This window comes from Kribbella sp. NPDC048915 (assembly GCF_040649595.1).
Taxonomy (GTDB): domain Bacteria; phylum Actinomycetota; class Actinomycetes; order Propionibacteriales; family Kribbellaceae; genus Kribbella.
Genome location: NZ_JBEZFT010000006.1, coordinates 110,592 through 166,808, shown reverse-complemented (window position 1 = coordinate 166,808; position 56,217 = coordinate 110,592). Strand labels below are relative to the sequence as shown.

The window sequence follows — 56,217 nt, the reverse complement described above, 5'->3', positions numbered from 1 at the left end:
GACCAGGTGCTCTGCGGCGTACTGGTCCCGGATCTGTGTGAACGCACGGCCGACCACACCCGGGTCGACGACGAGCGTCGCGGCCGCGGCGCGCAGGATCCGTTCGGTGAATCCGCCCCGCCGGCGCTCCTCGACCAGCTCCACGAGCCCGACCTTCTCCAGCTCGCGCAGGTGGTAGTTCACCCGCTGCCGCGGCAGGTCGAGCGCGGCGGCCAGCTGTGTCGCCGACGACGGCTCCCGCAGCAGCTCAAGCAGGCGCCGGCGCAGCGGCGACAACGCCAGCCGCACCTTCTCCGGCTCCTCCACGTACCGCAGCATGCGATCCAGGATCCCCTTGACAGAAAAATCTGTCAAGGGGTGCGATGGCCCGGGGATCCGGGATTATGGGCGCCATGTCTGTGCGAGGTCCGCAGTTGCCGGTCGGCACCCAGGTGGTGATCCGCGTCGCCGCGCCCGACGACCAGGGCGGTACGGCGCAGCGCGGGGCGACCGGTCGCGTCGCCGGCATCACGCCCGACGGCCGCTATACGGTGCGACTGGTCGATGGGCGGGCGACCGTGGCGCAGCGCGATCAGCTCAGCCTGCGGACGGCGTACCAGGACGAGGCGATCGAGCTGAACCAGCCGGACGGCGACCGGCTCGTCCGCGAGCACACGATCTACGCCGTGGTGGTCGGATCGCGGGCGTTCGGACTCGACACCGACGAATCCGACACCGACACGCGCGGGGTGTACGTCGCCCCGACCGAGGCGTTCTGGTCGCTCGCGAAGCCGCCGACCCACGTCGACGGCCCAGAGCCGGAGTGGTTCTCGTGGGAGGTCGAGCGGTTCTGCGAGCTCGCCCTGAAGTCGAACCCGAACCTCCTCGAGGTCCTGCACTCGCCACTGGTGGTCCGCCAGACGCCGCTCGGCGAGGAACTATTGACACTCCGCCGAGCCTTCCTCTCCCAACTGGCCTACCAGACATACTCGGGCTACGTGCTGAGTCAGTTCAAGAAACTCGAAGCGGACTTACGCCGCGACGGGCAACCCAAGTGGAAGCACGTCATGCACCTGATCCGCCTGCTGCTCTCCGCCAGAACACTGTTGCTTGAAGCAACGCTCACCGTGGACGTCGGCCCGGATCGCGACCGTCTACTCATGGTCAAGCGCGGCGAGCTGCCCTGGGTCGAGGTCGAGCGCTGGCGGCTGCAGCTGCACGAGGACCTCGACAATGCCTTGCAGCGCACGATCCTCCCCGCCGCCCCGGCTGTCGCAACGGTCGACAGCTGGCTGCGATCCGTCCGCAAGAGGAGTCTCGATGGCGCGTGAAATGCGGCAGCTGGACTACGCCGAACTACGAACGATTGTCGGCGAGCAGCCGTACCCGTTGCTCTTCGCAACAGTCTCCGGAGCGCACCTGTACGGCTTCCCGTCCCGCGACTCCGACGTCGACCTCCGCGGCGCGCACGCGCTGCCGGCCGCCGACATGGTCGGCCTGCGCTACGGCCCGGACACCCTCGACCGGACCTGGTACGAGAACGGCGCCGAGGTGGACCTGGTCACCCACGACACACTCGACGAGGCCGAGGCGCTCAGCGCCTTGCCGGACCGGCCGTCGGCAGCGGCCGAGGCCGGCCTCAACGATCTGCTGATCCGCGTTCGGCTCAGCCGCTGATCCCCACCTTTTCCTTCGTTGTAGATACCCCTACCGTACTTACTTAACCTCGTGAAGCATTGACATCCGGCTCGACGAGGTAAATAGTTCCGTCCTGAAATCAATCAGAAAGCAGAGTGAATCAACAGTGTCGAACATCGAGATCCTGCAGCTCCGCGCCGGTGGCGTCAGCCTGGTGCTCGACTGCTCCGGTCCGGCCCTGCCGTCGGTCCTGCACTGGGGCGCGGACCTGGGCGAGCTGACCGAGAATGCTCTGCTGGAACTGCGCCGCGGGGCCGGCGCCGTCCAGGACGGCAACGGCCTCGACGAGAACCGCCCGATCGCGATCGTGCCGGAGTACTCGGCCGGCTGGTTCGGCCTGCCCGGCCTGAGCGGGCACCGCGACGGCCAGGACTTCTCCGCCAGCTTCACGCTGCAGTCGGTCGCGCGCACCGACAACACCGTGCGGATCGAGGCCCACGACACCACGGCCGGCCTGAAACTGAACCTGACGGTCGAGCTCACCGGCTCCGGACTGGTCCGCGCCAAGGCCGACCTCACCAACACCAAGCCGACGCCGTACACGGTCGACGGACTGTTCCTCGCGCTGCCCGTGCCGACCGAGGCCACCGAGCTGCTCGACATGACCGGTCGCCACATCGGCGAGCGGCACCCGCAGCGGCACGCGTTCACGCAGGGCGCGCACATCCGCGACAACCGCCGCGGCCGCACCGGCGCCGACGCGACCCTCCTGCTGCTGGCCGGCACCGAGGGCTTCGGCTTCCGCACCGGCGAGGTCTGGGGCGTGCACACCGCCTGGAGCGGCAACCACCGCTCGTACGCCGAACGCGGCATGAGCGGGTACGCCGTGATCGGCGGCGGCGAACTGCTGCTGCCGGGCGAAGGCCGGATCGCGCCGGACGGCACCTACAGCACACCGTGGATCTACGGCTCGTACGGCGTGGGGCTCGACGAGGTCTCGCACCGCTTCCACGATTACCTGCGCGCTCGCCCGAATCACCCGGCGACCGAGCGTCCCGTCGTACTGAACACCTGGGAAGCCGTCTACTTCGACCTGAACCTGGACAAGCTGAAGGCACTCGCGGACGCGGCGGCCGAGGTCGGCGCGGAGCGGTTCGTGCTGGACGACGGCTGGTTCCGAGGCCGCCGCGACGACCACGCCGGGCTCGGCGACTGGTACGTCGACGAGGAGATCCTGCCGAAGGGCCTGCACCCGCTCGTCGACCACGTGAAAAGTCTCGGGCTGCAGTTCGGCCTCTGGGTCGAGCCGGAGATGGTGAACCCGGACTCCGATCTGGCCCGTGAGCACCCGGACTGGATCCTCGCCACCGGCGACCGCACCCCGCCGACCGCCCGCCACCAGCAGGGCCTGAACCTCGGCATCCCGGCGGCCTACGACTACATCCTCGAGCGCCTGGACAGCATCCTGACCGAGTACGACATCGCCTACCTGAAGTGGGACCACAACCGCGACTTCGTCGACGGCGGCAACCAGCACACCGGTACGGCGGGAATCCACGAGCAGACGCTCGCGGTGTACCGGCTGATCGACGAGCTCAAGCGGCGGCACCCCGGCCTGGAGATCGAGTCCTGCTCCTCGGGCGGCGCCCGCGTCGACCTCGGCATCCTGGAGCGCACCGACCGGGTCTGGGGCAGCGACAGCAACGACGCGCTCGAGCGGCAGACCATCCAGCGCTACACGCAACTGCTGCTGCCGCCGGAGCTGATCGGCTGCCACGTCGGCCCGCCGCGGGCGCACACCACCGGCCGCACACAGACGCTGTCGTTCCGCGCGATCACCGCGCTGTTCGGCCACTTCGGCATCGAGTGGGACATCGCCTCCGCGAGCGCCGAGGAGCGCGCCGAACTGAAGGGCTGGGTTGCGCTGCACAAGCAACTGCGGCCGCTGCTGCACTCCGGTCGCGTGGTCCGGGCCGACCGCGGGCCGGACGACGTCCTGGTCCACGGCGTCGTCGCACACGACGGTGCCCGCGGCGTGTTCAGCGTCGTACAGACCCAGCAGTCGGTGACGTCGGCGGTCGGCCGGGTTCGCCTGCCCGGCCTCGAGCCGCAGCGGACGTACCGGATCAGCAAGGTCGCGACACCCGGGCCCGACTCGCGGTCCGCCCGCTGGTCGGCCGCCGGTGGAAGTGTGGAGCTGAACGGCGCCGCCCTCGCCTCGGTCGGTGTGCTGATGCCCGCGCAGTGGCCCGAGAGCGCGATCTTGCTGGACGTGACAGCGGTCGGGTGACCCCGCCCGACCACAGAGTCCCCGCACGAGAAGGAGATTCCCCCGTGACCGCCACCACCAACGCACCACCCAAACCGCGAAGTCACGGGGGGTCGGCGGCACCACCGGAGCAGCGAAAGCGCAGCCTGGGCGATCTGAAGGTAGCGATGATCTTCCTCGCCCCGGCCACGCTCGGCTTCGTGGTGTTCTACATCTGGCCGACGCTGCGCGGCGCGTACCTGAGCTTCACCGAGTACAGCCTGCTCGCGCCGCCGCGGTTCAACGGCCTGGCCAACTACGAGCGGATGCTGCACGACAGCTTCTTCTGGAACGCGCTCGTGGTCACGGTCGAGTACGTCGTGATCAACATCGGCGTCCAGACCGTGTTCGCGGTCGCGATCGCGATGGTGATGTACCGGCTGACCAAGTCGATCACGGTCCGCGCGATCATCCTGGCGCCGTACCTGGTCGCGAACGTCGTCGTCGCGCTGGTCTGGTACTGGATGCTCGACTTCCAGGTCGGCATCGTCAACCAGGGCCTGACCTGGATCGGGATCGACCCGGTGGCGTTCTTCGGCGACTCGCACTGGGCCATCCCGACCGTTGCCGGCATCAACGTCTGGCGGCACATGGGCTACACGGCGCTCCTGGTGTTCGCCGGCCTGCAGACCATCCCGGCGTACGTGTACGAGGCCGCCGAGGTCGACGGGTCGACCGAGTGGAAGACGTTCTGGCGGATCACACTGCCGCTGCTGCGGCCGGTCCTGGTGATGGTCCTGGTGGTCACCATGATCGGTTCGTTCCAGATCTTCGACACGGTCGCCGTGACCACGCAGGGCGGTCCGATCAACGCGACCCGCGTCATCTACTACTACATCTACGAGCGCGCGTTCACCCGGTTCGACTTCGGGTACGCGTCCGCGATGGCGATGGTGCTGTTCGCGATCCTGGCGATCGTCTCGCTCGTCCAGCTGCGGTTGCTGCGGGCGAAGGAGAGTGATCTGGCATGACCAAGATGAGTGTCAGCCGAGCGATCTGCTGGGTGCTGCTGGGCATCCTGCTGCTCGTCACGCTGTTCCCGTTCTACTGGATGCTGCGGACGGCGTTCTCCGACAACACGCAGCTGCCCGGTCACCCGAGCTCGCTGCTGCCGGTGGAGTCCACGCTGGGTGCCTTCAAGCGGGTGCTGGGCCTGGCCACCATCGAGGAAGCACAGGCGCAGGGCGGTTCCGGTGCGGCCGTGAACTTCTGGCTGTACCTGCGCAACTCGTTGGTCGTGTCCACGGTCACGACGGTGTGCCAGGTGTTCTTCAGCGCGATGGCGGCGTACGCCTTCGCCCGGCTGCGCTGGCCCGGACGGGACAAGGTGTTCGCGATCTTCCTGGCCGCGCTGATGGTGCCACCGATCTTCACCACGCTGCCGAACTTCGTGCTGATCAAGAACCTCGGGCTGCTGAACAGCTTCGCCGGCATCATCCTGCCGGGCGCGTTCATGACGCCGTTCGCGATCTTCTTCCTGCGCCAGTTCTTCCTCGGTATCAGCCGGGAGCTGGAGGAGGCCGCGATGATCGACGGCGCCGGCCATCGGCGGATCTTCTTCGGGATGATCATCCCGATGAGCGCCGCGCCGATCACGACGCTGGCGATCCTCACCTACATCAACTCGTGGAACGATTACTTCTGGCCGTTGCTGGTCGGTCAGCAGGAGAACGTCCGGGTGCTCACAGTCGCGCTCGGAGTGTTCCGGTCGCAGACCCCGCAGGGCGGTCCGGACTGGGCCGGCCTGATGGCAGCGACGCTGATCGCGGCGCTGCCGATGATCATCTTGTTCCTGGCGTTCGCCAAGCGGATCACGAACTCCATCGGCTTTTCGGGGATCAAATGAATCTCTCACGGAGGACCCTGCTGAAGGCAGGACTGGCGAGTCTCGCCGTACCGGCCGTTGCCGCCTGCAACAACGGCGCGGCGGCGCGCGGCGACGGCGAGATCATCTACTGGCTCTGGGACTCGGCGCAGCTGCCGATGTACACCGAGTGCGCACAGGTGTTCCAGGAGCAGAACCCGCAGTACAAGGTGAAGATCGAGCAGTACGGCTGGAGTGACTACTGGTCGAAGCTCGTCACCGGGTTCATCTCCGGGACGGCGCCGGACGTGTTCACCGGCCACTCGTCGAAGTACCCGCTGTTCGCGGCCAAGGGCCAGGTGCTGCCGATCGACGACTTCGTCAAGCGCGACAACGTCGACCTCGGCAGCTACCAGAAGGGGCTGGCGGACCGGTGGATCGGCGACGACGGCAAGCGGTACGGCCTGCCGAAGGACTGGGACACCGAGGTCTACTTCTACAACAGCGCGTTCACCGAGGCGGCCGGGATCAGCACCGAGCAGCTGAACTCGATGACCTGGAACCCCAAGGACGGCGGCACGTTCGAGCAGATCGTGCGCCGGCTGACGGTGGACGCCAAGGGCCGGCGCGGTGACCAGCCGGGCTTCGACCCGAACAACGTCAAGGTCTACGGACTCGGGTACGGCGACGCGGGCGGCGGTGACGGCCAGACGAGTTGGAGCTGGTACGCCGCGATCAACGGCTGGAAGTACTCCGAGGGCGAACCGTGGGGGACGAAGTTCTTCTACGGCGACCCGAAGTTCACCGAGACCATCGCGTGGTGGCGCAGCCTGATCACCAAGGGGTACATGCCGACGTACGCGCAGGCGAAGTCCGGGATCGACGTGACGACCGCGTTCGGTGCGGGCAAGTACGCGATCACCCCGAACGGGTCCTGGATGCTCGGCACGTACGCCGGGCTGAAGCAGGTGAAGACGAAGCTCGCCCGGCTGCCGATCGGACCGGTCGGGAAGCGGATGTCGATGATGAACGGGCTCGCGGACACCATCTGGGCCGGGACCGAGCGCCGGGACGCGTCCTGGGCGTGGGTCAAGTTCCTCGGCTCGAAGACGGCCCAGGACATCGTCGCCAAGGCGGGTGTCGTGTTCCCGGCGGTCGCGGACAGCATGCCGGCCGCGAAGGCGGCGTTCGCGAAGGCGGGCTGGGACGTGACACCGTTCCTGGAGCCGGTGGAGGCGGGCGACGTGTTCCCGTACCCGGCGAACCCGAACGCCGCGGACGTCACCGCGGTGATGACGCCGGCGATGGAGGCGGTGATGTCGTTCGAGGCCGAGCCGGCGTCGCTGGCCAAGGCGAACGACGAGGTGAACCAGATCCTGTCCGTCAACAGCTAAGGGGCATCCCTCAGTCGCCCTACGCCCGGGGGAGTACGTCGGACTGCGTCCAGCGGTGCAGCGTGCTCCTCCGGGGGTAGTGCAGGTGTCGCCGCCGAGGCGACGCGGTGGAGGGGCTCCGGACGCCACTCTTGGTGCCGTTGGATCAACGACGAGCACGAGGAGTGGCATGAACGACGAGAGGCCGGGCGGTTCGATCCGCATCGGCGACCGTGAGCGTGAGGACGCCGTCCGGCGTCTGGGCGAGCATTACGAAGCCGGCCGGCTGAGCGCGGACGAGCACTCCGAGCGGGTCGACCAGGCATTGCGGGCGAAGACCGCGGCGGACCTGAACGCACTGTTCGCGGACCTGCCGCCGACCCACCAGGCTCCGGCTGGTGGACCGAGCGCAGGGACTCGGCCGGGATGGTCGGGCGAGCGGCCGGCGTGGGCCGCGCGCGGGTTCCTCGGACGGGTACCGTTGCCGTTGCCGTTGCCGTTGCCGTTGCCGTTGCCGTTGCCGTTGCCGTTGCTGATCGCGCTCGGCGTGTTCGCCGTTCTGGCGTCGGTGGGCTGTGTGGTGGGCGGCGGGCATCCGCCGATCCTGCCGCTGCTGCTGATCGGTGTGGCCGTGCTGTTCATCCGGAAGCGGCGGATGGAGCGGCGAGCATGAGGAACGCGTATCGCATCCTGGCACTGCTGATCGCGATCGCGGTCGTGCTCCAGGTCGCCTCGATCGCACTCGCCGGGTTCACCGTGGCCAAGGACGCCGACGACGGCACCGCGATCGGCGCCGACTACAGCAACTTCGGGCAGGCGTACCACAGCATGGCCGGCACGCTGATCGGGTTGCTCGCGCTGGTGCTGCTGATCGTGTCGTTCCTGACCGACGTACCGCGTGGACGGATGCTGGCCGGTGTCGTCGTCGGCCTGGTGGCACTGCAGTTCCTGCTCGCGGTGGTGTCGTTCGGCGTCCCCGCGCTCGGCCTGCTGCACGGGATCAACGGTCTGGCGATCGCGGGCGTCGCGGGCGCCGGCGCGCGGCGGGCCGCCGTACCGAAGCAGCAAGTGACCAGTGTCTGACGTCAGGAGGCGCCGGTGGGGCCGGCTGGTCGCTCTGGGAATCACCTTGGCGGTGCTGGTACCGCTCGGGTATCTCTGGGCGACCAGTCTGGTCCCGGGGGAGTACAACCCGGCGGAGATGGGGTACGCCGACTACGGCGGCGGGCCGTCGAGCGGTCACGAGCACCACGGAGGGATGAGCGTCGTCGACCTGGCCGGGCCGCGGAACGGTACGCCGGACGTGGACGTGACGCTCGTGGCGCGCAAGCAGAAGTTCCAGCTGGCGTCGGGGGAAACGGTCGACGGATACACCCTGAACGGGGCGTCACCCGGTCCGTTGATCCGCGCGCGGGTCGGCGACCTCGTGCAGGTGACGCTCGTCAACGAGTCCGTACCCGACGGCGCGACGCTGCACTGGCACGGGATCGACGTACCGAACGCCGAGGACGGAGTGGCCGGCGTGACGCAGGACGCCGTGCCGGTGGGCGGGAAACACGTGTACCGGTTCACGGCGGAGGAAGGCGGGACATACTGGTACCACTCGCATCAGGTGTCGAGCGACGAGGTCAAGGGCGGGCTGTTCGGTCCGATCGTGATCGCGCCGAAGACACCGGGTGAGGTGGTGGCCGCCATCCACACGTACGACGGGAAGCGCACCATCAACGGTCGCACCGGATCGGCGTCGGTGGAGCTGCCGGCCGGTACGACGGCGCGCGTGCGGGTGATCAACACCGACAACGCGATCCTGCGCGTCGGGCTGATCGGGGCGCCGTCCAAGGTGGTCGCCGTCGACGGACGGGACGTCCACGGACCTACGGCCGGTACGGCGGCAGTGGCGTTGGCCGCCGGCGGTCGTGTCGATCTGGAGGCGGTGGTGCCGGCCGGTGGTCTGCGGCTTTTGGCCGGTACTCCTTCGCTGTCGCTCGCGATCGGGCCGTCGGATGCTGCGCCGACGGGTGACCTTCCCGGAGAGACGGTCGACCTGCTGACCTACGGGACGCCGGCACCGATCGGTTTCGACCCGTCCGAAGCAGACCGGACGTTCGAGTACCGGATCGGGCGGCGGCCTGGGTTCCTCGACGGAGTACCGGGGCTGTGGTGGACGATCAACGGTCACCTGTTCCCCGACGTGCCGATGTTCATGGTCGCCGAGGGGGACGTGGTCCGGATGACGATCACCAATACCAGCGGTCAGGCGCACCCGATGCACCTGCACGGGCACCACGCCGTCGTCCTGTCCCGCAACGGCATCGCCGCGACCGGTTCATCGTGGTGGGTCGACACGCTCGAGGTCGGGAACGACGAGTCCTACGAGATCGCCTTCGTTGCCGACAACCCCGGTCTGTGGATGGATCACTGCCACAACCTCCCGCACGCCGCCGAAGGCCTGATGACGCACCTCATGTACCAAGGCGTCAGCACGCCGTACCGGGTCGGCGGCGACGCCCACAACGAACCGGAGTGACTGCTCAGGAGGCCTGCTGGGTGTCAGTGGCGTGGGCCTGGGCTCGGTGGAAGGCGGCGATGCGTTCGCAGGCGGCGGTGATGGCGGCTCGCTGGGAGTCGTACGAACCCCACCAGAGCGGGTTGTCCGGCTGCGGATCGTCCTCGTCGCCGATGTCGGCGTACCACTCGCCGGCCGTCCGGAACACCCGCGCGTGCAGGTGGATCTCTGTGCCCAGCTCGTTCACCGAACCACTCCTGGAGTGAGACCGTGTACGTCTCCAGGATGTGCCGCGGCGGCCGCGGATCGGCCCAGCGACACGCGGATTCAGCTGACCGCCGATTCGGGCACCAGCACGGTGAGTCGCTGGGCGGTGTTGTTCGCGAAGCCGCCGCGGTTCCAGTCGGCCTCGATCGGTTGCTCGTTGCCGGCCGCGTCGTAGGCGCGGACCGTGAGCACGTGCTCGCCGGGCGTCGCCTCCCAGTCGTAGTGGAAGCCGCGCCAGGCGTACTCGTCGTTGTCGGTGTCGTTGCCCGGAGCATCCAAGATCGCCGGGTGCCAGGTGACGCCGGCGTCGGTGCTCACCTCGACCCGCTCGATCGGCGCCCACCCGGACCAGGCCCGGCCGAACAGCGGAACGGTGCCTGCGGCAACGAACCGGTGGCGGCTCATGAAGTCCGGGAACCCCGGCGGGACCAGCAGCGCGCGCGGCTGGATCCGGGTGATCGCGGTGCCGGGTTCGTCGGGCTCGGTCTTGATCCGGTACGCCACCGCGTTCTGGTACCCGGTGAACTCGTGGCCGATCACCTCGATTGACCGCAACCACTTCACGCTGGCCATTCCGTACCAGCCCGGTACGACGAGGCGCAACGGGTACCCGTGCTGCGGCGGCAGCGGCGCGCCGTTCATCTCCCAGGCGACGAGCGCGCCCGAGTTCATCGCCTCCGCGAGTGACAGTCCGCGCTGGTAGTCCTGCTCGACCCCGCGCTCGACACCGTGGTCCGCGCCGGTGAACACCACGTCGACCGCGTCCTCGCGGATGCCCGCGAGCCGCAGCAGATCCGACAGCAGCACACCGGTCCACTCCGCCGTACCGACCGCCTCGGACAGCCACGGCTGGCTGATCGGCCGCGGCTGCAGCGTCGCGCGTCCGTTGCCTGCACACTCCAACGTGACGCGCGCCGTCCGCCGGCCCATCGCGCGCAGCTCGGTCAGCCCGAACGTCAACGGCTGCTCGACGCAACCGTCGACGGTCAGCAGCCACTCGCTCCCGTTCGTTGCCGGGATGTCGTAGTGCACCAGGACGTAGTGCAGACCCGCCGGCGTCACGTCGTACCGCAAAGCCTCCAGCGGCATCGCGTGGTTCCGCGCCGCGAGCTGCAGCTCGTCGACGGTGATCCCCTCGCCGGTGTCCGCCAACCGCCCCCGAACGCTGAAACTCTCGATCGACATCACAATCCCTCCCCTGCATCAGCCTAGAGGTACGGGACGGTTCACAACCAGCCGTTGTCCAGGGCGATCCGCGCGGCCTCGGCGCGGGTGCGGGCGCCGGTCTTCCCGATGGCGGCGGACAGGTGGTTGCGGACGGTCCCTTCGGACAGGTGCAGGTCCTTGGCGATGTCGGCCACGGTGCCGCCCTCCCGCGCGGCCCGCAGTACGTCGGATTCGCGCGCCGTCAACGGACTCGTGCCGGCCACGAGAGTCTCGGCGGCGAGCGACGGGTCGACAACGCGGAGCCCCTGATGGACCCGGCGGACGGCATCCGCCAGTTGCGTCGCGGGCGTGTCCTTGACCACGAACCCGGCCGCGCCCGCCTCCATCGCGCGGCGCAGGTACCCGGGCCGGCCGAACGTGGTGACCATCAGCACGCGGACCCCGGGCACGGCGGCACGCAACGCGGCGGCCGCCTCGATGCCGTCGAGGCCGGGCATCTCGACGTCGAGGAGGGCGACGTCGGGCGCGGTCTTCTTCGCAGCGTCGATCACCTCGTCGCCACGGCCGACCTCGGACACGACCTCGAGGTCGGGCTCCAGATCCAGCAGGGCTGCGAGGGCGCCGCGCACCAGCGCCTGGTCGTCGGCGATCAACAGTCGGATGCTCACGGCACCATCCTCACAAGCCCGCGAGCAACAGTCCTCATCGGCCGACCTCGACGGCCAAGCGGAATCCGCCACCGGGCGCCTCGCCGATCTGCACCGCCGCCCCGGCCTCGTCGGCGCGTTCCCGCAGACCGACCAGGCCGTGCCCCGACGTCGTGCCGCCCGGCGTCGGCCCCTTGCCGTCGTCGAGTACTTCGATCCGCATCGCCGTGATCCGGATCGTGCAGCGCTTCGCCCCCGAGTGCCGGACGACGTTGGTGACTCCTTCGCGAACCACCCAGGCGAACAGTTCGCGATTCGCCTCCGGGACCTCGTCGACCGTGGTCGGCAGATCCGCCTTGATCTCGGCGGCTTGCAGCGCGGCGCTCGCCGACACGAGTTCACCGGCCAGGCTGAGCTCGCGGTACCCGGCGACGGCGGCGCGGACGTCGGCCAGCGCGGCCCGCGCGAGGCTCTCGACGTCCGCGACCTCGGCGGCCGCCCGGTCCGGGTTCGCCGCGATCAGCTTGCCGGCCAGCTCGGCCTTGACCGTGATGACGGTCAGCGAGTGCCCGAGAATGTCGTGCAGGTCGCGGGCGAACCGGTTCCGTTCCTCCTGTACCGCCAGCTCGGCCATGTCCTTGCGCGCGGCGTTCAGCTCGATGCTGCGCTGGATCGCGCGGCGCATCCCGAACACGGCCAGGGCCGCGAGGAAGATCGCGAATCCGTAGCTGCCGTCGTCGCTCCACCCCGGCACCACCCGCATCGACAGCTCGGCACCACCGAGCAGCAGCGCGACCAGGGCGATCGCGATCCGCAGATCGACCGCCATCATCGCGACCGCGGCGATGTAGACCAGGCAGGTCAGCGCCTGCTGACCCGCCGCCGGAACCATCAGCAGGCAGAGCGCGAGCATCAGGCCGAGGTACAGCAGCCGCTGCCAGGTCGGCATCCCGCCGCCGGCCAGTCCGACCCAGCGGATCCACCCGAAGAACCCGACGTACGAGAGTGCGAACAGCAGCAGCGCGACCAGACCGCCGATCCGGAGCGCACCCTGCTGGCGCATGATCGCCTCGAACGGCTGTGACAGGTAGAACAGCCAGACTCCGGCTGCGAGCCAGCCCCAGCGCCCGGGGCCCGGGCGGCCGGTGCGTTCGGCGAGCTCCTCCATCAGCGTCGGCGAAGTCTTCACGCTCGCCACGGTATCTCCCGTGGTATCGGTCAGGGTCACGCGCGGGCGGTGTCGGCGCGGTACCGGCGCAGGCCGATGAAGCCGAGAACCACGGTCCAGCCGATCACCACCATCAGGGCGTGTGTGTCCAGCCCCGACTGCGTCAGCGCGCTGCGCGAGGTCAGTCCGGTCCAGTACGCCGGGGTGAGCTGGGCGATGTGCTTCATGATCGACGGCATCTGGTCGACCGGCAGCCACAGTCCGCCGAACGCGGCGATCAGCATCGTCGTCAGACCGGTGATCGGCTGCACGCTGTCCGGCTTCGCGACGTACCCGATGACCAGGCCGAGCGCGGCGAACGGCAGCGCCCCGAGCCAGGACACCAGCGCGACGGTCAGCCACTGCCCGGCGTCGAGGTGCACGTGCCCGAAGGTCATCCCGCAGAGGAACACCACGATCAGCGGCGGCACTGCCAGCAGCAGGCTCAGGATCACCTTGTTGACGACGTACGCCTGCGGCTTCAGCGGAGTGAGTCGCAGGGTCCGGTTCCAGCCGCCGTCGCGTTCGGCCGCAATCACGCCGCCGCTGCTCATCGCCGCGGACATCGAGCCGAACATCGCCATACTGACCATCACATAGGCGATCGCGGAGATGCCGGCCTCGCTGGCGTCCGTCGGGATGGTCAGGCCGAAGATCGCGAACAGGACCAGCGGCATCAGGATCGAGAAGATCAGCACCCGCCGGTTCCGCAGCGTGCGCCGAATGTCGAAGATCAGGTAGTCGCGGTTCATGCCAGGGTCTCCTCGTGGGCCGAGCCGATGGCGAGGACGGCATCCTCCAGGTCGGCGGACGTCACCTCGATGTCGTGGGCGGTGGTGTGGGTGAGCAGGTGGCGCAGCGTGTTGTCGGAGTCGGCGCACTTCAGCACGACGACGTCACCACGGGTCTCGACGCTCCGTACGCCGGGCAGCGCCGCCAGCGCGGTCAGATCGGCGCCGGGGATCGTGGCGCGGACGGTGCGCCCGGACACGCTCGCCTTGATCTGCGCGGCGGTGCCGTCGGCAACGACCTTGCCGCTGCGCATCAGCACCACGCGATCGGCGTACGCGTCCGCCTCCTCGAGGTAGTGGGTCGCGAACAGAACCGTGCGGCCGCGCGCGGTCTCGGCGTGCATCGACGCCCAGAAGTCCCGGCGCGACTCGACGTCCATACCGGTCGTCGGCTCGTCCAGCACGATCAGGTCCGGCTGCGGAAGGATTGCCATCGCGAACCGCACCCGCTGCTTCTGGCCGCCGGACAACCCCTTCATCGTCCGTTTCGTGAGGTCGGCGATGCCGGCGCGATCGAGTGCTTCCGCGACCGGCATCGGGTTCGTGTGCAGGCCCGCGACCAGGTCGAGCAGTTCGCCGACTTTGGCGTCCTCGATGATCCCGCCACTTTGCAGCATCACCCCGACCTGCCCGTTCGCGATCGCGTCGGCCGGAGTACCGCCGTACACCTCGACCGTGCCCTGGTCCGGTTTCACCAGCCCGAGCAGCATCTCGATCGTGGTCGACTTCCCGGCCCCGTTCGGCCCGAGCAGCGCCACCACCTCGCCGGTGCGAATCGTCAGGTCCACCCCGGCGACCGCCTGCACGTCCGCGTACTTCTTGGTCACACCCCGCAGGCTGACCGCAGTCGTTGTCGTCATACCCAGAGCCTCCCGGAGAACGGCGGGGGAGCCCTGGATCGGCCGTCATCACCCGGCCATGACATCCGTCAGGCCGCAATCAGGGTCACAGCTCAGGGTCACAGCTCAGGGTTGCTGTTGGGGTCGGTGCTCAGGGCTTGCCCAGGTTGCGGGCGAACTCGAGGGCGGGGAGCCAGTCGTTCTCGGTCAGGTCGTGGCCGCCCGCGCGGAGGTGGTAGCCGATGCCGCCCGGCGGAAAGGCGGGCTGCGCGGCACGCAGTGACAGGTACTCACCGAGCGGGTCGGCCCAGTCGTCGCTCGCCGCGTCGGTCAGGTAGACGCCGCGCGGCGCGATGCTCGCGAGCAGTTGGTGCTGGTCGACGGGCAGTTCGCTCTCGCGACCCACGTACGTCGCGAACGACGGCACGAACCAGTGCGGGAACTTCGACGTGATCGCCGAGACGTCCTCGCCGGCCGGATGCCGGAACAGCGTCGCGCCGCAGCAACCGGAGCCGTTCGCGACGGTCACGGCGAAGCGTTCGTCCTGGGCGGAGGCCCAGAGCGCCGCCTTCCCGAGCCGCGAATGCCCGAGCGCGACCGCGCCCGCCGGACCGATACCGGGGACGGTGAGCGCGGTGTCGAGGAGCCGGGACAGACCCCAGGCCCAGGCGGCGACCGCACCCCAGGTCGCTTCCGGGAACAAGCCGCGCACCCCGTGCTTCGGCGCCGGGTCGTCGGGCTCGATCTGCTGGTAGTCGACGGTCGTCACGGCGTAGCCGGCCGCCAGGATCTTCGCGTACGGCCAGCTGGCGATCGTGTCGCCGGTGTCCTTGAAGTGCAGCGCGACGACCACGGGAGCGTCGGTCGCCCCGGCGGGTACGTGGGTGAGCGTGTCGAGCGCGAGATCGCCGTACGGGCAGGCGATCGTGACGCGATGCCGGAGCCGGTCGCCGGCGCCGCCGAACACGCCCTCTTCACGGGTCTGCAGGTCGACACCGAGCGGCCGCTCATCCTCCGGTGCGCGGCCGTAGATCGTGCGGGCGAATTCGTCCACGACGACGGCCCTGTCGGCGCCGAGCTCCGGCAACGGCGGGACCTCGGCCTGCAACCACTCTTCGGGCACACCGGGCGGGTTCGTCATGGTTCACCAGCCTAGGTGACCTCGCCCACCGGCGCGGCGGGAAATCGGTTGACCGCGTCGTCGGCCGATGTGAAGGTGCCGGACGTGACGGACGTGACGGATGTGCCGACGATGCACGACGACGAGGTGGCGATCGACTCCGCGCTCGTGAGCCGGTTGCTGGCCGAGCAGTTCCCGCAGTGGGCCGACCGGCCGGTGCGGGTCGTCGACCGGTCGGGGACCGACAACGTGACGTTCCGCGTGGGTGACGACCTCGCGGTCCGGTTGCCGCGGACCGCCCGCCACACCGGGCAGGTCGAGAAGGATCTCGCCTGGCTGCCGCGGCTCGCGCCGCACGTCTCATTGCGGATCCCGGAACCGCTCGAGCTCGGGCGGCCGACCGCGGAGTACCCCTTCACCTGGGGTGTCTACCGATGGTTGCCTGGGGCTCCTTTCGACCTCGGTGACGTCGACAGTGCCGAGGCGGCGCGGGAGATGGCGCAGTTCATCCGCACGCTGCAGGAGGTCGACACGACGGGAGCGCCCGTACCGGACGACGATCCGTTCTCCCGGGGTACGCCGCTGGCCCCGCGTGACGCGATGTTCCGCGCGGCGCTGCACGAACTCCGCGACCATTTCGACACCGGCCTGCTGACCGCGGCCTGGGAGGAAGCGCTGGCCGCTGACACCTGGGACGGCGTACCGCGCTGGATCCACGGTGACCTGATGACCGGCAACGTCTTGGTGGCCAATGGCAAGCTGTCGGCGGTGATCGACTTCGGTACGGCGCGTGCCGCCGACCCGGCCGGTGACGTGATGGCCGCGTGGTTCCTGTTCGAGGGCGCGTCCCGCAAGGCCTTCCGCGAGGCCCTCGAGGTCGACGAGGCCACCTGGCTCCGCGCCCGCGGCTGGGTCCTGTCGCTGAGGATCATCGCGATCCCGTACTACCGGCACCGCTTCCCGGACAGCATCCCCGACGGCCAGGCCGCGGTCGCCGACATCCTCAGTTCCTAGTGTCCCGGGTGCGGCGTGTCAGCTGAACAGGACGTGTTCACACGGCACCCCGTCCCGCCCGCTCGCCGCTCAGTCCGATCCCGTCACCACACGGGACACGTCCGGTCGAGCTGACACACCCATGGGCCGGTCGCGTGGGGCTACGGGTTCTTGAGGGTGTGAAGGCCTTGCCAGAGGAGGTCCTGGAGGGTTCGAGCGACCTTGTCCGGTGTGGGGGGAGTAGGGGTGCGGGTGCGCCAGATGGCCAGGCGTTCGGTGGCGCCGGAGATGCTTTGGGCGATGATCTGGATCTGATCGTCGTCGGCGGGGTGGTCGGGTGGCAGGTTCATCCGGACCATGCGGGCGATCAGGTCGATGAAGGCGGCGCGGATCTCGTCGGTGGCTTCGGCGGCAGGGCCGGCGTTGAGCAGGTTCTCGTCGATCAGGACGGACCAGGCCTGCGGGTGTTCGTCGAGGAAGCGGAACCAGGCCAGGAATCCGGCGTACAAGGCGGACTCGGCGTTCGGGGCGGCGAGGACCGCGTCGGCGACGGTGTCGAGCAGGCGGCCACGGAGGCGGGTGATGCAGGCGAGGAACAGGCCGTCCTTCGAGCCGTAGTACTGGTAGACGAGCGGCTTCGAGACGCCCACCGCGGCGGCGACGTCGTCCATCGAGGTGCCCTGGTAGCCACGGTCGCCGAAGATCCGCTCGGCCGCTTCGAGGATCTCCCGCTCCCGGGCGGCGCGGTCGCGGCGGCGCTTCGGCGGATCCGTGGCGGTGGTCGAGGTCACTTGCGGAGTTTAACTGACTCCGAGTAACTTACTTCGAGTAAGTTCCGACCGGCTGGAGGATCGAACGTGCGCAGGCATCGGATCGTGGTGATCGGGACCGGGTTCGCGGGGATCGGGATGGCGGTCCGGCTGAAGCAGGCCGGGTACGACGACTTCGTGATCCTCGAGCGCGCCGGCGACGTCGGCGGGACCTGGCGTGACAACACGTACCCGGGCTGTCGGTGTGATGTGCCGTCGCACCTGTATTCGTTCTCGTTCGCGCCCAACCCGGAGTGGTCGTCGACGTTCTCGCCGCAGCCGGAGATCGAGCAGTACCTGCGCAACGTCACCGACCGGTTCGGGATCCGTCCGCACATCCGCTTCAACCACACGGTGGAGTCGGCGCGCTGGGAGGACGGCGCGTGGCACATCGCGACCGACCAGGGGGTGTTCGTCGCGGACATGCTGCTGTCCGGGATGGGTCCGCTGGCGGAACCGTCGTTCCCGAAGCTGCCGGGGATCGAGGACTTCGAGGGCGAGGTGTTCCACTCCTCGCGCTGGAATCATGATCTGAACCTGAGCGGTCGCAAGGTCGCCGTGATCGGGACCGGGGCGTCGGCGATCCAGTTCGTGCCGGCGATCCAGCCGGAGGTTGAGGAACTGCATCTGTTCCAGCGCACCGCGCCGTGGGTGATGCCGCGTCCCGACCGCAAGATCACCGCGGCGGAGCGGGCGATCTATCGCCGGTTCCCGCTGGTGCAGAAGGCGGTGCGGGCCGCGATCTACTGGGGGCGCGAGTCGATGGTGCTCGGGTTCGCCAAGCTGCCGGCACTCATGAAGCAGGCACAGAAGGTGGCCGAGAAACATCTCGCGCAGCAGGTCCGCGACCCGCTGCTGCGGGTGAAGCTGACGCCGGACTTCACGCTCGGCTGCAAGCGCGTGCTGATCTCCGACGACTACTACCCGGCCGTCGCGCAGCCGAACGTCGAGGTGGTCACCGACGGGATCGCCCAGGTGGCGCCGAACGGCGTCGTCACCACCGATGGCGTGAAACACGAGGTCGACACGATCATCTACGGCACCGGCTTCAAAGTGACCGACCTGCCGGTGATGGACATGGTGTACGGCCGCGGCGGCGTCTCGCTGCGCGAAGCGTGGGCGGACGGCATGCAGGCCCATCTCGGTACGGCGGTTGCGGGCTTCCCGAACTTCTTCCTGCTGATCGGTCCGAACACCGGTCTCGGGCACAGCTCGATGGTGTTCATGATCGAGTCGCAGATCGCCTACATCCTGGACGCGCTGAAGACCATGGATGTACGGGGTCTTCGTGAGGTCGAGGTCCGCCCGGAGGTGCAGCGCGCGTTCGTCGACCAGGTGCGCTCCTCGATGCGGAACACGGTCTGGACGCGTGGCGGGTGCACAAGTTGGTACCTCGATTCCGCGGGGCGCAACACCACGCTCTGGCCGTCCTTCACGTTCCGGTTCCGGCAGCTCACCCGCCGGTTCGATCCCGCCGAGTATCGAACGCTCGCTATGTGACATTGAGCGTGTTACATTCGATCCGTCGGATACGGATCGGAGGCGGCGCGTGCTGGAGTTGCTCCTGCCGCTGCACGGGATCGGTGGTCGAGGGGACCTGCCGGTACCGCTGTGGCTGGCGATCTACTCCGCCGGCGCCGCGGTCGCGGTGTCGTTCTTCGCGCTCGCCGCGTTCTGGTCGCGCCCGCGGTTCGAGGGGACCACGGGCCGGCCGCTCGGCCGGCTGACCCGCTTCGTCGACAGCCCCGCGACCCGCGTCGTCCTCAAGGTCGCAGGTGTGGCCGCGCTCGCGGTGCTGCTCGGCGCGGCGTGGCTGGGCGACTCGACCGGCAATCCCGCACCGACCTGGCTGTACGTCTGGATCTGGGTCGGCATCATCCCGCTCTCGCTGCTGTTCGGCCCGATCTGGCGGCTGGCCAATCCGCTGCGTACCCTCGCCGGTCTGGTACGGCGTACCTCGCACAAGCAGCTGCCGCAACGGGTCGCGTACTGGCCGGCTGTCGCGGGAATGGCGGGCTTCGTGTGGCTGGAACTCGTGTACCCCAGCGCGTCCGAACCCCGCGTCGTCGCGACAGCGATCACCGTCTACGCGGCGGTGAATGTTGCGGCAGGCATCATTTACGGGCCGTCCTGGTTCGCCGTCGGGGACAGCTTCGAGGTGTACGCCGACGTACTCGCGCGGCTGAGTCCGCTCGGACGGGAGGATGGACAACTCGTCCTGCGGAACCCGCTGGCGGGGTTGGCCACGATGCCGCAGCAACCGGGCATCGTCGGGCTGTTGTGCCTGCTGCTCGGCTCGACCGCGTTCGACGGCATCTCCCGCTGGTCGCTGTGGACGCGGCTGACCGGCAACCTTCCGCACATCCCGGTCGCCTCGGCCGGGCTGATCGGCGCGGTCGCGATCGTCACGGCGCTGTTCCTGCTGGCGGCGCGCGCGACCGGCGCGGCACAGCTCCGTCCCGGCGCCCTCGGTTCGGCGGGTCTGCCCGGTGCGTTCGTGCATTCGCTGGTACCGATCGCGATCGGGTATTCCGTCGCGCACTACTTCTCGTTCGCGATGTTCCAGGGGCAGGACGGCTGGCTGCTCGCGTCTGACCCGTTCGGGCGCGGCTGGGACTTGTTCGGGACCAGCGGGCGGGAGATCGACTACACGTTCCTCGGGACCGGGTTCATCGCCGGGGTTCAGGTCGGGGCCATTGTCGTCGGGCATGTGCTCGGGGTGGTGTCGGCGCACGATCGCGCGACCTGGCTGTTCCGGCGGCGCGAGTTGCGCAGGGCGCAGTACCCGATGCTCGCGGCGATGGTGGCGTTCACGGCCGGTGGGATCGCGCTGGTGAGTGCGTCATGACGCCGCTGCACATGGGTGGCATTCCGGAGACCGCGATGGTGCTCGGGCCGATCCTGTTGATCCTGGCGTTCGTGCGGATCGCGCGCCGCAACGAGGCTGCGGTCCCCGACGACGAGGACGAGTGGGACGCCGACCTGGGCGATCTGCCGCCCGACCGGCAAGTGCCGCCCCGGGTCCACATGGACTGAGACCCGGCAGGGTTCTCTCAGCCGGTCGAGGGCAGCGTCTTGCGGTCGAGCCCGAGCTCCTCGTAGGCGACCTGTTCGATCTCGCGCGCCATCGCCTCGCGGAACGCGGCGACCAGCGCCTGCCCGGCCAGCGGGATGATCCCTTCGAGCGTGCGCTGGATCTCCGGCCAGCCCTCGGCGGGCATGCCGGCGTCGGTGAAATCGCGCCACACCGTCGACCGAAACAACTCGACGTACGTCTTCGCGACCGCGTCGGCCTGTTCGAACAGCTTCGGCAGCATGGTGAAGATCGCGTCCATCGGCACGCCGAGCTTGATCACTTCCAGCCCGGTGCGGAGCAGGTCGGGGTTCGGGATCCGCAGCCGGCCGGAGTCGAGCCGTTCGGCGATGCCCAGCTCGACCAGGCGCTCGATCACCGCCGGGTCGTGCGGTACGCCGGCCCACTCGGCCAGCTGGTGCTCGTCGAGCTCTTCGGGCTCCGCCGGCGTCCACGGGTTCACCAGGGTCTCGAACACGCCGAGCGCCAGCGCGCCATCGGGCAGTTCGCTCATCATCCGCTCGACCGCGGCCAGCGTGTAGCCCTTGGCCAGCAGTTCGCGGACCAGCGTCAGCCGGGCGACGTGGTCCTGGCCGTAGTACCCCGTCCGGCCGACCAGCCGCGGCGGCGGGATCAGCCCGCGCCCGGCGTAGGCCCGCACGTTCCGGACCGTCATGCCCACCTTGGCGGCGAGCTGGTCGACGGTGAGCTCCTCGTCCGCGTTGCGTTCCACTCTTGACAGTCTTCCAGACTCGACGTTACATAGGGGATGTAACATGCACTATGGCGCATGATCCATGTCCCGAAGGAGCCAGTCGATGGCCATCCCGCTCGCGACCACCGGTACGGCGACGTTCGACCAGATCGCGATCGTCACCGGCCTGGTCGGCCTGCTGTACGTCGCCCTCGCCGTCCTGCTGTGGCGCGAACGGACCGGCCGGGTCACGCTCGTCAGCAGGTTCGCGGAGACCGTCGGACGGCTGGACGGCGTCCCGCGCTGGGCCGCGCTGACGCCGTACCTGCATGCCGTCTCGCTGCTCGCCTGCGCGTTCGGAGTGTGGTGGGACATCGCGGTGCACATCGCCCGTGGCCGCGACACCGGCCCGTTCGGGACGCCCGCGCACTATCCGATCTTCTTCGGGATCCTCGGCGTGATCGTGGCCGGCGTGCTGCCGATCGCGCTGGCCGGCAAGCCGCTGCCGGCCCGGACGATCCGGCTCGCGAAGGGCTGGCGGATCCCGTGCAGCGCCGCGCTGGTCACGGTCTGCGGCACGTTCGCGCTGGTCGGCTTCCCGCTCGACGACGTCTGGCACCGGTTGTTCGGCGAGGACGTGACGCTGTGGGGGCCGACGCATCTGCTGATGATCGGCGGCGTGGTCTTCTCGATCTTCGCGCGGCTGCTCGCGCTCGCGGAGGTCGAGCAGCTCGTCGGCCCGAACAAGCGCCGGCTGTTCCAGGAGATCGTGTCGGTCGGCGCGTTGCTGATCGCCTGGGATCTGTTCAGCACCGAGTACAACTACGGCGTACCGCAGTTCCCGCTGATCCTGCAGCCGTTGCTGATCGTCTTCGGCGCCGCGATGGCGTTCACGATTCTGCGCGCGCGGCGCGGTCCGGGCAGCACCTTCGCCGCGCTGGCGGTGTACCTGGTGATCCGCGGCGGGATCGCCTGGGCGGTGGCCGAGCCGCTCGGCCAGATCGTCGGGCACTTCCCGCTGCTGATCGTCGAGGCGGTGCTGGTCGAGGCCGTGGCGCTTGCCCTCGGCAACAAGGCGCGCTTCCGGCTCGGTGTGGTCGGCGGTGTGCTGATCGGCACCGTCGGCGTGGTCGCGGAGTATGCCTGGAGCCACGTCTGGATGCCGATCCCGTGGCCGTCGTCGCTGCTGCCGTCTGCACTCGGGTACGGCGTGTTCGTCGGTGCCGGTGCCGGTTTGATCGGCGCCTGGCTCGCGACGCGGTACGCCGAGGTCGCGGGCGATCAGGGTGCGCTCGGGATCAAGCACATCCGGCCGCCGGCGGTCCGGCGTACCCACCAACTGGGCGCGGCCGGACTGATCGCGGTCGTGGCGATCGTGTTCTTCTGCGTCCCGCGGACCGCCGACGCGGGCGTTTCCGGAGTCGTGTCGCTGGATCGAGTGGCCACCGGATCCGAGCCGACGGCGTACGTCACGGTGACGCTGACACCTGCCGACGCGGCTGCGGGGGCGCGGTGGTTCGAGGCGCTCGCCTGGCAGGGCGGCGGTCTGGAGTACCACCGGATGGAGAAGGTTGCCGACGGCACGTACCGTTCGCCCGAGCCGGTGCCGATGTACGGCAAGTGGAAGTCGATGATCCGCCTGCACCAGGGGCAACGGGACCTCGTGGCGAGCTGGGTGTACGCGCCGGAGGACGCCGAGCTCGGGAAGCCCGCGGTCCAGGTCTCGGACGGTCAGACCGTCCAGTTCGTCCATGAGCAGCAGGTCCTGCGGCGCGAGGAGCGCACGGACGTGCCACGATGGATGTGGAACGCCGGGTACGCGCTGCTCGCGGTCGTCGGGCTGCTCGAGGTAGCCGGAATCATCTGGCTGGTCGGGCGCGGCGCCCGCGGCGGGCGGATGCGAGCGGCGCACCTGGCCGGGGAACGCGAACGGGAGATTGTGTGACGATCCAGTTGGAACACGTCGGGGTCACGACTCCGGACGGAGTACGGCTGAACGTCGAGGTCACCGGGCCCGCGGACGCGCCGGTGACGGTGCTGCTGGTGCACGGGTGGACGTGTTCGACCCGCTCCTGGCACAACCAGGTCGAGACGCTGCCGGACGTTCTCGGCCGCGACGAGGTGCGGGTGGTCAGCTACGACCATCGCGGACACGGGCGCTCCGACGCGGCACCGCCGGGCACGATGCGGATCGAGCAGCTCGCGGACGATCTGGTGACGGTGCTCGATTCGGTCGTCGGTGACGGGCCGGTCGTGTACGCCGGTCACTCGATGGGCGGCATGACGCTCATGACGCTCGCCGACCGGCATCCGGAGCTCTTCGGCTCCCGGATCCGCGCGACCGCCTTGATCAGTACGTCGTCCGGGCAGATCACTGCCGGCGCGCTGGGCCTGCCCAAACGTCTCGAACCAGCCGCCGCCGCTCTTGCTCCCCGTGCCATGAACCTCGTCGGCGCCCGCCGAGACCGCCGCCCGGCGGGGAAGCCGTTGAGTGCTCAGGTGCAGCGGTCGGGGTTGCGACGGCTGGTGTTCGGGAAGAAGCCGGATTCGGCTGAGGTGGAGCTGTTTCTCGAGGACCTGGCCGTCGTGCCGGGGCCGTCGTACGGCGGGTTCTTCGAGGCGATCCTGCACCACGACAAGGCCGACGCTTTGAAGGTGCTCGATCAGCTGCCGGTCGAGGTGATGCACGGCACCCGGGACCGCCTGCTCCCGCCGCGGCACGCGAACCGGATCGCGGCCCAGCTGCCGTCCGCGCGGCTGTGGATGTACCCGGGCGCCGGCCACATGCTGATGCAGGAACGCCCCCGCGACGTCACCCACCGCCTGGCCTCGCTGGCACGCAAAGCCCGAGTCGGCTGAGAATCGCGTCACGGTGCGGCACGGCGTCCTCGCCTACGCTCGGGGGCGTGCAGAACCTTCTCTCCGATGTCGTGGTCGTGGATCTGACCCGCGCGCTCGCCGGACCGCACGCGGCGATGATGCTGGGCGACCTCGGCGCCCGGGTGATCAAGGTCGAGACGCCGAACGGCGGTGACGACAGCCGCGGCTGGGGTCCGCCGTTCGTGGCCGGCGAGTCGACGTACTACCTGTCGGCGAACCGGAACAAGGAGTCCGTGACCGCCGACCTGAAGAGCGACGAGGGCAAGGAGTTCCTCACCAAGCTGGTCCGCAAGGCCGACATCCTGCTGGAGAACTTCCGCCCCGGCGTCCTCGACCGGCTGGGTTTCTCCACCGAGCGGCTGCACGAGCTCAACCCGGGCCTGGTGATCCTCTCGATCACCGGCTTCGGCCACGACGGACCGGAGGGCGGCCGGGCCGGGTACGACCAGATCGCCCAGGGCGAGGGTGGCCTGATGAGCATCACCGGCGAGACCGAGCCGACCAAGGTCGGTGCCCCGATTGTCGACCTGCTGGCCGGGATGTACGGCGCGTACGGCGCACTCGCCGCCCTGCACGAACGGTCGATCACCGGCAAGGGCCGTGTCGTCCGGACGAGCCTGCTCGCCTCGGTTGTCGGCGTGCACGCGTTCCACGGGACGAGATGGACGGTCGCGCACGAGCTGCCCCAGCGGGTCGGTAATCACCACGCGCAGATCGCGCCGTACGGCCTGTTCCGGACGCAGGACGACATCGTGCAGGTGGCGATCGGCAGTGAAGGACTGTGGCGGCTGTTCGCCCCGATCGTCGGCCTCGATCCGGCGGACGAGCGCTTCGCCGCCAACTCGGCGCGGGTGGCGCACCGGGACGAGCTGACCGCCGCGATCGAGGAAGCGTTCGCCGCGAAGTCTGCTGATTTCTGGCTGGAACGCCTTGCGGACAAGGGCATTCCGGCCGGCAAGGTCCGCGACTTCCAGCAGGTCTACGAGTGGGAGCAGACCCGTTCCCAAGGCCTGCTCGTCGAGGTCGACCATCCCACCCTCGGCCGCATCCAGCTGCCCGGCCCGCCGCTGCGTTTCGACGACAATCCGTACGCCGGCGCGCGCGAGACCAACCTGGCGCCGCCGCGGCTCGGTGAGCACAACGAGTCGGTCAGAGCCTGGCTGGATTCCGAGTAGAGGCCCGCACCACCAGCTCCGGGCGGATCAGCGTCTTGCGCGGCCGCTCGGCGCCCGATGTCTTCAACCGCTGCATCAGCAGGTCGACCGCGGCGGTCCCGACCTCGGCGGCCGGCAGCCGGACAGTGGTCAGCGGCGGTTGCAGGTACGCCGCGTACGGGTGGTCGCCGTACCCGGTGATCGCCACGTCGTGCGGCACCTGCAGGCCGCGCTCGGCGAGCACCTTGAGCAGACCGAGGGCGAAGTAGTCGTTGCCCGTGACAATGGCATCGGGCAGCTCGAGTGACTGTGCGAGGCGGTACGACTCCTCCGGCTGCCAGGGCAGCGCGAGCGAGTCGTACCGACGCGTCGGCACGGTGAGTACGGCGTCCGCCGGGACGTCGAGACCGCCGTCGGCCATCGCCCGCCGGAAGCCGGCGATCCGGTCGGCGGTCGTGGTGATCGGCAGGTCCTCCTCGATCAGCATCAGCCGCCGGGCGCCGTCGGCGATCAGGTGGCTGGTCGCCTCGTACGCACCGCGCTCGTAGTCGACGCCGACCATGTCGCAGTCGAGTTCGGGCACGTCCCGGTTGACGAACACCAGCGGGATCCCGCTGTCGCGGACGCGGCGCCAGTGGTCCCACTCGGCCTGCACCGGGACCACCACGGCGCCGTCGACCGCGGAGCGCAGCAACGCCTCGGTGGCGCGCTGCTCGTTCTCTACGCTCTCGTCGGTGACGAGCAGCAGCAGCGAGTACCCCTGGGCGCGGACCCGGAGTTCGATGCTGCTGATCAGCTGTGCGTAGAACGGGTTCGAGGGGTTGGTGATGACCAGGCCGAGCGTCATCGCGGATCCGAGCACGAGCGACCGCGCCAGGGTGTTCGGGACGTACCCGATCCGCGCCGCCTCCGCCTGCACGGCGGCCCGGGTGGCTGCGCTGACGCTGTCCTTGTCACCGAGCGCCCGCGACACCGTGTTCACCGACAGGCCGAGCGCCGTCGCGATGTCCCGCAACGTCGGCCGCGGCCGCGGCCCCTCTGTCATTCAGCCCCCTCTACGCCTTCACGGCCAGGTGGATCCGTACCTGCACCGAGCCCTCGACCTTAGCTCGCAGTCGCAGCCAGTGACCGAACCCCGTGGCCGTCCAGGACACCAGTGTGCCTGGCTCGACCACGTGCTCGGTGCCGTCGAGGTCGCACCAGGTGATCCCGTCGGGGGACACCTGGGTCACGTACGTCGCCGTACCGTCGCCGCCGACGTGCTGCACGAACCAGCGTGCCTCACCGGCCCAGGCGACCTCGTACGGCTCGGTGGCGAAGCCGGTGTCGAAGGTGGTGTCGCGTTCCAGCACCGCCGTCATGGACTGTCGCATGGGCCTACCAATCAACCGAGATGAGGACGGAGTCGAGGAAGAGGAAGTTCCGCACCGCGCTGTGGGTGCGCACCGAGAAGTAGAAGTTCAGCAGGTTCTCGAGGGTCTCGTAGCGCTCCTCGTACGGCGGGACCGGGACGTCGCTCATGTCCATCACCCGGTCGTTGACCTGCAGTTCCACGTTCTTGCGGTTCTCCGTGTCGATCAGCCAGCGCAGGTAGTGCCAGTTCACCTTGGTCGGCACCTCGTTGTAGCAGAGCTCCTGCGGCTCGCCGAACGGCTGCCAGTCCTCCGGGTTCGGCGCGGTGAAGTCGGCGGCGTACTCCAGCTTCACCTTGCCCTCGAAGTGCTCGCGCGGCGTCGGCTCGGGGACCGTCGGCGCCATCCACCGCCTGGTGAAGTGGTTGTCCAGATCGGTGTTCTGGTAGCGCGCGACGGTGTGGTACCGCAGTCCGCCGTCGCCGCACAGGTCGGTCGCGACCGTGAACGCGCCGAACTGTGCCTCGGACGGATGGGTGTTGCCGTCCCACTGCACGTCGCCGAAGCTGTCCAGCTCGGCACCGCCGCCGAGGGTCGCCTCGGACTTGAAGGTGAAGTAGGTCTCCAGTTGGACCAGGCCGCGGCCGCTCATCGTGAGCCGGCGGATCGCGACCGCCGTGTGGCCCTTGTACGGGCGGGTCGCGAGCTTCAGCGCGTACGTACCGCTGAGCGCGCCGTGCGTCCCGATGTCGAAGAAGTTGCAGGCCGACAGCTGGGGCGGCCGGAAGTCGCGCATGTGGTCGTCGACCGTGCTGAGGTCGCCGCGGCCGTTGTAGTTGCCGAGCAGCTCGGTCCAGCCGTGCGTGCCGCTGTCGAACTCGTCGAAGGCCAGGATCCGCCGCAGCGGGTTGAACTTCGACAGCCGGGGATCGGCGGACAGTAGCGCGGCGCGTACGTCGGATGTCGTCACGCAGTGCCTCCCAGTGAAGTTGATTGTTGGGTGAAGTTAACGTTCACGGGAATTGGCCGTCAACTGGCCGTTCCATCCTCAGCAACGCTGATCTATTGACACTCAAATTGGGCGCTTCTACGGTGCATGAACGCTACCGTTAACGTTCACGGAATCGAGGTCGCATGCAGTCGCTGAGCCGTGCCCTCACCGTCCTGGCCGAGCTCAATCGCGAGGACCGCCCGTACGGCGTCACCGAGCTGGCCGGCACCGTCGGCCTGCACAAGAGCACCGTGCACCGGATCCTGGCGACGTTCTGCGCGCACGGCCTGGCCGCTCGCGTGGACGATCACCGCTACACCGCCCGGGACGGTCTCGCCGGACTGCGGGCCACGCCGCGCCGGCCCGGTCCCGAGCAGGCGCTGGCCGAGCTGGGCGCCCGCCTCGGCCGCCTGGTGGTGCTGGCCAAACCGCTGCCGAAGTCTGCCGGCACCGTGCTGCAGGTCGCCGCCGTCGCCGGCGCCGACGCTGCACCCGGCCCGTCGCTCGGAGCACTGACCGTGCGGCCCGGCCATGCGGTGTCGCTGCACCGCAGTGCCCTCGGCCGTGCCTACCTGTCCGCGCTGCCGGCTTCTCAGGTGAACGCAGCGCCCGAGTTGCTCGATGCGCTGCAGCGGATCCGGGTGACCGGCTTCGCGCAGAATTCCCGGCCCGTCGCGTCGCTGCCCCGGATGGTCGCCGTACCGGTCCGGGCGCGGGACGGCTCGTGTGCCGGCGCCCTGGGTGCGGAGCTGATTCAGCAGGGTTCGGTCGACGAGGTCCGGCGCGTGGTCTCTGCCTTGAGGAACGGCGTCTGATGGGGGCGTACGTCGTCCGGCGGCTGTTCTTCTCGCTCTTCGTGTTGTGGGGCGCGGTCACGATCGTCTTCGTCGTACTGCGGCTGGTGCCCGGCGACCCGGCGTACATCATGCTCGGGCCGGACGCCGACCAGGCACAGGTGGACGCGTTACGCGCTCAGCTCGGGCTCGACCAGCCGCTGATCCAGCAGTACGCGACGTACCTGGCGAACGTCGTGCACCTGGACTTCGGCGAGTCGTTCCGGCTGAACGCGGACTCGATGAGCCTCGTCCTGCAACGGGTTCCGGCCACGATCCAGCTCGCGACCACGGCCTTGCTGCTGTCGCTGTTGATCGGTCTGCCGCTCGGTGTCGTCGCGGCGTTGCGGGCGCACAGCTGGGTGGACCGGACGATCTCGGTGTTCTCGCTGATGGGGCAGTCGACACCGTCGTTCTGGCTCGGCATCGTGCTGATCCTGGTGTTCGCCCGCGGGCTGAAGGTGTTGCCGAGCGCGGGGTCGGGGACGTGGTCGCATCTGGTGCTGCCGACGATCACGCTCGCGCTGCCGTTCCTCGCGATCCTGGTCCGGTTGACCCGCAGCGGTCTGCTCGAGGTCGTGCACGAGGGCTACGTGCAGACCGCGCGGGCGAAAGGGCTCGGCGAAGGCATCGTGATCTTGGTGCACGCGCTGCGGAACGCGCTGATCCCGATCGTGACCGTGGTCGGCCTGCAGTTCGGTGCGTTGCTCGGCGGCACGGTGATCGTCGAGACGGTGTTCGCCTGGCCGGGAGTCGGGCGGCTGCTGATCGACTCGATCGGCCGTCGCGACTACGGCGTCGTCCAGGCCTCGATCTTGCTGGTGGCAACGATCTTCGTGGTGATCAATCTGCTCGTCGACCTTCTCTACGGCTTCCTGGACCCGCGGGTCCGTCTGGCGGGTGACTGACTGTGACTGTCGAGCTTTCCGTGACCGCTCCGCCGGCGGTCACCCGCCGCCGGAGCAGGGCCGGATCGGCCCGGATCAGGTTCGGGTTCGCGGTGATCGCGGTGTACGTCGTGGCCGCGGCGATCGGGCCGTGGCTGTTCCGGTTCGACCCGGTCGCGACCCGGACCGCGGACCGGTTGAAGCCGCCGTTCAGCCGGCTGTCGGACGGGTCGTACGCGATCTTCGGCACCGACCAGGTCGGGCAGGACCTGTTCGCCCAGATGTTGCAAGGGGCAAGGATCTCGATCGCGGTCGGGCTGGCCACCCTCGTGCTCGCCGGAACGGTCGGGGTCACGATCGGTCTCGCGGCCGGGTACTTCGGCGGCTGGCTGGACGGCGTGCTGATGCGGCTCGCCGACATCCAGCTGGCGTTTCCCTCGATTCTGCTGGCGATCTTCATCGCCGCCCTGCTCGGCCCGTCCGTCGTGAATGTCGTGATCGTGCTGGCGGTGGCGAACTGGGTGACGTTCGCCCGGGTCGCCCGCGGGCAGGCGCTGGCGACCCGGCGGCGCGAGTTCGTCGACGCGTCGCGCACGCTCGGCGCCGGGACCTGGCGGCTGATCACGCGCTGCGTCCTGCCCGCCTGTGTCGCGCCGGTGCTGGTCGTGGCGACGGTCGAGATCGGGCACGTGATCCTCGCCGAGGCGTCGCTGAGCTTCCTCGGCCTGGGGACACCGGCGTCGACGCCGAGCTGGGGCGTGACGATCGCGAACGGCCGCAACTACCTGGCCGACGCGTGGTGGATCTCGACCATCCCGGGGATCGCGCTGGCGTTCCTGGTGATCTCGCTCGGCGTGCTCGGCGACGCGCTCCGCGACCGGTACGACCCGCGGCTGAGGAGTCTGTGATGGCGTTACTGAGTGTTCGCGACCTGCGGGTCGAGTTCGCCACCTCGGGCGGCGTGGTGACCGCGGTCGACGGTGCGTCGTTCGACGTCGCCCCGGGCGAGACGCTGGCACTGCTGGGGGAGTCCGGCAGCGGGAAGAGCGTCACCGCGCAGGCCGTGATGGGCATCGTGCCGAAGCCCGCCGGACGCGTGTGCGGCGGATCGATCACGTACGACGGCCGCGACCTGCTCGCCCCCGGTGTCGCCAAAGGGCTGCGCGGCCGGGAGATCGCGATGGTCTTCCAGGATCCGCTGAGCTCGCTGAACCCGGTGTTCCGGGTTGGCGCGCAGATCGGCGAGATGTTCCGCCGGCACCGTGGCGCGTCCCGCCGGGAGGCACGGGCGGCCGCGCTCGACCTGATGAAACGCGTCGGCATCCCGGCGGCGTCGAAGCGGCTGGACGACTACCCGCACCAGTTTTCCGGCGGGATGCGGCAGCGGGTGATGATCGCGATGGCGCTGGCGTTGTCGCCACGGTTGCTGATCGCGGACGAGCCGACGACCGCGCTCGACGTCACCGTGCAGGCGCAGATCATGGACCTGCTCGCCCGGTTGCAGGCCGAGGAAGGCATGTCGCTGGTCCTCATCACCCACGACCTGGGCGTCGTGGCCGGCGTCGCGGACCGGGTGATCCTGATGTACGCCGGACGCGTCGTCGAGAGCGGCCCGCTCCGCGAGGTCTACGAGCACAGCGGGCACCCGTACACCGCCGGCCTGATGGAGTCGGTGCCCGTCATCGAGGGACCGCGCGAGCGCCTCGTTCCGATCCAGGGCTCGCCGCCGGACCTGCTGGCGCTTCCGTCCGGCTGCTCGTTCCGGCCGCGGTGCCCGTACGCCGACGCGCTCTGCGCCGACGCCGAACCCGAGCTCCGGCCGTTGCCCGGCCGACCGGCCGAACACGCGGCCGCCTGCCATCACCCGGAAGGGGCCCTCGCTCATGCCGACTGACACTGCTCCGCTGCTGTCGGTGCGCGATCTGCACACGGCCTTTCCGCTGCGGTCCGCCGTACTGCGCCGTACCGTCGGCCACATCCAGGCCGTCGCCGGGGTCTCGTTCGACATCCCGGCCGGTGGGACGCTCGGCTTGGTGGGGGAGTCGGGGTCCGGCAAGTCGACCGTCGCGCGAACGATCATCGGTTTGGAGAAGGCGCGGTCCGGGAGCATCGTGTTCGACGGCGAGGAGCTGACCTCGTTGCCGAAGGCATCGATGCGCCGGGTGCGCCGGCAATTGCAGATGATCTTCCAGGACCCGTACGCGTCGCTGAACCCGCGGGCGACCGTCGAGCAGATCGTCGCCGAGGCGTGGCAGATCCACCCGGACGTCGTACCGCGGAACCGGCATCGGTCCGAGGTTCGCGACCTGCTTGAACGGGTCGGGCTGAACCCCGATCACGCCGAGCGGTATCCGCACCAGTTCTCCGGCGGTCAGCGGCAGCGGATCGGCATCGCCCGTGCGCTCGCGCTGCGGCCGAAGCTGGTCATCTGCGACGAGGCCGTGTCTGCGCTCGACGTGTCGGTCCAGGCGCAAGTCCTCAACCTGCTCGAGGATCTGCGCCGCGACCTCGGTCTCGCGTACCTGTTCATCGCCCACGACTTGTCCGTCGTCCGGCACATTTCGGACCGGGTCGCGGTGATGTACCTCGGCCGGATCGTCGAGACCGCGACCCAGGACGAGTTGTTCACGCGACCTCTGCACCCGTACACGCAGGCGTTGCTGTCCGCCGTACCGGACCCGAAGCCGTGGGACAAGCCGCCGCGCGAACAGATCATCATCGGCGGCGACGTGCCGTCACCGGCGGATCCGCCGTCCGGGTGCCGCTTCCGGACCCGCTGCTGGAAGGCCGAGGAGCGCTGCGCCGAGGACGTTCCCGAGCTGACCACCCGACTCGACCTGCACCCCGCCGCATGTCACTTCGCGGCCGAACTCACCGGAGCCGCCCGATGACCGAACTCGTCCTTCTCCGCCACGGAGAATCGCTCTGGAACGCCGAGGAGCGATACCAGGGTCAGCAAGGTACGGGCCTCAGCGCGCGCGGCCGGCAACAGGCGAAGGCGGCCGCGGAGTACCTGCGTGCGCTGGAGATCGACGCCGTGGTGGCCAGCGACCTGCAGCGGGTGACCGAGACCTTGCAGCCGTACCTCGACGGCCGCGACCACATCGACGTACGGATCGACAAGCGCTGGCGCGAGATCGACGTCGGCACGTGGGGTGGCCGCCTGATCGCCGATGTGTACGCCGAGGAGCCCGACGTCGTCGAGGCGTTCGCGCGCGGTGCGGACATCGCGCGTGGTGGCGGGGAGACGTTCCGCCAACTGCGGGCCCGCGTGTGGGAGGCGGTGCAGGAGCTCAGCACGTCGGGCGCGCGCCGGGTGCTGGTGGGGACACATGGCGGACCGATCCGGGTCGCGGCGGCGGCCGTGCTGAACCTGCCCGCGGGCACCGAGATGTTGCTCGATCCACCTGTCAACTGCTCACTCACGACGCTGCGCGTCGACGGACTCACGTCGTACAACGTGCCGACCGGGACGGACCGATGACTTTCACCTTCGTGACCATGACCTACAACCTGTGGGCGGACTTCCATTTCGAGCAGCGCCGCGATGCGCTGACGAGCCTGTTCACGATCCGCCCGCCGGATCTGCTCGCCGTCCAGGAGTTGCGGCCGGTGACGCGCAAGCTGCTCGACGACGTCCTGCCGGCGCACGACCGTGTCGACGGTACCGCCGGCTGGGAAACGCAGAGCAACCTGTGGTGGAACCGCGACCTGTTCACCTGTCTCGAGCACGGAGCCGAGGACGTCGGCATCCTGTCGCCCGACGCGAACCTGTTCTGGGTCCGGCTGCGCACCCCGGACGGCACCGAACTCGTCTTCAGTACGGCGCACCTGACCTGGCCGGGGCACCCGGACGAGCGGACCGATCACGTCAACCGCCGGGTCACGCAGGCCCGCGCGATCGCGGAAGAGCTCGAACGACTGGCCGGCGACGGCGCCTGCCTGTTCACGGTCGACATCAACGACATCGGCCCACCGCAGTGGGAGCTCGGCAACGCCGGGTTCCTGGACAGTTTCACCGCCCTCGGCCGGCACTCCCCGGTGACCCACCCGGTGGTGCCGACGGTCGCGACCGGCCCGATCGGGACCCGGTTGTCGCCGCTCGCCTCACCTCCCAAGGCGATCGACTGGATCTTCGCCCGCGGCCCGCTCGCCGCCCGGTCCAGCGAGGTCGTCGACTTCTTTCACGACGGCCGCGCCCCCTCCGACCACCACCCGGTCGTCGCCACCTACACGCTCTGAGGAGAACCCCTGTGTTGAGGAAGCGATTCGCGGCGGCCGTCGCCGTCGCCGCACTGGCCGCCGTGGCCGCGTGCTCACCTGCCAGCGAACCGGGCGACGGCGGCGAACAGGTCCTGCGGTACGCGCCGGCGATGTTCCCGGTGTCGCTGGACACCCACAAGTACGCCGGTGAGGAAGCGGTGCAGACCGCGATCCAGCAGATCATGGAGCCGCTGGTCCGGGTCGAGGACGGCAAGATCGTCCCGGTGCTGGCCACCTCCTGGGAGAACCCGGACCCGAACACCTGGGTGTTCAAGCTGCGCACCGAGGTGAAGTTCTCCGACGGTACGCCGTTCACCGCGAAGGACGTGGTGGCGTCGTACGAACGGCACAAGAAGCTCGACGGTCCGCTGGTCCCGCTGTACTCGACCGTGACGTCGTTCACGGCCACCGACGACCACACCGTGACCGTGAAGACCAGCAAGCCGCTCGGCACGCTGCTGAGCTCGCTGACGTTGCTGTTCATCGGGCCGGCCGCCAAGGTCGACACCGACGGGTTCTTCAACAAGCCGATCGGCACCGGGCCGTTCACGGTCACGGCGTTCCAGCCCGACGAGAAGCTCGAGCTGGCCGCGAACCCGTCGTACTGGGACGGTGAACCGAAGCTGTCCAAGCTCGAGTTCGTCAACATCCCGGAGGTGGCCGGGCGGATCACCGGATTGCAGAACGGCGAGGTCGACGTACTGACCCAGATCCCGCCGGACCAGGTTGGTTCGGTCAAGGGCAGCGACGCGATCACGTACTCGACCACGCCGAGCTGGACGTACTACTTCGACTGGTTCAACCACAACCGCAAGCCGTTCAACGACAAGCGCGTCCGGCAGGCGATGTGGTACGCGCTCAACCTGGAAGGCACCGTGAAGGACCTGTACGGCGACCTCGCGTCGGTCGCGCAGGCACCGCTGGCGCAGGGCGTGATCGGTGCGCCGAAGCTGTCGCCGTACGCCTACGACCCGGCGAAGGCGAAGCAACTGCTGACCGAGGCCGGCTATCCGAACGGGTTCAGCACGTCGATGCAGTGGCCGCTCGAAGGCGGGCCGAACATCCGGGCGCTCGCGCAGGCGATGATCTCGGACTGGGCGAAGGTCGGCGTCACGGTCAAGCCGCTGGAGAAGGAGCGCGCGCAGTGGCTCGAGGACTTCGGCAAGCTCAACTGGGACATGAACCTGCAGACCAACGTGACCGGCACTGGTGACGCCGACTACACGCTGGCCCGGCTGTACGTCTGCTCCGCCAAGCGGAACGGGTACTGCAACACCGCGCTCGACAAGCTGCTGCTCGACGCGCGGTCGTCGGTCGACCAGAACGAGCGGCCGAAGCTGTACCAGCAGGCCGGGCAGATCCTGTGGGACGACGCGGTCGGCATCTTCCCGGCCGACCTCGCGTCGAACGCGGCCGTGCGGTCGCGGGTGCAGGACTTCGTGATGCCGCCGAGCGGCCGCCCGCTGTTCGCGAAGGTGAGTGTCTCCGGGAGCTGAACCTCCAGGTATGCAGAACCCCCGGTTCGGGCGCGTTGAAACGCTCGAATCGGGGGTTCTGCATACCTGGAGGGACAGCCTTCGATTCCGGCGCCCCTGGTGCGGAAGGCTGGGCCGGCGTGGACGTAACGTACGTAACCTCGGAGGTTTACCAGTGACGTGAGAGGATCACCCGCGTGACAGCCTTGCCGAGTGTTTCGTACTCCATCACCGTTCGCCTCGAGGTGCCCGCGGGTGGCTCGACGGTCAGCAAGCTGACGACCGCGGTCGAGCAGGCCGGCGGTCTGGTCACCGCGCTCGACGTCACCGCGTCCGGACACGAGCGACTGCGGATCGACGTCACCTGCGCCGCGGCCGACACCGAGCACGCCGGCCGCCTGGTCGAGGCGATGCGCGCCGTCCCGGGCGTCGAGATCGGCCGGGTCTCGGACCGGACCTTCCTGATGCACCTCGGCGGGAAGATCCAGATGGAGGCCAAGCACCCGATCCGAAACCGCGACGACCTGTCGATGATCTACACGCCCGGTGTCGCGCGAGTCTGCCTGGCGATCGCGAACAACCCCGACGACGCCCGGCGGCTGACCATCAAGCGCAACAGCATCGCGGTCGTCACCGACGGCTCGGCGGTGCTCGGCCTGGGCAATATCGGACCGAAGGCCGCGCTGCCGGTGATGGAGGGCAAGGCGGCGCTGTTCAAGCGGTTCGCCGGGATCGACGCGTGGCCGCTGTGCCTGGACACCCAGGACCCGGACGAGATCGTCTCGATCGTGAAGGCGATCGCGCCCGGCTTCGCGGGCATCAACCTCGAGGACATCTCCGCGCCACGCTGCTTCGAGATCGAGGCCCGGCTGCGCGAGGAGCTCGACATCCCGGTGTTCCACGACGACCAGCACGGTACGGCGGTCGTCGTGCTGGCGGCGCTCTACAACGCGTTGCGCGTGGTGGGCAAGGACATCAGCGCCGTGCGGGTGGTGCTGTCCGGCGCGGGCGCGGCCGGTACGGCGATCCTCAAGCTGCTGCTCGCGGCCGGGGTGAAGGACACCTGCGTTGCCGACATCGGCGGCGTCATCCACCCGGATCGCGACGGGCTGTCGCCGGAGCTGCGCTGGATCGCGGAGAACACCAACGCCGCGAAGTACAGCGGCGACCTGAAGGGCGCGCTGAACGGCGCCGACGTGTTCATCGGAGTGTCCGCGCCGAACCTGCTCACCGGCGACGACATCGCCACGATGAACGACGACGCGATCGTGTTCGCGCTGGCGAACCCGGTGCCCGAGGTCGACCCGGTCGACGCCGGTGAGCACGCGGCCGTGGTCGCCACCGGCCGGAGCGACTTCCCGAACCAGATCAACAACGTGCTGGTCTTCCCGGGCGTCTTCCGCGGTCTGCTCGACGCGCAGTCGTCCAAGGTCACGGTCGACATGGAACTCGCGGCCGCGCGCGCCCTGGCCGGTGTCGTCACCGACGACGAGCTGAACGCGGCGTACATCGTGCCGAGCGTCTTCCACCCGGAGGTGCACACGATGGTGGCGCATGCCGTCCGCGACGCGGCCGGCGGCAAGGCGCCGGCACACGAGACCTATCCGGACGACTCGCCGGCCCTGTGACGGTCACGACCGAACCCCGCACCGGCGGGCGCGTGCGGATCTGGGTGTGGCGGATCGCCTTCGTCGCGGCGGTGGCGCTGCAGCTGTACGGCGTCTACGCGCCGCAGGAGGCCGGTCCGAACGTCGGCCTCCCGCAGATCGACAAGGTCGCGCACCTGTTCCTGTTCGCGGCGGTCGCGTTCACCGGGACCAAGGCCGGCGTACCGGTTCGCTGGTTGCTCGGGGCACTGGTCGCGCACGCGGCGGTCAGCGAACTCGTCCAGCACTGGTTCCTGCCGCGGCGCGACGGCGACCCGTTCGACTCGCTCGCGGACCTGGCCGGAGTCGCACTCGGCGGCTGGATGGGCTGGTGGACGGCCCGCCGTAGGCCATGATGGAGGTATGACGGTCTCGACCCTGACCGGTTCGCTGCTGGTGGCGACCCCGTTGCTCGACGAGCCGCCCTTCCGCCGTTCGGTGATCCTGCTGCTGGACCACGACGACGACGGCGCACTCGGGGTGGTGGTGAACCGCGCCGCCGACCTGTCCGTCGACCAGGTGCTGCCGAACTGGTCGGCCACGGTCGACGAGCCCGGGGTGTTGTTCATGGGCGGACCAGTGGGAACCGACAGTGCGCTCGCGGTCGCGGAGGTGATCGACGCCGACGACCCGCCCGGCTGGCGGGAGTGCTTCGGTCGGATCGGCCTGGTCGACCTGGACGTGCCGCCCGCGCTGCTGGAGGGTGCGATCACCCGGATGCGCATCTTCGCCGGCTACGCCGGCTGGTCCAGCGGTCAGCTCGAGGGCGAGATCGCCGAAGGCGCGTGGTACGTCGTCGAGTCCGAGGCCGAAGACGTCTTCGGCCACGAACCGGAAACCCTCTGGCGCCGCGTCCTGCGCCGCCAGACCGACCAGATGGCCTTCGTGGCGACCTACCCCGACGACCCCACCATGAACTGATCCGCGCGCTGTGAGCCGGGTGGGTTACTCGTCTCCGTCGCCCTCGCCCGGGTTGAGGGACTCCCAGATCTCCTTGCACTCCGGGCAGACCGGGAAGCGCTGCGGGTCGCGGCTCGGCACCCAGACCTTGCCGCACAGGGCGACGACCGGCGTGCCCATCACCATCGCCTCGGTCAGCTTGTCCTTCGGCACGTAGTGCGAGAACCGCTCGTGATCGCCGGGCTCGGCCGGTGCCGTCTGCGTCCGCTCGTCGACAACCGTCTCCGCGCCGGGGGTCAGCTGAGTGCTCATACCCCCGAGTGTAGGACGCCTGACCAGCAGACCAGGAACTTTTCCACAGACCGGGGACTCCCGGTCCAGGCCGGGGCTCGTCGATGGGACGTTGCTGGTGACGCCTGCGCCGGTGCCGCGCCACCAGATCGTGCTGGCCGGCGTGTACCGGACGCTGTTCGCGGCCTGCCCACCGGAGCTCCTGGTGCTGTTCGCGCCGGTCGACGTCGTGCTCGCCGATGACACCGTCTTCGAGCCAGATCTGCTGGTCGCGCCCCGGGACGCCTTCACCGAGCGGCACCTGCCCGGTCCGCCGCTGCTGGCGGTGGAGGTGCTGTCGCCGAGCACCCGCCGGGTCGATCTGATGCTCAAGTTCTCGCGGTACGAGGCGGCCGGCTGCCCGGCGTACTGGGTGGTGGACTCCGACACGCCGAGCCTGATCGCCTGGGAGTTGCAGGACGGCGCATACGTGCAGGTCGCGAAGGTGACCGGTGACGAAGCGGCGCGGCTGACGAGTCCGTTCGATGTCAGCGTGGTGCCCGCCGATCTGATCTCGTGATCGATGTCGGGTAACCTTCCTGCCCGGCACACTGTCGACCTTCGGGGGAGTAGCTGTCTGTGGATTCGCACGTGCCGGCCAACCCAGCGGTTCTGCCACCGGCCTATCCGGATCGGGCCGCCTGGGGGACCGCAAGCAAGCTGCGAGCCTGGCAGGCCGAGGCGCTCCAGCTGTACCTGGACAAGAGCCCGCGGGACTTCCTCGCGGTCGCGACACCCGGCGCCGGTAAGACGACGTTCGCGCTCACCGTGGCCGCAGAGCTGCTGCAGCGACGGCAGATCGAGCGGGTCACCGTGGTGACCCCGACCGAGCACCTCAAGGTGCAGTGGGCCGACGCCGCGGACCGCGCGGGGATCTCGATCGACCCCGCGTTCGCCGGGCGGCGCGGGAAGACCAACAAGGACTTCCAGGGCGTCGCGGTGACCTATGCCGGCGTCGCGGTGAACCCGCTGGCGTTCCGGGTCCGGACCGAGCGGTTCAAGACCCTGGTGATCCTGGACGAGGTGCACCACGGCGGCGACGCGCTGAGCTGGGGCGACGGTGTCCGGGAGGCGTTCGAGCCCGCGACGCGCCGGTTGTGCCTGACCGGCACACCGTTCCGCAGCGACGACAACCCGATCCCGTTCGTGACCTACGAGGAGGGTTCGGACGGCGTCGCCCGGAGCAAGGCCGACTACACGTACGGGTACGGGCACGCGTTGCGCGATCACGTCGTCCGCCCAGTCATCTTCATGTCGTACTCGGGCGAGATGCGTTGGCGGACCAAGGCCGGGGACGAGGTCGCGGCGCGGCTGGGCGAACCACTGACCAAGGACCTGACCGCGCAGGCGCTGCGCACCGCGCTCGACCCGAACGGCGAGTGGATGCAGGCCGTGCTCGCGGCCGCGGACAAGCGCCTGACCGAGGTGCGGCGACACATGCCCGACGCCGGCGCACTGGTGATCTCGGGCGACCAGAACACGGCCCGTGCGTATGCGAAGACGCTGCGCGAGATCACCGGCGAGGCGCCGACCGTCGTACTGTCCGACGAGAAGGCGGCGAGCAAGAAGATCGCGAAGTTCTCCGAGGACAACTCGCGGTGGATGGTCGCCGTCCGGATGGTGTCCGAGGGCGTCGACGTCCCGCGGCTCGCGGTCGGCGTGTATGCCACGCCGACGTCGACGCCGCTGTTCTTCGCGCAGGCAGTCGGGCGGTTCGTCCGGGCGCGGCGCCGCGGTGAGACCGCGTCGGTGTTCGTGCCGTCGGTGACGCGGCTGCTCGGGTTCGCCGCGGAGATGGAGGTTGAGCGGGATCACGTGCTCGGCCGGAAGAACAGTTCCGAGGACGGCGACATCTTCGCGCTCGAGGACGACCTGCTGAAGCAGGCGAACCAGAGCGAGGGCGCCAGCGACGAGCTCGAGGGCGCGTTCGAGGCGCTCGGGTCGGACGCGAGCTTCGACCGGGTGGTGTTCGACGGCGGCGACTACGGCACAGGCGGTGAGAACGCGTCCGACGAGGAGCTGGACTTCCTCGGGCTGCCCGGTCTGCTCGAGCCCGACCAGGTCCGTGAGCTCCTCCACAAGCGCCAGCAGAAGTCGCTCGCCGCGCAGAAGAAGTCCAAGCGCACGAGCGACCGCGAGGACCCAACCCCGACCGAGCTCGCCACCCACGAGCAGATCGCCCTCCTCCGCCGCGAACTCAACGGCCTGGTCGCCGCCTGGCACCACCGCACCGGCCAGCCGCACGGCGTCATCCACAACGACCTTCGCCGCAAACTGGGCGGTCCCCCCGCGGCCCACGCCTCCTCCGAGCAACTCAAAGACCGCATCAACTTGATCCGGGACTGGGCCACGCAACGCCAAGCCTGACCTCCGCGCGGCACCTCGCGCCCGGACGTCACAGCTCACCCCGCGACTCACCCCGGGACTCACCGGTCGTGGGTCACCTCGTCACGCGTGGGTGATGAGGTGTTGACGTGGTGTGGTGGGTGCTGCAAGCTTCAGGCTACTGGTGCGCAAGAAATTGGCAGAGTGTTGCAATTCTTGCTGTGCCGCGTACCTCCCGCCGCCCCTTGATGGAGGACCCACGTGATGCATCGACAAAGATTTCTCCGGCTCGTGCTGGTTGGGCTGATGGTTGCCGTCGGGTTGGTGGTTGCGCCCACCGCGATGGCTGCCGAGCTGAGCAAGACCTTGACGGCCAGCAGTTCGCACGGTGAGTACCCGGCTGCCAATGCCGGCGACGGCAATCAGAGCACCTACTGGGAGAGTGCGAACAACGCGTTCCCGCAGTGGCTGCAAGCGGACCTCGGCACGTCGCGGGACGTCAACCAGGTCACGCTGAAACTCCCGCCGGCGTGGGAGTCGCGCCAGCAGACCATCTCCGTGCAAGGCAGCGCGAACGGTTCGCAGTACAGCACCCTGGTGAGCGGTACGGCGTACACCTTCAGCGGCACCAACGTCGTCACGATCGACTTCGCCGAGACCTCGGTGCGGTACGTCCGGCTGACGTTCACCGCGAATACGGGCTGGCCGGCCGCGCAGCTCTCGGAGTTCTCACTGACCGGGCCTGGTGGCGGGTCGGAGGAGCCTCCGGACGGGACCGATCTCGCCGGCGGCAAGCCCATCGAGGCGTCGAGTTCCGTGCACAGCTTCGTCGCGACGAACGCCAACGACGGCAACACCGGTACGTACTGGGAGTCGAACGGCTTCCCGGCCACGCTGACCGTGAAGCTCGACTCGAACGCCGACCTCACCGACGTGGTCGTGAAGCTCAACCCGGACCCGATCTGGGGTCCGCGTACGCAGAGCATCGAGGTGCTCGGCCGTGAGCAGTCCGCGACCACGTTCACCTCGGTGGTCGCGCGGCAGGACTACCAGTTCAGCCCGTCGGGCAACCAGAACACAGTCACGATCCCCGTCACCGGCCGGTACGCCGACCTGCGGCTGCAGGTCTTCGGCAACACCGGCGCCCCGGGCGGCCAGGTCGCCGAACTACAGGTGTTCGGTACGGCGGCGCCCAACCCCGACCTCGTCGTGACGAACGTCAACTGGTCGCCGACCGACCCGAGCGAGTCGACACCGATCACCCTGTCCGCGACCGTGAAGAACAACGGCTCCGCGCCCGCCCCGGCCAGCAGCCTGAATTTCCTCCTCGACGGCACGGTCGCCGGCACCGCAGCGGTCCAGGCACTCGCCGCCGGCGCCTCCGCCACTGTCACCGCGAGCGCCGGCACGCGTCCGCAAGGCAGCTACACCGTCACCGCGGTCGCCGACCCCGCGAATGCGGTCGTCGAGCAGGACGACACCAACAACACCTTCCAAGCGGCCGGCAAACTCACCGTCGGCCAGGCGCCCGGACCCGATCTCCAGGTCACCGGCATCACGCCCAGCCCCGCCAACCCGGCGCCCGGCACGCAGGTCTCGTTCACGGTTGCCGTCAACAACCGCGGTACGACGTCCGCCGCCGCGAGCGTCACGCGACTCGTGGTCGGTTCCACCACGCTCAACGGCAGCACCCCGTCGATCGCGGCCGGTGCCACCGCCAACGTCGCGATTTCCGGCACCTGGACGGCGGGCAACGGCGGCGCCACCCTCACGGCCACGGCCGATGCGGGCAACGCCGTTGACGAGACCAATGAGACGAACAACGTGCTGACGAAGGCGATCGTGGTCGGTCGCGGTGCCGCCGTACCGTTCACGTCGTACGAGGCCGAGAGCGGCAACTACAGCGGCACGCTGCTGACCGCGGACGCGAAGCGGACCTTCGGGCACACGAACTTCGCCACCGAGTCGTCCGGCCGGCAGTCGGTCCGGCTGAACTCGACCGGGCAGTTCGTCGAGTTCACCTCGACCGTACCGACGAACTCGATCGTGGTCCGCAACTCGATCCCCGACTCCGCCGACGGACAGGGGCTGCAGGCAACGATCAGCCTGTACGTCAACGGCACCTTCAAGCAGAAGCTCGACCTGAGCAGCCGGCACAGCTGGCTCTACGGCAACACCGATTCCCCCGAAGGGCTCACCAACACCCCGGGCGGTGATGCGCGCCGGCTGTTCGACGAGGCGCATGCGCTGCTCGGTACGTCGTACCCGGCCGGTACCACGTTCCGCCTGCAGCGCGATGCCGGTGACACAGCGTCGTACTACATCATCGACCTGGTCGACCTCGAGCAGGTCGCGCCGCCGCTGAGCCAGCCGGCCGGGTGTACGTCGATCACGCAGTACGGCGCCGTACCGAACGACGGGATCGACGACGCGGACGCCATCCAGCGGGCCGTGACCGACGACCAGAACGGTGTGATCAGCTGCGTCTGGATCCCCGAGGGGCAGTGGCGGCAGGAGAAGAAGGTCCTCACCGACGACCCGTTGAACCGCGGTCAGTTCAACCAGGTCGGGATCCGCGACGCCACGATCCGCGGCGCCGGCATGTGGTACTCGCAGCTGTACTCGACGATCGAGCCGCAGAACGCGGGCGGTATCAACCACCCGCACGAAGGCAACTTCGGCTTCGACATCGACCACAACGTCCAGCTCAGCGACCTCGCGATCTTCGGCTCCGGCCGGATCCGCGGCGGCGACGGGAACGCCGAGGGCGGGGTCGCGCTGAACGGCCGGTTCGGCACCGGCACCAAGATCAGCAACGTCTGGATCGAGCATTCGAACGTCGGCGTCTGGGTCGGTCGTGACTACGACAACATCCCCGAGCTGTGGGGTCCGGGCGACGGGCTCGAGTTCAGCGGGATGCGGATCCGGGACACCTACGCCGACGGCATCAACTTCGCCAACGGCACCCGGAACTCGAAGGTCTTCAACTCGTCGTTCCGGACCACCGGCGACGACGCGCTCGCGGTCTGGGCGAGCAAGTACGTGAAGGACCAGTCGGTCGACATCGGCCACGACAACGTGTTCACCAGCAACACGATCGCGCTGCCGTGGCGGGCGAACGGCGTCGCGATCTACGGCGGCTACGGCAACCGGATCGAGAACAACCTGATCTCCGACACGATGAACTACCCGGGCATCATGCTCGCCACCGACCACGACCCGCTGCCGTTCTCCGGGACGACGACGATCGCGAACAACGCGCTGTACCGGTGCGGCGGGGTGTTCTGGGGCGAGGCCCAGGAGTTCGGGGCGATCACCTTGTTCGCGGCGAACCTGCCGATCCCGGGGGTGACGATCCGCGACACCGAGATCCACGACTCGACCTACGACGGCATCCAGTTCAAGACCGGCGGCGGCGAGCTGCCGAACGTGGCCATCAGCAACGTCCGCATCGACAAGTCCAACAACGGCTCCGGCATCCTGGCCATGTCCGGCGCCCGCGGCAGTGCCACCCTGACCAACGTCACCATCACGAATTCCCGCGACGGCGACATCCTCCGCGAACCCGGCACCACCTTCACCATCACCGGCCAGTAGCCTGCGGCCCCGGCTCCCGGCAACCACCCCAGGAGCCGGGGCCGCCCCACGCCGAGGGCAGATGCGGCGAGGACCTATTTGACCGCGCCCTGCATGAGCGCCCTGACGAAGCTGCGCTGAAACACGAGGAAGACCAGCAGGGAGGGCAGGATGATCAGCAGCGAACCCGCACACAGCAGCACCACATCGGTTCCGTACTGCCCCTGGAACGCGCCGAGTCCCCCGGCCACCGTGCGCTTCGTCGGATCGTCGACGAGAACGAGCGGCAGCAGGTACTGATTCCAGGTGGCGAGGAAGAACAGCACCGCGAGCGCGGACCACGCGGACGTGGCAAGTGGCAGATGGACCCGGAGGAACGTCTGGACAGGGCCCGCCCCGTCGACCTTCGCGGCCTCGGTCAGCGCCGGTTCGACCGCAAGGAAATGCGCTCGCATCCAGAAGACGCCGAACGGCATCAGCAGCCCGACCAGCGGCAGCACGATCGCGAGTCCGTCGTTCTTCCGGCCAGCAGCAACTGCGTCTGCGGAATCAGGCTGTTGACGTGAATCGAAGCCGTCGCATCGGCCATGAAGCCGACGAGCCCATCGTTTGTCAGCAGAGCCTGGAACGCGTCGACAGTGGCCGCCACCGCCGATCCCTCGGTCGCGCGCGGCGCGGGCGCGTCCGAGCCGCGGAGGCCGGGATCTCACAGACCGGCCTGCTGTACCACTTCCCCAGCAAGGAGGCCCTGCTCAACGCGGTCATGGACCGCCACCTGACGTTCTCCGAGGAATGGCTGTGGGGTCACGATCCCGACCCGGGCCCCGCGGGCACCGAGCTGCATCCGCGGCTGGTGAACGGCTACCGGACGACCATCGACCGCGTCGCGGCGACGTTGCGTTCCGCGCAGGAGCGCGGCGACATGCGCCCGGACATCGATCCGCGGCTCAAGGCGATGGAGATCATCGCGTTCTGCTACGGACTCGAAGCCGCCTGGCTGGTCGACCCGAGCATCCCGGTCGCGGAGGCAGCCGCACAGTGGGCGGCGCAGCAGACCGCCCAGATGTCGCCATCCTGACCGCGGGCCGCCGTCGGAATCGTTCGGTCAGGTGGCGGTTGTCAACTCCTGGATGCCGATCACGTCGAGCAGCCGGATCGCCTGCTCGGACGGTGATCCCGGTTCGGCCGCGTAGAGCACGACCCGCTGGTCGCGTTCCGGGACGACGAGCACCTCACAGATGACGTCGATACGGCCGACCCGCGGATGGAAGATCGTTTGGCACAGGGACAGTTGGCGGCCGACTTCGTGCCGTGCCCAGACCTCGGCGAACTCGGCGCTGCCGACCAGCAGATCGTCGACGAGTTGCGCCAGCGCCTGGTCGTCCGGATACGTGCTGGTGGCAGCGCGCAGATCCGCGGCCGCCTCCCGGGCGAACTCGCGGGTGGCCTCCTCGCCGAACAGTTCCGCCTGCCGGTCGGTGAGGAACCGCAGCCGCAGCAGGTTCCGGTCACGCACCGGCAGCGCGGAGAAGTCCGTGATCAGCGCCGCGGCCAGCGGGTTCCAGGCGAGTACGTCGTACTTCGCGTCCAGCACCAGACCCGGTACGTCGAGTCGCGCGAGCATCCGTAGTACGCCGGGGCGCACGTCGGTCGGCGGACCGGGTGGCGGACCGGGTGGCGGACCGGGCTGCTCGCCGGCGAGCCGGAACAGGTGGTCGCGTTCGGCATCTGACAGCCGCAGTGCCCGGGCGAGCCCGGTCAGCACCGCGCGCGAAGGACGCGGCCCGCGGCCCTGTTCGAGGCGCGTGTAGTAGTCGGTCGACATCGTCGCGAGGCTCGCCACTTCCTCCCGGCGCAGGCCCGGCGTACGGCGGCGCAGACCGGCTGGGAGCCCTACTCCGGACGGTTGCAAGGCCTCGCGTCGTACCCGGAGGAACTCGGCCAGTCCGTCGCGATCCATGGTCCCAGGATCCCAGCCGGCGCCGGCGTCAGCCAGGGACTCGCGATCCCAGGCTCGGCCGACTCTGCCGCGGGCCGGCGGATCGGCCGACGGTGGACGGCATGAACACGACGAAGATCGCGCTCGTCACGGGCGCCAACAAGGGCATCGGCAAGGAGATCGCGCGGCAACTCGGGCAGGCCGGGTTCACCGTGCTGGCCGCGGCGCGCGACCAGGAACGCGGGCAGCTCGCGGTGAAGGAACTGGTGGCTGAGGGCCTCGACGTCGTTGGCGTGCAGCTGGACGTGACCGACCAGGCGTCGGTGCGGGCGGCGGCCGGGTGGGTCGCGGCGGAGTACGGCCGGCTGGACGTGCTGGTCAACAATGCGGCGATCATCCCCGCCGGCGACACCGCGGTCTCGGAGGTCGAGGCCGACGTACTGCGCAGCACGTTCGAGACCAACGTGATCGGACTGGTGGGCGTAACCCAGGCGTTCCTGCCGCTGCTCCGCAACGCCGGCGAAGCCCGGATCGTGAACCTCTCGTCGGCGCTGGCCTCGTTCGCGCTCGTCGGCGACCGGTGGTCGCGGATGTCGACGGTGCTGCTGTTCGCGTACAACGCGTCGAAGGCGGCCGTGAACATGGCCACGGTGATGCTCGCCAACGAGCTCCGCGGCACGGGCATTCTGGTCAACGCCGCGGACCCCGGCCAGTGCGCCACCGACATGGGCGGCCTCGACTCGCCGCGAACCGCCGCCGAGGGCGCCGCGGTGGCCGTCCGACTCGCCACGCTGGACGCCGACGGTCCGACCGGCCACGTGTACGCCGAGGACGGCCGCCTGCCGTGGTGAGGCGGCGGCCGGCCGCAACCGGCTGAGTCAGACGATGGCGCCGGACCAGGCGAGTGCCTGCTTGAGGAGCTGGCCGCGACCGCCTTCCATGTCGTTCAGAAGGCTCGGGGCCAGCGCCTCCTCCGGCGTCAGCCAGGTCAGTTCGAGCGCGTCCTGGCGCGGATTGCACTCGCCGGTGACCGGTACGACGTACACCAGCGCAACCGCGTGCTGCCGCGGGTCGTGCAGCGGGGTCATCCCGGGGAACGGGAAGTACTCGGCGACCGTGACGGGGACCAGCGTCGCGGGGATCCGCGGGAACGCGGCCGGGCCGAGGTCCTTCACGATGTTGCGCTGCAGCGCGTCCCGGATCGACTCGTTGTGCAGGACCCGGCCGGAGACCAGCGTGCGGGTGATCTCGCCGGTCGCGGGCGACGTCCGCAGCAGCACCCCGATGTGCTCGAGCTGCCCGGACGTGTCGACCCGTACCGGTACGGCCTCGACGTACAGGATCGGGACCCGCGAGCGGGTCTCGGCGAGCGCGAACTCGGACAACCAGCCAGGATTCGGATCCGGCGTACGCAAAGACGACGTCATGGGCCCATCTTCGCCTACGGTCTGAAAGCGGACCGGTACTGGGAGGGGCTGAGTCCGAATACCGAGCGGAAACGGCGGGTGGCGTGGCTCGGATCCGGCCAGCCGACCAGGGCGCCGATCGCGGCGACCGGGAGCTCGGTCTCGATCAGCAGGCCGGCGGCGCGCTCGGCGCGGATGCGGTTCAGGTACGCCATCGGCGACAGCCCGACCGACCGCCCGAAGAGCCGGACCAGGTAGCCGGGAGCGAGGTTGACGCCGGCGCCGAGCCGCTCGAGGGTCCACGCACCTCCCAGATCGGACTCGAGCAGCCGCATCGCGTGCTGCACCGCCGGATGCACCGGCACGGCGGCACCGGGCGCGGCGGCCCCAGGCATCAGGCCACCAGGCAGCAGGGCACCAGGCACCAAGGCGCCGGAGAGCAGCCCGAAGACGTCGGCCCCGAGGTACGCGTTTCGCACTACGAGCCCGTCGCAGTCGACGTACCCGTGCCACTCGCCCGGACGCAGTACGACGACCGAGTCCGGCGCCAGCTCGACCTCACCGGCGGCGGACACGTGCGTACCGCGACCGGCGACGACGACTGCGATCTCGAAGAACGCGTGACTGTGCGGCGCGACGTCCGCGCGCAGCTCGATCCGCTCGCCGGCCACCGGCAGGCGCGGGTCCGCGAAGACCTCATTGCTCAGCACGTTGTGCACCACGGATCTCCCGGAGGTCAAGATCGGTCAAGTGCTGGTCAGCCACGTCCTGTCCGCACAGCCGCGCAGCCGGGACTCTGGATTCACCTTCTCCCACAACCGAATCCGAGGAGTCCTCGATGACCACGACCGACCCTACGGCACCCGCGACGCTCGACGAAGAGATCATTTCCGCCTACCGCCGCGACGGGGTGGTCCGGATCCGCAACATCATCGGCCGCGACGAAGCGGCCCGGTTCGCCGCGGCCGCGGCCGAGTGGACGGCCGGCGCCGACGACAACTTCAAGGGCTCGAAGATCTTCAATCAGTACGTCAACGTCTGGCGGCAGAACGACGTACTGCGGGAGCTCACGCTGGACCCGCGACTCGCCGCAGCGGCCACCGCGCTGGCCGGCGTACCGCTGCGGATCTGGCACGACCAATTGCTGATCAAACCGCCGCACAACGGCGCCGCGACCGAGTTCCACCAGGACGCGCCGTACTGGCCGCACGCCGGTTCGCGGGCCTCGTTGTCGGCCTGGGTCGCGCTGGTCGACGTACCGGTGGAGCGCGGGTGCATGACGTTCATCCCCGGCTCCCAGGACCACCAGGACCTGCGCCGCCAGGACCTGTCGGACCGCGACGACCTGTTCCGCGCCGCGCCGGATCTGCGCTGGGGGCAGCGGCTGACGATCCCGCTGCAAGCCGGCGACTGCACCTTCCACAACGCCTACCTGGCGCACTCGGCGACACCGAACTTCACCGACGACCCGCGGATCGCGCATGTCGCGATCTACATCGACGCGGAGGCGACGTACACCGGGGCCGCGCACGTGGTCACCGACGGCCTCGAGTTGACGGTGGGTGCACCGCTGAATCACGAGCTGTTCCCGGCTGTTTGAATTTTCATGACGTGACATAAGTTGGTCTCCGTGCGTCTGCTCACCGACATCCGTCCGCTGCGTGAGTCCGCCGACTTCCGCAGGTTGTGGCTCGGATCGACGGTGTCGCAGCTCGGTCAGCAGATGACCGCGGTGACCGTCTCGATCCAGGTGTACGCGCTGACCCAGTCGACCTTCGCGGTCGGGCTGGTCGGCCTGTGCTCGCTGGTCCCGCTGATCGTCTTCGGGCTGTACGGCGGCGCGATGGCCGACGCGATCGACCGCCGTACGCTCGCCCTCGTCTCGTCGACCGGGTTGTGGCTGCTCTCGATGATCCTGGTGCTGCAGTCGCACCTGGACTGGCAGCGCGTCGGGGTGCTGTACGCCGTCGTGGCGTGCCAGTCCGCCTGCTTCGCGGTCAACAATCCCGCCCGGTCCGCGATCATCCCGCGGCTGATCCGGCCCGAGCTGCTGCCGGCCGCGAACACGCTCAGCCAGGCCGCCTTCAACCTCGGCTTCACCGCGGGGCCGCTGCTCGGCGCGGCGGTGATCGCGTGGCACGGGTTCGCAGCGGCGTACCTGGTCGACGTGCTGACCTTCACCGCCGCGCTCTACGCACTGTTCCGGCTGCCGCCGGTGCCGCCGACCGGTTCGGTACGGCGGGCCGGGCTGCGGTCGGTGCTCGAAGGGTTCACGTTCCTGCGGGCGGCGCCGGCGCTGCTGGCGACGTTCCTCGCCGACATTCTCGCGATGGTGTTCGCGCAGCCGCGGGCGCTGTTCCCGGCCGTGGCGGGCGCGTTCTTCGGCGGCGGCGTTCGGACCGTCGGCCTGCTGCAGGCGGCGCCGGCGATCGGTGCGCTGATCGGCGTGATCTTCTCCGGCTGGGTGACCCGGGTCCGCCGTCAGGGTGTGGCGATCGTGCTCGCAATCACGGCGTACGCCGCCGCGGTCGGGCTGTTCGGGCTGTCCCGGACGATCTGGCTGGGCGTGGCGCTGCTCGCGCTGTCCGGGGCGGCCGACATGGTGAGTTCGGCGTACCGGAACACGGTGCTGCAGTCCGCGGCGCCGGACGCGATGCGCGGGCGGCTGCAGGGAGTCTTCATCGTGGTCGTCGCGGGCGGGCCGCGGCTCGGGGATTTCGTGGCCGGAACGACGGCGTCACTGACCACCCCGACGATCGCGCTGCTCGGCGGCGCCGCGGTCTGTGTCACCGGCCTGCTGATCCTGCTGGCCCGGAACCGGCCGTTCCGGGTCTACGACTCCGAGGTCCGCGCCCTCAGCTGAGTCGCACCGAGCTGGATCGCGCCGGATCGCGCCGGTTCAGCCGCCGGTTGCGAGCTTCTTGACGACGGTGAACCAGGAGTCCATGTCCGGGTTGATCTCGGTGATCGGCTTGTCGTCGACCGTGACGATCTTGCGGTCCCCGAGCGGCTTCTTCAGTTTGATCGGGAACAGCGCGACGTCGTCGTCCTCGGGACACGGCATGTCGACGTCGATCGTCGCGCGGATCTTGTCCTCGAGCTGTTCGACCTTGAGATCGAGCGAGCACTTGCCGACGGCGCCGAACAGCAGTTGGGTCTCGTCGTACTTCGGCGCGTTCTGGACCCACTTGAGGTACTTCGGCTTCTTGTCCTTGACCACCTGGTAGTAGAGGACCGGCTGCGGGTTCTCCTCGTCCGGCTTGCCGCTGCCGTCGCCGAAGAAGGCGCCGTAGATCATGTTGATGCAGGGGTCCTCGGCGCTGCGGCCGTCGATCGCGCCGAACGCGCGGGCCGCCTGGTAGCAGCCGTTCGCCTCCCGGTTCAGCGACACGTTGAACCCGACCAGGCCCAGCGCGCCGACGACCATCGCGATCGCCAGCATCCGGCGGGACTTGCGCTGCTGCGGGCCGAGGATGCCGGCCGCGCGGCGGACCTCCTCCGGCGAGGCGCCGGCCGGGACGCCGGTGGTGCGGAACAGGGCCATGATCGAGCTCGTCCACTGCGGGTTGATGATCGTCGGCACGGCGTACGCGAGGATCAGCACCACGATCACGAGGACGGCAGGAAGCAGCGACCAGTAATTTCGCACGGCAGCAAGATACGGGTCTATCGGGCCGCGACCGAATAGCGGATACGCTGAAGGCGTGCCAGCCGAGACCTCGCAGACGCTCGACCGGGGACTCACGGTCCTCGAGTTGCTCGCCGATGCCCCCGACGGGTTGTCGATCACCGAGCTCGCAGCGGCGTTGCGCGTCAGCCGGACCGTCGTGTACCGGCTGGTGAACACGCTGGAGCTGCACCGGCTCGTGCGCCGTGACAGCGAGGGCCGGGCCCGGCTCGGGCTCGCCGTCCTGCACTACAGCCGGCGGGTCCAGCCCACGCTGCGGGACGCCGCGCTGCCGGTGCTGCGCTCGCTCGCCGAGGACACCGGCGCCACCGCGCACCTCACGGTCGCGGACGGTGAGGAGGCGCTCGCGATCGCGGTCGTCGAGCCGAGCTGGACCGATTACCACGTGTCGTACCGGATGGGGTCGCGGCACGCGCTCGACCAGGGCGCGGCCGGCAAGGCGATCCTGGCCGGCCGCCGCAAGCCCGACCCGGCGGGCCGCCCGTTCGTGGTCACGTCCGGTGAGCTCCAGGCCGGCGCCCAGGGCGTGTCGTCGCCGGTGCTGGGCGTGCCCGGCGTCGAGGCGTCGATCGGCGTGGTCGTGCTCGGCAAACTCGACCGCGACTTCGTCGGCCCGCGGGTGGCCCGCGCCGCGGTGGAAGTTGCCAAGCGTCTGGCCTGAGGGCGGACGCCCACCACTCACCAACCTCCCTGCCACGACCGCGTCCCCGCCTGAGCACCGCCTGTCGGCGCCGTTCTCCGCGAGTTGGTGAGTGGTGCAGGTCCGGCCGTCAGTTCTTCGTCGCCGCTTCCACCAGCGGTAGCACCCGGTGCTGGATCTGCTCCGCGAGGGCGATGACGGTGGAGGCGCGCTGGATGCCGCGGACGATCACGACCTGGTCGATGACCCGCTGCAGGTCGGCGTTGGAGCGCGCCACGATCCGGCACCAGAGGTCCTCGGCGCCGGTGATCGTGTGCACCTCGAGGACCTCCGGGATCCGGGCCAGCGCCTCGGCGACCGCGGTGTGCCCGGAGCCCTGCTCGATCTGCAGCGTCGCGAACGCGGTGACCGGATAACCGATCGCGGCGGTGTCGATGTCCGGCCCCCACCCGCGCACCACACCGTCGCGTTGCAGCCGGTCGAGCCGCGCCTGCACGGTGCCCCGCGCGACCCCCAACCGGCGCGACGCCTCCAGGACGCCGACCCGCGGTTCGGCCGCGAACAGCTTCAGGATCCGGGCATCGAGCGCGTCCACCGCCATGCGGCCCTCCGTCAATAGTCAGACTGACCAAATAGTCCAGCCATCTTGGCAGCTGATCGGTCAGGTTGCCCAGCAGAACAACAAACTGTTGCGCAACCTGTCGCGCAGAGACCAGGGTCGGTGTACTGATCCGAAACCGGGAGGACACCGATGACCAGCACCGATCTCACCCCTGCAGAGCTCGACGCCGATCTCGACCTCGACCAGCTCAAGCAGCTCGTCGGCTTGGTGCCGTACGACGAGAGCACCGACCCGTTCCCGGTGACCGCGATGGACGCCGTGGTGTTCGTGGTCGGCAACGCCACCCAGACCGCGAAGTGGTACCAGCTCGCGTTCGGGATGGACCTGGTCGCGTACTCGGGCCCCGAGACCGGCTCGAAGGACAGCAAGGCCTTCGTGCTCAAGTCCGGCTCGGCGCGCTTCGTGATCTCCGGCGGCGTCAGCCCGAAGAGCCCGCTGCTCGACCACCACCGCAAGCACGGCGACGGCGTGGTCGACCTGGCGCTCGAGGTCCCGGACGTCGACAAGTGCATCAAGCACGCGCGGGCCATGGGCGCCACCGTGCTGGAGGAGCCGAACGACGTCTCCGACGAGCACGGCACGATCCGCCGCGCGGCGATCGCGGCGTACGGCGACACCCGTCACACGCTGATCGACCGGAGCAAGTACTCCGGCCCGTACCTGCCCGGCTTCGTCGCGGCGACCACGAAGGTGACCCGCCCGGACGGGCACCCGAAGCGGTTGTTCCAGGCGGTCGACCACGTGGTCGGCAACGTCGAGCTCGGCAAGATGGACGAGTGGGTTGCCTTCTACAACAAGGTGATGGGCTTCGTGAACATGGCGGAGTTCATCGGTGACGACATCGCCACCGACTACTCGGCGCTGATGAGCAAGGTGGTCGCCAACGGCAACCACCGGGTGAAGTTCCCGCTGAACGAGCCGGCGATCGCGAAGAAGAAGTCGCAGATCGACGAGTTCCTGGAGTTCTACGACGGCGCCGGCGCACAGCACATCGCGCTCGCCACCAACGACATCCTGCGCACCGTCGACATCCTGCGGGCCAACGGCGTGGAGTTCCTGAACACGCCGGACTCGTACTACGAGGACCCGGAGCTGCGGGCCCGGATCGGCGAGGTGCGGGCGCCGATCGAGGAACTGCAGAAGCGCGGCATCCTGGTCGACCGCGACGAGGACGGCTACCTGCTGCAGATCTTCACCGCGCCGATCGGCGACCGGCCGACGGTCTTCTACGAGCTGATCGAGCGGCACGGCTCGCTGGGCTTCGGCAAGGGCAACTTCAAGGCGCTGTTCGAGGCGATCGAGCGGGAGCAGGAGCGGCGCGGCAACCTCTGAGCCGGGTCGAACCGCTTCACCACAGACCAGAACCTTGCCAGCAGCAACTGCATACGGCGTGTCGCCGTCCGATTACCGGAATGACTGTCCGGGCAGGCTCTGTTCGCGTAAGGTGCCTTCCTGAGTGCGCGTCGGGGCGTGCACTCAGGAAGGGTTCGTCATGAAGACACTGGGCATTCTGCTCAGCACCGCCGGACTGGCCGGAGCGGGCGTGTTCGCCCTGTCCGCCGCACCGGCCGCGGCGGCCACCGCCGCCAACTGTTCAGGCGCGAAGTCCATCGCATCGGCGCCGATGCTGCGCGACCACCGGCCGCCGAGCTGGGGCACGGTCCGCCTGGTCCGCGACAGTTGCTACCAGTACTGGGCCGAGATCTCGATGGCGTCGCCGGTCGTCGCCAACGCGAAGGCCAATGCCTTCCTGGTGCAGTACGGCGGCAACAACAGCGGCCGCGTGCTCAGCTGTGACAGCAGCGGCGGCAACGGTGCGGTCATCGAGGGCCAGCGCACCTGCCGGACACCGAAGGTGCGCGCGACCAGCGGGAGCATCACGTTCGCCGCGATCGGCCGCGAGTACCACAACTACGGCGGCGGCTACCGCGAGATCTCGGAGAACTCCACCAAACGGACCCGCTGACTCGATCCGGGGGCGCAGTACCGCCAAGTAGTTACTAGGCTCGCCATATGAGTGAGGTTGTCGAGCAGCTGCGTCAGGTGCTGCCTCCCGAGGCGCTGGTCACCGATCCGGACCGGATGGAGAGTTACCGGTACGACCGGGCGATGTTCTGCCCGGCCGGGATGCCGCTTGCGGTGGTGCTGGCCCGGGAGACCGCGCACGTCCAGGCGGCGGTGCGGATCGCGAACGAGGCCGGCATCCCGATCGTGCCGCAGGGCGCACGGTCCGGGCTGTCCGGCGCGGCGAACGCACTGGACGGCTGCCTGGTCGTCTCGCTGGAGAAGATGGACCGGATTCTGGCCATCGAGCCGGTCGACCGGTACGTCGTCACGCAACCGGGCGTGTACAACGCGGTGCTGTCCCGCGCGGTCGCCGAGCACGGACTGTTCTACCCGCCGGACCCGTCCAGCTGGGAGTTCTGCTCGATCGGCGGCAACCTGTCCACGAACTCGGGCGGTCTGTGCTGCGTGAAGTACGGCGTGACCACCGACTACGTGCTCGGCCTGGAGGTCGTGCTGGCCGATGGGCGGATCCTGCGCACCGGGCGCAAGACCGTCAAGGGCGTCGCCGGGTACGACCTGACCAAGCTGATCGTCGGCAGCGAAGGAACCCTCGGCATCATCACCGAGGCCACGCTGGCGCTCCGTCCGCAGGCCGCGAAGCCGCGGACGATGGCCGCGCTGTTCGCCTCCGGCGTCGACGCCGGCAACGCGATCCTGGAAATCATCCGCAGCGGCGTCTCGCTCAGCCTGCTGGAGATCATGGACCGGACCACGATCCGCGCGGTGAACAAGTACAAGCGGATGGACCTGCCCGACGAGGCGGGCGCGATGCTGATCGCGCAGTCCGACGCCGGTGGTGACGCGGGCGCGGCGGATGTCGCCGCGGTCGCCAAGCTCTGCCGTGATCAGGGTGCACTGGAGTGCATCGAGGCCGAGGACGACGCCGAGGGCGAGCTGCTGCTCGAAGGCCGGCGGGCGGCGCTGATCGCCCTGGAGCAACTCGGTACGACGATGATCGACGACGTCGCCGTACCGCGCTCGCGGCTGGCCGAGTTCATCGGCCGGATCGAGGAGCTGTCCGCGGAACTGGACATCACCATCGGCGTGCTCGGGCATGCCGGCGACGGCAACATGCATCCGACGGTCGTGTTCGACCAGACCGACCCGGCGCAGGCCGAGCGGGCCCAGCAGGCCTTCGACCGGGTGATGGAGATCGGGCTGGAGCTCGGCGGCACGATCACCGGCGAGCACGGGGTCGGCGTCCTGAAGCGCACCTGGCTGGCCGAGGAGATCGGGCCGGTCGCGATCGACGTGCACCGGGCGATCAAGGCCGCGCTCGACCCGAAGAACCTGTTGAATCCGGGGAAGGTGGTCGCCGAATGATGCCCCGGCGACCACTGCGCGCAACACTGTGACGCAACCGCAATAGAACTGCCGAGGCCACTCGACGTCCACGGCCGTCGGCTGTGACGTCCGGCCTGGACCATGGAAATGAGGATGTGTACGAATTCGCGGGGGGACTTGATGCCGGGTAGGAGGCGCCCCATGGGCTTGTGGCGCCGTACCGTGCTGCCCGCTGTCGCCACCGTGGTCGCGACCGCGGCTCTTGTCGCGTGCGGGAACGGCGGCGGCCTGCGGGTCGAGGGCGCCGAGCCTCCGCCGGAGACCCCGTCACCGACGATTGCGGTCGGCAAGGGCAGCCCCTCGCCGGGCGTCGCGCGGACCCCGCAAGTGGCCGTTGACCTGGCCGAAGTCCGGACCCAACTGCTCGCGGACAAGCACCTCAGCGACTACGCGCGGACAGTGCTCGCGAATTGCACCGTGATTTCGCGTTGCCTCAGCAGGGGTAAGACCGTTGATGTAATGCACAGCGGTACACCCCAGCAGATCGTCCTCATCCATACCTTGGAGAAGTTCGTCTTCGGTATCTTCCTGATCGCCGTCGAGCCCTCGGGCCCGCGACCGATCTGGAGCCTGGACGTCGAGCAACCGACCGTGAACGCCAGCCCGCAAGGTGACCTGGTGGTCGAGTCCAAGATCTTCGCGATCGACGACCCGGTCTGCTGCCCGTCGGGCCGGCGGGTCGAG

General features: G+C 69.3%; 59 protein-coding genes (2 of these 59 running past the window's edge). 39 read left to right on the top strand and 20 right to left on the bottom strand.

Features of this window, described 5'->3' with window-relative positions; genetic code table 11:
• Positions 1 to 318, bottom strand: partial view of a helix-turn-helix domain-containing protein gene (locus tag AB0B82_RS05935; protein ID WP_360163107.1) — the 5' portion only. 255 nt of this gene lie to the left of the window's left edge; the window shows 318 of its 573 coding nt (coding positions 1-318); its start codon is at positions 316 to 318; its stop codon lies beyond the left edge, outside the window.
• 74 nt (positions 319 to 392) lie between these two features.
• On the opposite strand from AB0B82_RS05935, the gene AB0B82_RS05930 reads away from it, so the two are divergent.
• From AB0B82_RS05930 to AB0B82_RS05890, 9 genes are all read left to right on the top strand, one after another.
• Complete coding sequence (locus AB0B82_RS05930; protein WP_360163104.1) at positions 393 to 1,310, top strand: nucleotidyltransferase domain-containing protein; 918 nt, start codon at positions 393 to 395, stop codon at positions 1,308 to 1,310.
• Positions 1,300 to 1,656 (top strand): nucleotidyltransferase domain-containing protein, encoded by a 357-nt coding sequence (locus AB0B82_RS05925; protein ID WP_360163101.1) that lies wholly within the window; start codon positions 1,300 to 1,302, stop codon positions 1,654 to 1,656. The genes AB0B82_RS05930 and AB0B82_RS05925 overlap by 11 nt, the downstream gene beginning before the upstream one ends.
• Positions 1,657 to 1,783: 127 nt before the next feature.
• Entirely contained in the window at positions 1,784 to 3,907 is a 2,124-nt protein-coding gene (locus tag AB0B82_RS05920) for an alpha-galactosidase (RefSeq protein WP_360163098.1), read from the top strand.
• 146 nt (positions 3,908 to 4,053) lie between these two features.
• Positions 4,054 to 4,896 (top strand): sugar ABC transporter permease, encoded by an 843-nt coding sequence (locus tag AB0B82_RS05915; RefSeq protein WP_360163095.1) that lies wholly within the window; start codon positions 4,054 to 4,056, stop codon positions 4,894 to 4,896.
• Complete coding sequence (locus AB0B82_RS05910; RefSeq protein WP_360163092.1) at positions 4,893 to 5,771, top strand: carbohydrate ABC transporter permease; 879 nt, start codon at positions 4,893 to 4,895, stop codon at positions 5,769 to 5,771. Before AB0B82_RS05915 ends, AB0B82_RS05910 begins: the two co-directional genes overlap by 4 nt.
• Positions 5,768 to 7,123, top strand: coding sequence for a sugar ABC transporter substrate-binding protein (locus AB0B82_RS05905; protein WP_360163089.1), 1,356 nt, complete (start codon positions 5,768 to 5,770; stop codon positions 7,121 to 7,123). The genes AB0B82_RS05910 and AB0B82_RS05905 overlap by 4 nt, the downstream gene beginning before the upstream one ends.
• Before the next feature lie 169 nt (positions 7,124 to 7,292).
• On the top strand, positions 7,293 to 7,775 hold the full coding sequence (locus AB0B82_RS05900; RefSeq protein ID WP_360163086.1) for a DUF1707 domain-containing protein: 483 nt from the start codon (positions 7,293 to 7,295) through the stop codon (positions 7,773 to 7,775).
• Positions 7,772 to 8,185, top strand: a complete 414-nt coding sequence (locus tag AB0B82_RS05895; RefSeq protein WP_360163083.1) for a hypothetical protein — start codon at positions 7,772 to 7,774, stop codon at positions 8,183 to 8,185. Before AB0B82_RS05900 ends, AB0B82_RS05895 begins: the two co-directional genes overlap by 4 nt.
• Positions 8,178 to 9,629, top strand: a complete 1,452-nt coding sequence (locus AB0B82_RS05890) for a multicopper oxidase family protein (protein ID WP_360163080.1) — start codon at positions 8,178 to 8,180, stop codon at positions 9,627 to 9,629. The genes AB0B82_RS05895 and AB0B82_RS05890 overlap by 8 nt, the downstream gene beginning before the upstream one ends.
• Positions 9,630 to 9,633: 4 nt before the next feature.
• On the opposite strand, the gene AB0B82_RS05885 is transcribed toward AB0B82_RS05890, so the two are convergent.
• The 7 genes from AB0B82_RS05885 to AB0B82_RS05855 form a co-directional block, all read right to left on the bottom strand.
• Positions 9,634 to 9,855, bottom strand: coding sequence for a hypothetical protein (locus tag AB0B82_RS05885; RefSeq protein ID WP_360163077.1), 222 nt, complete (start codon positions 9,853 to 9,855; stop codon positions 9,634 to 9,636).
• A gap of 80 nt (positions 9,856 to 9,935) precedes the next feature.
• On the bottom strand, positions 9,936 to 11,060 hold the full coding sequence (locus AB0B82_RS05880) for a sulfite oxidase (protein WP_360163074.1): 1,125 nt from the start codon (positions 11,058 to 11,060) through the stop codon (positions 9,936 to 9,938).
• Between the two features lie 41 nt (positions 11,061 to 11,101).
• Complete coding sequence (locus AB0B82_RS05875; protein WP_360163071.1) at positions 11,102 to 11,710, bottom strand: response regulator transcription factor; 609 nt, start codon at positions 11,708 to 11,710, stop codon at positions 11,102 to 11,104.
• A 34-nt stretch (positions 11,711 to 11,744) separates the two neighbouring features.
• A complete protein-coding gene (locus AB0B82_RS05870) occupies positions 11,745 to 12,878 on the bottom strand; it encodes a sensor histidine kinase (protein WP_360163068.1) in 1,134 nt (377 codons plus the stop codon).
• 35 nt (positions 12,879 to 12,913) lie between these two features.
• Complete coding sequence (locus AB0B82_RS05865; protein ID WP_360163065.1) at positions 12,914 to 13,648, bottom strand: ABC transporter permease; 735 nt, start codon at positions 13,646 to 13,648, stop codon at positions 12,914 to 12,916.
• On the bottom strand, positions 13,645 to 14,547 hold the full coding sequence (locus AB0B82_RS05860; RefSeq protein WP_360163062.1) for an ABC transporter ATP-binding protein: 903 nt from the start codon (positions 14,545 to 14,547) through the stop codon (positions 13,645 to 13,647). Before AB0B82_RS05860 ends, AB0B82_RS05865 begins: the two co-directional genes overlap by 4 nt.
• 130 nt (positions 14,548 to 14,677) lie before the next feature.
• The gene (locus AB0B82_RS05855) at positions 14,678 to 15,667 is read right to left on the bottom strand and encodes a hypothetical protein (protein WP_360163059.1); all 990 of its coding nucleotides are present in this window, start codon (positions 15,665 to 15,667) and stop codon (positions 14,678 to 14,680) included.
• An 84-nt stretch (positions 15,668 to 15,751) separates the two neighbouring features.
• Here AB0B82_RS05855 and AB0B82_RS05850 point away from each other — a divergent pair, with 84 nt between their 5' ends.
• Complete coding sequence (locus tag AB0B82_RS05850) at positions 15,752 to 16,660, top strand: aminoglycoside phosphotransferase family protein (protein ID WP_360163056.1); 909 nt, start codon at positions 15,752 to 15,754, stop codon at positions 16,658 to 16,660.
• A gap of 140 nt (positions 16,661 to 16,800) precedes the next feature.
• Here the strand turns inward: AB0B82_RS05850 and AB0B82_RS05845 are convergent, their stop codons facing one another.
• Positions 16,801 to 17,430, bottom strand: a complete 630-nt coding sequence (locus tag AB0B82_RS05845) for a TetR/AcrR family transcriptional regulator (RefSeq protein ID WP_360163053.1) — start codon at positions 17,428 to 17,430, stop codon at positions 16,801 to 16,803.
• Positions 17,431 to 17,496: 66 nt separating this feature from the next.
• On the opposite strand from AB0B82_RS05845, the gene AB0B82_RS05840 reads away from it, so the two are divergent.
• Genes AB0B82_RS05840 through AB0B82_RS05830 form a run of 3 tightly spaced genes read left to right on the top strand, consistent with a single transcriptional unit; the run spans position 17,497 to position 20,484 of the window.
• Positions 17,497 to 18,948 (top strand): NAD(P)/FAD-dependent oxidoreductase, encoded by a 1,452-nt coding sequence (locus AB0B82_RS05840; RefSeq protein ID WP_360163050.1) that lies wholly within the window; start codon positions 17,497 to 17,499, stop codon positions 18,946 to 18,948.
• A gap of 49 nt (positions 18,949 to 18,997) precedes the next feature.
• Complete coding sequence (locus AB0B82_RS05835) at positions 18,998 to 20,296, top strand: hypothetical protein (RefSeq protein WP_360163047.1); 1,299 nt, start codon at positions 18,998 to 19,000, stop codon at positions 20,294 to 20,296.
• Complete coding sequence (locus AB0B82_RS05830; RefSeq protein WP_360163044.1) at positions 20,293 to 20,484, top strand: hypothetical protein; 192 nt, start codon at positions 20,293 to 20,295, stop codon at positions 20,482 to 20,484. Before AB0B82_RS05835 ends, AB0B82_RS05830 begins: the two co-directional genes overlap by 4 nt.
• Before the next feature lie 17 nt (positions 20,485 to 20,501).
• Here AB0B82_RS05830 and AB0B82_RS05825 read toward each other — a convergent pair whose 3' ends face one another.
• Positions 20,502 to 21,254 (bottom strand): MerR family transcriptional regulator, encoded by a 753-nt coding sequence (locus tag AB0B82_RS05825; protein ID WP_360163041.1) that lies wholly within the window; start codon positions 21,252 to 21,254, stop codon positions 20,502 to 20,504.
• A gap of 85 nt (positions 21,255 to 21,339) precedes the next feature.
• On the opposite strand from AB0B82_RS05825, the gene AB0B82_RS05820 reads away from it, so the two are divergent.
• The 3 genes from AB0B82_RS05820 to AB0B82_RS05810 are packed head-to-tail and all read left to right on the top strand — an operon-like array spanning position 21,340 to position 25,270.
• A complete protein-coding gene (locus tag AB0B82_RS05820; protein ID WP_360163038.1) occupies positions 21,340 to 23,160 on the top strand; it encodes a hypothetical protein in 1,821 nt (606 codons plus the stop codon).
• Complete coding sequence (locus AB0B82_RS05815) at positions 23,157 to 24,074, top strand: alpha/beta hydrolase (RefSeq protein WP_360163035.1); 918 nt, start codon at positions 23,157 to 23,159, stop codon at positions 24,072 to 24,074. The genes AB0B82_RS05820 and AB0B82_RS05815 overlap by 4 nt, the downstream gene beginning before the upstream one ends.
• Positions 24,075 to 24,121: 47 nt before the next feature.
• Entirely contained in the window at positions 24,122 to 25,270 is a 1,149-nt protein-coding gene (locus AB0B82_RS05810; RefSeq protein ID WP_360163032.1) for a CoA transferase, read from the top strand.
• Here the strand turns inward: AB0B82_RS05810 and AB0B82_RS05805 are convergent.
• Genes AB0B82_RS05805 through AB0B82_RS05795 form a run of 3 tightly spaced genes read right to left on the bottom strand, consistent with a single transcriptional unit; the run spans position 25,245 to position 27,571 of the window.
• Positions 25,245 to 26,294: a LacI family DNA-binding transcriptional regulator gene (locus tag AB0B82_RS05805; protein WP_360163029.1), complete on the bottom strand. Its 1,050-nt coding sequence runs from the start codon at positions 26,292 to 26,294 to the stop codon at positions 25,245 to 25,247. The two genes, AB0B82_RS05810 and AB0B82_RS05805, sit on opposite strands and share 26 nt — an antisense overlap.
• Positions 26,295 to 26,304: 10 nt before the next feature.
• Complete coding sequence (locus AB0B82_RS05800; protein ID WP_360163026.1) at positions 26,305 to 26,622, bottom strand: DUF6385 domain-containing protein; 318 nt, start codon at positions 26,620 to 26,622, stop codon at positions 26,305 to 26,307.
• A 4-nt stretch (positions 26,623 to 26,626) separates the two neighbouring features.
• Complete coding sequence (locus tag AB0B82_RS05795) at positions 26,627 to 27,571, bottom strand: DUF6772 family protein (RefSeq protein WP_360163023.1); 945 nt, start codon at positions 27,569 to 27,571, stop codon at positions 26,627 to 26,629.
• 164 nt (positions 27,572 to 27,735) lie between these two features.
• On the opposite strand from AB0B82_RS05795, the gene AB0B82_RS05790 reads away from it, so the two are divergent.
• The 11 genes from AB0B82_RS05790 to AB0B82_RS05740 all read left to right on the top strand — a co-directional run bounded on the left by AB0B82_RS05790 (position 27,736) and on the right by AB0B82_RS05740 (position 37,617).
• Positions 27,736 to 28,407 carry a helix-turn-helix domain-containing protein gene (locus AB0B82_RS05790; RefSeq protein WP_360163020.1) on the top strand — a complete coding sequence of 224 codons (672 nt, stop codon included), beginning with the start codon at positions 27,736 to 27,738 and terminating at the stop codon, positions 28,405 to 28,407.
• A complete protein-coding gene (gene nikB, locus AB0B82_RS05785) occupies positions 28,407 to 29,333 on the top strand; it encodes a nickel ABC transporter permease (RefSeq protein WP_360163017.1) in 927 nt (308 codons plus the stop codon). The genes AB0B82_RS05790 and nikB overlap by 1 nt, the downstream gene beginning before the upstream one ends.
• 2 nt (positions 29,334 to 29,335) lie before the next feature.
• The gene (locus tag AB0B82_RS05780; protein ID WP_360163014.1) at positions 29,336 to 30,220 is read left to right on the top strand and encodes an ABC transporter permease; all 885 of its coding nucleotides are present in this window, start codon (positions 29,336 to 29,338) and stop codon (positions 30,218 to 30,220) included.
• Complete coding sequence (locus AB0B82_RS05775) at positions 30,220 to 31,206, top strand: ABC transporter ATP-binding protein (protein WP_360163011.1); 987 nt, start codon at positions 30,220 to 30,222, stop codon at positions 31,204 to 31,206. Before AB0B82_RS05780 ends, AB0B82_RS05775 begins: the two co-directional genes overlap by 1 nt.
• Entirely contained in the window at positions 31,196 to 32,203 is a 1,008-nt protein-coding gene (locus AB0B82_RS05770; RefSeq protein WP_360163008.1) for an oligopeptide/dipeptide ABC transporter ATP-binding protein, read from the top strand. Before AB0B82_RS05775 ends, AB0B82_RS05770 begins: the two co-directional genes overlap by 11 nt.
• Positions 32,200 to 32,796 (top strand): histidine phosphatase family protein, encoded by a 597-nt coding sequence (locus AB0B82_RS05765; RefSeq protein WP_360163005.1) that lies wholly within the window; start codon positions 32,200 to 32,202, stop codon positions 32,794 to 32,796. The genes AB0B82_RS05770 and AB0B82_RS05765 overlap by 4 nt, the downstream gene beginning before the upstream one ends.
• A complete protein-coding gene (locus AB0B82_RS05760; protein WP_360163002.1) occupies positions 32,793 to 33,554 on the top strand; it encodes a hypothetical protein in 762 nt (253 codons plus the stop codon). Before AB0B82_RS05765 ends, AB0B82_RS05760 begins: the two co-directional genes overlap by 4 nt.
• A gap of 11 nt (positions 33,555 to 33,565) precedes the next feature.
• A complete protein-coding gene (locus AB0B82_RS05755; RefSeq protein ID WP_360162999.1) occupies positions 33,566 to 35,071 on the top strand; it encodes an ABC transporter substrate-binding protein in 1,506 nt (501 codons plus the stop codon).
• 176 nt (positions 35,072 to 35,247) lie between these two features.
• Complete coding sequence (locus AB0B82_RS05750; RefSeq protein WP_360162996.1) at positions 35,248 to 36,678, top strand: NAD-dependent malic enzyme; 1,431 nt, start codon at positions 35,248 to 35,250, stop codon at positions 36,676 to 36,678.
• Entirely contained in the window at positions 36,675 to 37,052 is a 378-nt protein-coding gene (locus AB0B82_RS05745; protein WP_360162993.1) for a VanZ family protein, read from the top strand. Before AB0B82_RS05750 ends, AB0B82_RS05745 begins: the two co-directional genes overlap by 4 nt.
• Before the next feature lie 7 nt (positions 37,053 to 37,059).
• Positions 37,060 to 37,617, top strand: coding sequence for a YqgE/AlgH family protein (locus AB0B82_RS05740; protein ID WP_360162990.1), 558 nt, complete (start codon positions 37,060 to 37,062; stop codon positions 37,615 to 37,617).
• A 24-nt stretch (positions 37,618 to 37,641) separates the two neighbouring features.
• On the opposite strand, the gene AB0B82_RS05735 is transcribed toward AB0B82_RS05740, so the two are convergent.
• Complete coding sequence (locus AB0B82_RS05735) at positions 37,642 to 37,908, bottom strand: DUF3039 domain-containing protein (protein WP_360162987.1); 267 nt, start codon at positions 37,906 to 37,908, stop codon at positions 37,642 to 37,644.
• On the opposite strand from AB0B82_RS05735, the gene AB0B82_RS05730 reads away from it, so the two are divergent.
• The 3 genes from AB0B82_RS05730 to AB0B82_RS05720 all read left to right on the top strand — a co-directional run bounded on the left by AB0B82_RS05730 (position 37,901) and on the right by AB0B82_RS05720 (position 43,848).
• Entirely contained in the window at positions 37,901 to 38,446 is a 546-nt protein-coding gene (locus AB0B82_RS05730) for a Uma2 family endonuclease (protein WP_360162984.1), read from the top strand. The genes AB0B82_RS05735 and AB0B82_RS05730 overlap by 8 nt on opposite strands.
• A 71-nt stretch (positions 38,447 to 38,517) precedes the next feature.
• On the top strand, positions 38,518 to 40,293 hold the full coding sequence (locus AB0B82_RS05725) for a DEAD/DEAH box helicase (RefSeq protein ID WP_360162981.1): 1,776 nt from the start codon (positions 38,518 to 38,520) through the stop codon (positions 40,291 to 40,293).
• 222 nt (positions 40,294 to 40,515) lie between these two features.
• Positions 40,516 to 43,848 (top strand): CARDB domain-containing protein, encoded by a 3,333-nt coding sequence (locus tag AB0B82_RS05720; RefSeq protein WP_360162978.1) that lies wholly within the window; start codon positions 40,516 to 40,518, stop codon positions 43,846 to 43,848.
• A gap of 74 nt (positions 43,849 to 43,922) precedes the next feature.
• Here AB0B82_RS05720 and AB0B82_RS05715 read toward each other — a convergent pair whose 3' ends face one another.
• Positions 43,923 to 44,327, bottom strand: a complete 405-nt coding sequence (locus tag AB0B82_RS05715; protein ID WP_360162975.1) for an ABC transporter permease subunit — start codon at positions 44,325 to 44,327, stop codon at positions 43,923 to 43,925.
• A 62-nt stretch (positions 44,328 to 44,389) separates the two neighbouring features.
• On the opposite strand from AB0B82_RS05715, the gene AB0B82_RS05710 reads away from it, so the two are divergent.
• Complete coding sequence (locus AB0B82_RS05710; RefSeq protein WP_360162972.1) at positions 44,390 to 44,905, top strand: TetR family transcriptional regulator; 516 nt, start codon at positions 44,390 to 44,392, stop codon at positions 44,903 to 44,905.
• 27 nt (positions 44,906 to 44,932) lie between these two features.
• On the opposite strand, the gene AB0B82_RS05705 is transcribed toward AB0B82_RS05710, so the two are convergent.
• Positions 44,933 to 45,787 (bottom strand): helix-turn-helix transcriptional regulator, encoded by an 855-nt coding sequence (locus AB0B82_RS05705; protein ID WP_360162969.1) that lies wholly within the window; start codon positions 45,785 to 45,787, stop codon positions 44,933 to 44,935.
• Between the two features lie 101 nt (positions 45,788 to 45,888).
• Between AB0B82_RS05705 and AB0B82_RS05700 the strand changes: the two genes are divergently transcribed.
• Complete coding sequence (locus AB0B82_RS05700) at positions 45,889 to 46,617, top strand: SDR family oxidoreductase (protein WP_360162966.1); 729 nt, start codon at positions 45,889 to 45,891, stop codon at positions 46,615 to 46,617.
• Positions 46,618 to 46,644: 27 nt separating this feature from the next.
• On the opposite strand, the gene AB0B82_RS05695 is transcribed toward AB0B82_RS05700, so the two are convergent.
• Complete coding sequence (locus tag AB0B82_RS05695) at positions 46,645 to 47,193, bottom strand: NUDIX hydrolase family protein (protein WP_360162963.1); 549 nt, start codon at positions 47,191 to 47,193, stop codon at positions 46,645 to 46,647.
• A gap of 14 nt (positions 47,194 to 47,207) precedes the next feature.
• Positions 47,208 to 47,882, bottom strand: a complete 675-nt coding sequence (locus tag AB0B82_RS05690) for an AraC family transcriptional regulator (protein ID WP_360162960.1) — start codon at positions 47,880 to 47,882, stop codon at positions 47,208 to 47,210.
• Positions 47,883 to 48,010: 128 nt separating this feature from the next.
• On the opposite strand from AB0B82_RS05690, the gene AB0B82_RS05685 reads away from it, so the two are divergent.
• Positions 48,011 to 48,772 (top strand): phytanoyl-CoA dioxygenase family protein, encoded by a 762-nt coding sequence (locus tag AB0B82_RS05685; protein ID WP_360162957.1) that lies wholly within the window; start codon positions 48,011 to 48,013, stop codon positions 48,770 to 48,772.
• Positions 48,773 to 48,802: 30 nt separating this feature from the next.
• On the top strand, positions 48,803 to 50,035 hold the full coding sequence (locus AB0B82_RS05680; protein ID WP_360162954.1) for an MFS transporter: 1,233 nt from the start codon (positions 48,803 to 48,805) through the stop codon (positions 50,033 to 50,035).
• 36 nt (positions 50,036 to 50,071) lie between these two features.
• On the opposite strand, the gene AB0B82_RS05675 is transcribed toward AB0B82_RS05680, so the two are convergent.
• Positions 50,072 to 50,821: a hypothetical protein gene (locus AB0B82_RS05675; protein WP_360162951.1), complete on the bottom strand. Its 750-nt coding sequence runs from the start codon at positions 50,819 to 50,821 to the stop codon at positions 50,072 to 50,074.
• Positions 50,822 to 50,876: 55 nt separating this feature from the next.
• On the opposite strand from AB0B82_RS05675, the gene AB0B82_RS05670 reads away from it, so the two are divergent.
• Positions 50,877 to 51,521, top strand: a complete 645-nt coding sequence (locus tag AB0B82_RS05670; protein ID WP_355472859.1) for a helix-turn-helix domain-containing protein — start codon at positions 50,877 to 50,879, stop codon at positions 51,519 to 51,521.
• A gap of 109 nt (positions 51,522 to 51,630) precedes the next feature.
• Here AB0B82_RS05670 and AB0B82_RS05665 read toward each other — a convergent pair whose 3' ends face one another.
• Complete coding sequence (locus tag AB0B82_RS05665) at positions 51,631 to 52,101, bottom strand: Lrp/AsnC family transcriptional regulator (protein ID WP_360162948.1); 471 nt, start codon at positions 52,099 to 52,101, stop codon at positions 51,631 to 51,633.
• A gap of 150 nt (positions 52,102 to 52,251) precedes the next feature.
• Between AB0B82_RS05665 and hppD the strand changes: the two genes are divergently transcribed.
• The 4 genes from hppD to AB0B82_RS05645 all read left to right on the top strand — a co-directional run.
• A complete protein-coding gene (gene hppD, locus AB0B82_RS05660) occupies positions 52,252 to 53,454 on the top strand; it encodes a 4-hydroxyphenylpyruvate dioxygenase (RefSeq protein WP_360162945.1) in 1,203 nt (400 codons plus the stop codon).
• Between the two features lie 160 nt (positions 53,455 to 53,614).
• Positions 53,615 to 54,088, top strand: a complete 474-nt coding sequence (locus tag AB0B82_RS05655; RefSeq protein ID WP_360162943.1) for a hypothetical protein — start codon at positions 53,615 to 53,617, stop codon at positions 54,086 to 54,088.
• A gap of 47 nt (positions 54,089 to 54,135) precedes the next feature.
• A complete protein-coding gene (locus AB0B82_RS05650; protein WP_360162940.1) occupies positions 54,136 to 55,512 on the top strand; it encodes an FAD-linked oxidase C-terminal domain-containing protein in 1,377 nt (458 codons plus the stop codon).
• A gap of 162 nt (positions 55,513 to 55,674) precedes the next feature.
• A protein-coding gene (locus AB0B82_RS05645; protein WP_360162937.1) for a hypothetical protein crosses the window boundary here: on the top strand, positions 55,675 to 56,217 show its 5' portion. Its footprint extends 54 nt past the window's final position; only the first 543 of its 597 coding nucleotides appear in the window; the start codon lies at positions 55,675 to 55,677; its stop codon lies beyond the right edge, outside the window.

Bases quoted from the DNA above. Each gene is read 5' to 3' on its own strand.
- AB0B82_RS05880 (WP_360163074.1), bottom strand. From the start codon at position 11,060: ATGTCGATCGAGAGTTTCAGCGTTCGGGGGCGGTTGGCGGACACCGGC.
- AB0B82_RS05910 (WP_360163092.1), top strand. From the start codon at position 4,893: ATGACCAAGATGAGTGTCAGCCGAGCGATCTGCTGGGTGCTGCTGGGC.
- AB0B82_RS05685 (WP_360162957.1), top strand. From the start codon at position 48,011: ATGACCACGACCGACCCTACGGCACCCGCGACGCTCGACGAAGAGATC.
- AB0B82_RS05905 (WP_360163089.1), top strand. From the start codon at position 5,768: ATGAATCTCTCACGGAGGACCCTGCTGAAGGCAGGACTGGCGAGTCTC.
- AB0B82_RS05915 (WP_360163095.1), top strand. From the start codon at position 4,054: ATGATCTTCCTCGCCCCGGCCACGCTCGGCTTCGTGGTGTTCTACATC.
- AB0B82_RS05820 (WP_360163038.1), top strand. From the start codon at position 21,340: ATGGCCATCCCGCTCGCGACCACCGGTACGGCGACGTTCGACCAGATC.
- AB0B82_RS05860 (WP_360163062.1), bottom strand. From the start codon at position 14,547: ATGACGACAACGACTGCGGTCAGCCTGCGGGGTGTGACCAAGAAGTAC.
- AB0B82_RS05720 (WP_360162978.1), top strand. From the start codon at position 40,516: ATGCATCGACAAAGATTTCTCCGGCTCGTGCTGGTTGGGCTGATGGTT.
- AB0B82_RS05800 (WP_360163026.1), bottom strand. From the start codon at position 26,622: ATGCGACAGTCCATGACGGCGGTGCTGGAACGCGACACCACCTTCGAC.
- AB0B82_RS05775 (WP_360163011.1), top strand. From the start codon at position 30,220: ATGGCGTTACTGAGTGTTCGCGACCTGCGGGTCGAGTTCGCCACCTCG.
- hppD (WP_360162945.1), top strand. From the start codon at position 52,252: ATGACCAGCACCGATCTCACCCCTGCAGAGCTCGACGCCGATCTCGAC.
- AB0B82_RS05865 (WP_360163065.1), bottom strand. From the start codon at position 13,648: ATGAACCGCGACTACCTGATCTTCGACATTCGGCGCACGCTGCGGAAC.
- AB0B82_RS05790 (WP_360163020.1), top strand. From the start codon at position 27,736: ATGCAGTCGCTGAGCCGTGCCCTCACCGTCCTGGCCGAGCTCAATCGC.
- AB0B82_RS05650 (WP_360162940.1), top strand. From the start codon at position 54,136: ATGAGTGAGGTTGTCGAGCAGCTGCGTCAGGTGCTGCCTCCCGAGGCG.
- AB0B82_RS05900 (WP_360163086.1), top strand. From the start codon at position 7,293: ATGAACGACGAGAGGCCGGGCGGTTCGATCCGCATCGGCGACCGTGAG.
- AB0B82_RS05770 (WP_360163008.1), top strand. From the start codon at position 31,196: ATGCCGACTGACACTGCTCCGCTGCTGTCGGTGCGCGATCTGCACACG.
- AB0B82_RS05855 (WP_360163059.1), bottom strand. From the start codon at position 15,667: ATGACGAACCCGCCCGGTGTGCCCGAAGAGTGGTTGCAGGCCGAGGTC.
- AB0B82_RS05765 (WP_360163005.1), top strand. From the start codon at position 32,200: ATGACCGAACTCGTCCTTCTCCGCCACGGAGAATCGCTCTGGAACGCC.
- AB0B82_RS05760 (WP_360163002.1), top strand. From the start codon at position 32,793: ATGACTTTCACCTTCGTGACCATGACCTACAACCTGTGGGCGGACTTC.
- AB0B82_RS05830 (WP_360163044.1), top strand. From the start codon at position 20,293: ATGACGCCGCTGCACATGGGTGGCATTCCGGAGACCGCGATGGTGCTC.
- AB0B82_RS05700 (WP_360162966.1), top strand. From the start codon at position 45,889: ATGAACACGACGAAGATCGCGCTCGTCACGGGCGCCAACAAGGGCATC.
- AB0B82_RS05925 (WP_360163101.1), top strand. From the start codon at position 1,300: ATGGCGCGTGAAATGCGGCAGCTGGACTACGCCGAACTACGAACGATT.
- AB0B82_RS05705 (WP_360162969.1), bottom strand. From the start codon at position 45,787: ATGGATCGCGACGGACTGGCCGAGTTCCTCCGGGTACGACGCGAGGCC.
- AB0B82_RS05695 (WP_360162963.1), bottom strand. From the start codon at position 47,193: ATGACGTCGTCTTTGCGTACGCCGGATCCGAATCCTGGCTGGTTGTCC.
- nikB (WP_360163017.1), top strand. From the start codon at position 28,407: ATGGGGGCGTACGTCGTCCGGCGGCTGTTCTTCTCGCTCTTCGTGTTG.
- AB0B82_RS05665 (WP_360162948.1), bottom strand. From the start codon at position 52,101: ATGGCGGTGGACGCGCTCGATGCCCGGATCCTGAAGCTGTTCGCGGCC.
- AB0B82_RS05740 (WP_360162990.1), top strand. From the start codon at position 37,060: ATGACGGTCTCGACCCTGACCGGTTCGCTGCTGGTGGCGACCCCGTTG.
- AB0B82_RS05805 (WP_360163029.1), bottom strand. From the start codon at position 26,294: ATGACAGAGGGGCCGCGGCCGCGGCCGACGTTGCGGGACATCGCGACG.
- AB0B82_RS05930 (WP_360163104.1), top strand. From the start codon at position 393: ATGTCTGTGCGAGGTCCGCAGTTGCCGGTCGGCACCCAGGTGGTGATC.
- AB0B82_RS05895 (WP_360163083.1), top strand. From the start codon at position 7,772: ATGAGGAACGCGTATCGCATCCTGGCACTGCTGATCGCGATCGCGGTC.
- AB0B82_RS05735 (WP_360162987.1), bottom strand. From the start codon at position 37,908: ATGAGCACTCAGCTGACCCCCGGCGCGGAGACGGTTGTCGACGAGCGG.
- AB0B82_RS05655 (WP_360162943.1), top strand. From the start codon at position 53,615: ATGAAGACACTGGGCATTCTGCTCAGCACCGCCGGACTGGCCGGAGCG.